The 56152-nt window shown below is 71.0% G+C and carries 51 protein-coding genes, 1 tRNA gene, 1 pseudogene and 1 riboswitch (2 of these 54 running past the window's edge); of the genes and pseudogenes, 16 read left to right on the forward strand and 37 right to left on the reverse strand.

All coding sequences use genetic code 11. The features are described from left to right. The 5 genes from ACGFNV_RS11855 to ACGFNV_RS11875 all read right to left on the reverse strand — a co-directional run. A protein-coding gene (locus tag ACGFNV_RS11855) for a hypothetical protein (RefSeq protein WP_393621579.1) crosses the window boundary here: on the reverse strand, positions 1-1079 show its 5' portion. 100 nt of this gene lie to the left of the window's left edge; the window shows 1079 of its 1179 coding nt (coding positions 1-1079); its start codon is at positions 1077-1079; the stop codon falls past the left edge of the window. Beyond that, positions 1076-1957, reverse strand: coding sequence for a hypothetical protein (locus tag ACGFNV_RS11860; protein ID WP_393621581.1), 882 nt, complete (start codon positions 1955-1957; stop codon positions 1076-1078). Before ACGFNV_RS11860 ends, ACGFNV_RS11855 begins: the two co-directional genes overlap by 4 nt. 67 nt (positions 1958-2024) lie before the next feature. Continuing rightward, complete coding sequence (locus ACGFNV_RS11865) at positions 2025-2732, reverse strand: LPXTG cell wall anchor domain-containing protein (protein ID WP_393621582.1); 708 nt, start codon at positions 2730-2732, stop codon at positions 2025-2027. Between the two features lie 510 nt (positions 2733-3242). Further along, entirely contained in the window at positions 3243-3890 is a 648-nt protein-coding gene (locus ACGFNV_RS11870) for an ATP-binding protein (protein ID WP_393621584.1), read from the reverse strand. A gap of 350 nt (positions 3891-4240) precedes the next feature. After that, complete coding sequence (locus ACGFNV_RS11875) at positions 4241-4618, reverse strand: STAS domain-containing protein (protein ID WP_393621586.1); 378 nt, start codon at positions 4616-4618, stop codon at positions 4241-4243. A 249-nt stretch (positions 4619-4867) separates the two neighbouring features. On the opposite strand from ACGFNV_RS11875, the gene ACGFNV_RS11880 reads away from it, so the two are divergent. Next, complete coding sequence (locus ACGFNV_RS11880) at positions 4868-5785, forward strand: RNA polymerase sigma factor SigF (RefSeq protein WP_393621587.1); 918 nt, start codon at positions 4868-4870, stop codon at positions 5783-5785. Positions 5786-5863: 78 nt separating this feature from the next. Here ACGFNV_RS11880 and hutI read toward each other — a convergent pair whose 3' ends face one another. From hutI to hutU, 4 genes are all read right to left on the reverse strand, one after another. Next, complete coding sequence (gene hutI / locus ACGFNV_RS11885; protein ID WP_393621589.1) at positions 5864-7159, reverse strand: imidazolonepropionase; 1296 nt, start codon at positions 7157-7159, stop codon at positions 5864-5866. Then, positions 7156-8490: a formimidoylglutamate deiminase gene (locus ACGFNV_RS11890; protein ID WP_393621591.1), complete on the reverse strand. Its 1335-nt coding sequence runs from the start codon at positions 8488-8490 to the stop codon at positions 7156-7158. Before ACGFNV_RS11890 ends, hutI begins: the two co-directional genes overlap by 4 nt. Further along, on the reverse strand, positions 8487-9689 hold the full coding sequence (locus tag ACGFNV_RS11895; RefSeq protein ID WP_393621592.1) for an allantoate amidohydrolase: 1203 nt from the start codon (positions 9687-9689) through the stop codon (positions 8487-8489). Before ACGFNV_RS11895 ends, ACGFNV_RS11890 begins: the two co-directional genes overlap by 4 nt. 68 nt (positions 9690-9757) lie before the next feature. Then, complete coding sequence (gene hutU / locus ACGFNV_RS11900; protein WP_393621594.1) at positions 9758-11422, reverse strand: urocanate hydratase; 1665 nt, start codon at positions 11420-11422, stop codon at positions 9758-9760. A gap of 111 nt (positions 11423-11533) precedes the next feature. Between hutU and ACGFNV_RS11905 the strand changes: the two genes are divergently transcribed. From ACGFNV_RS11905 to ACGFNV_RS11925, 5 genes are all read left to right on the forward strand, one after another. Then, a complete protein-coding gene (locus tag ACGFNV_RS11905; protein WP_393621596.1) occupies positions 11534-12937 on the forward strand; it encodes a diaminopimelate decarboxylase in 1404 nt (467 codons plus the stop codon). 180 nt (positions 12938-13117) lie between these two features. Further along, complete coding sequence (locus ACGFNV_RS11910) at positions 13118-13519, forward strand: hypothetical protein (RefSeq protein ID WP_393621598.1); 402 nt, start codon at positions 13118-13120, stop codon at positions 13517-13519. Then, a complete protein-coding gene (locus ACGFNV_RS11915; RefSeq protein WP_393621600.1) occupies positions 13516-14415 on the forward strand; it encodes a transcriptional regulator in 900 nt (299 codons plus the stop codon). The genes ACGFNV_RS11910 and ACGFNV_RS11915 overlap by 4 nt, the downstream gene beginning before the upstream one ends. Before the next feature lie 34 nt (positions 14416-14449). Then, a complete protein-coding gene (locus tag ACGFNV_RS11920; protein WP_393621602.1) occupies positions 14450-14938 on the forward strand; it encodes a roadblock/LC7 domain-containing protein in 489 nt (162 codons plus the stop codon). A gap of 19 nt (positions 14939-14957) precedes the next feature. Further along, on the forward strand, positions 14958-15332 hold the full coding sequence (locus tag ACGFNV_RS11925; protein WP_133928643.1) for a hypothetical protein: 375 nt from the start codon (positions 14958-14960) through the stop codon (positions 15330-15332). Between the two features lie 30 nt (positions 15333-15362). Here ACGFNV_RS11925 and ACGFNV_RS11930 read toward each other — a convergent pair whose 3' ends face one another. The 4 genes from ACGFNV_RS11930 to ACGFNV_RS11945 form a co-directional block, all read right to left on the reverse strand. Further along, the gene (locus ACGFNV_RS11930) at positions 15363-15947 is read right to left on the reverse strand and encodes a hypothetical protein (protein WP_393621604.1); all 585 of its coding nucleotides are present in this window, start codon (positions 15945-15947) and stop codon (positions 15363-15365) included. Between the two features lie 106 nt (positions 15948-16053). Further along, a complete protein-coding gene (locus ACGFNV_RS11935; RefSeq protein WP_393621605.1) occupies positions 16054-16896 on the reverse strand; it encodes a MurR/RpiR family transcriptional regulator in 843 nt (280 codons plus the stop codon). Positions 16897-16991: 95 nt separating this feature from the next. Continuing rightward, positions 16992-19373 carry an FtsX-like permease family protein gene (locus tag ACGFNV_RS11940; RefSeq protein WP_393621606.1) on the reverse strand — a complete coding sequence of 794 codons (2382 nt, stop codon included), beginning with the start codon at positions 19371-19373 and terminating at the stop codon, positions 16992-16994. Next, positions 19373-20140, reverse strand: coding sequence for an ABC transporter ATP-binding protein (locus ACGFNV_RS11945; protein WP_393621608.1), 768 nt, complete (start codon positions 20138-20140; stop codon positions 19373-19375). Before ACGFNV_RS11945 ends, ACGFNV_RS11940 begins: the two co-directional genes overlap by 1 nt. Positions 20141-20251: 111 nt before the next feature. Between ACGFNV_RS11945 and ACGFNV_RS11950 the strand changes: the two genes are divergently transcribed. The 3 genes from ACGFNV_RS11950 (at position 20252) to ACGFNV_RS11960 (ending at position 22611) form a co-directional block, all read left to right on the forward strand. After that, entirely contained in the window at positions 20252-21475 is a 1224-nt protein-coding gene (locus ACGFNV_RS11950) for a sensor histidine kinase (protein ID WP_393621610.1), read from the forward strand. After that, complete coding sequence (locus ACGFNV_RS11955; RefSeq protein WP_393621612.1) at positions 21460-22107, forward strand: response regulator; 648 nt, start codon at positions 21460-21462, stop codon at positions 22105-22107. The genes ACGFNV_RS11950 and ACGFNV_RS11955 overlap by 16 nt, the downstream gene beginning before the upstream one ends. A 75-nt stretch (positions 22108-22182) precedes the next feature. Beyond that, positions 22183-22611 carry a hypothetical protein gene (locus ACGFNV_RS11960; RefSeq protein ID WP_393622485.1) on the forward strand — a complete coding sequence of 143 codons (429 nt, stop codon included), beginning with the start codon at positions 22183-22185 and terminating at the stop codon, positions 22609-22611. A gap of 4 nt (positions 22612-22615) precedes the next feature. Here ACGFNV_RS11960 and ACGFNV_RS11965 read toward each other — a convergent pair whose 3' ends face one another. Continuing rightward, the gene (locus ACGFNV_RS11965; RefSeq protein ID WP_393621614.1) at positions 22616-23377 is read right to left on the reverse strand and encodes an SDR family oxidoreductase; all 762 of its coding nucleotides are present in this window, start codon (positions 23375-23377) and stop codon (positions 22616-22618) included. A gap of 147 nt (positions 23378-23524) precedes the next feature. On the opposite strand from ACGFNV_RS11965, the gene ACGFNV_RS11970 reads away from it, so the two are divergent. Next, positions 23525-24349 carry a helix-turn-helix transcriptional regulator gene (locus ACGFNV_RS11970; protein ID WP_393621616.1) on the forward strand — a complete coding sequence of 275 codons (825 nt, stop codon included), beginning with the start codon at positions 23525-23527 and terminating at the stop codon, positions 24347-24349. A 326-nt stretch (positions 24350-24675) separates the two neighbouring features. Here ACGFNV_RS11970 and ACGFNV_RS11975 read toward each other — a convergent pair whose 3' ends face one another. After that, entirely contained in the window at positions 24676-26064 is a 1389-nt protein-coding gene (locus ACGFNV_RS11975; RefSeq protein WP_393621618.1) for a cystathionine beta-synthase, read from the reverse strand. Between the two features lie 148 nt (positions 26065-26212). On the opposite strand from ACGFNV_RS11975, the gene ACGFNV_RS11980 reads away from it, so the two are divergent. The 3 genes from ACGFNV_RS11980 (at position 26213) to ACGFNV_RS11990 (ending at position 29839) form a co-directional block, all read left to right on the forward strand. Next, entirely contained in the window at positions 26213-27238 is a 1026-nt protein-coding gene (locus ACGFNV_RS11980; protein ID WP_393621620.1) for an SGNH/GDSL hydrolase family protein, read from the forward strand. Between the two features lie 300 nt (positions 27239-27538). After that, positions 27539-28759 (forward strand): acetyl-CoA C-acetyltransferase, encoded by a 1221-nt coding sequence (locus ACGFNV_RS11985; protein ID WP_393621621.1) that lies wholly within the window; start codon positions 27539-27541, stop codon positions 28757-28759. A 297-nt stretch (positions 28760-29056) separates the two neighbouring features. Further along, positions 29057-29839 carry a hypothetical protein gene (locus ACGFNV_RS11990; protein WP_393621623.1) on the forward strand — a complete coding sequence of 261 codons (783 nt, stop codon included), beginning with the start codon at positions 29057-29059 and terminating at the stop codon, positions 29837-29839. 65 nt (positions 29840-29904) lie between these two features. Here the strand turns inward: ACGFNV_RS11990 and ACGFNV_RS11995 are convergent, their stop codons facing one another. Next, entirely contained in the window at positions 29905-30216 is a 312-nt protein-coding gene (locus ACGFNV_RS11995) for a hypothetical protein (RefSeq protein WP_393621624.1), read from the reverse strand. A gap of 100 nt (positions 30217-30316) precedes the next feature. Here ACGFNV_RS11995 and ACGFNV_RS12000 point away from each other — a divergent pair, with 100 nt between their 5' ends. Then, positions 30317-30547, forward strand: a complete 231-nt coding sequence (locus tag ACGFNV_RS12000) for a DUF4287 domain-containing protein (RefSeq protein WP_133928672.1) — start codon at positions 30317-30319, stop codon at positions 30545-30547. 94 nt (positions 30548-30641) lie between these two features. Here the strand turns inward: ACGFNV_RS12000 and ACGFNV_RS12005 are convergent, their stop codons facing one another. The 3 genes from ACGFNV_RS12005 to ACGFNV_RS12015 form a co-directional block, all read right to left on the reverse strand. Beyond that, positions 30642-31532: a Bax inhibitor-1/YccA family protein gene (locus ACGFNV_RS12005; protein WP_393621626.1), complete on the reverse strand. Its 891-nt coding sequence runs from the start codon at positions 31530-31532 to the stop codon at positions 30642-30644. 236 nt (positions 31533-31768) lie between these two features. Further along, the gene (locus ACGFNV_RS12010) at positions 31769-32944 is read right to left on the reverse strand and encodes a 4-hydroxybenzoate 3-monooxygenase (protein ID WP_393621628.1); all 1176 of its coding nucleotides are present in this window, start codon (positions 32942-32944) and stop codon (positions 31769-31771) included. A 279-nt stretch (positions 32945-33223) separates the two neighbouring features. Continuing rightward, positions 33224-33306, reverse strand: a tRNA-Leu gene (locus tag ACGFNV_RS12015). 392 nt (positions 33307-33698) lie between these two features. On the opposite strand from ACGFNV_RS12015, the gene ACGFNV_RS12020 reads away from it, so the two are divergent. After that, a complete protein-coding gene (locus ACGFNV_RS12020; protein WP_393621630.1) occupies positions 33699-34469 on the forward strand; it encodes an ABC transporter ATP-binding protein in 771 nt (256 codons plus the stop codon). A gap of 45 nt (positions 34470-34514) precedes the next feature. Then, on the forward strand, positions 34515-37043 hold the full coding sequence (locus ACGFNV_RS12025; protein WP_393621632.1) for an ABC transporter permease: 2529 nt from the start codon (positions 34515-34517) through the stop codon (positions 37041-37043). Positions 37044-37103: 60 nt separating this feature from the next. On the opposite strand, the gene ACGFNV_RS12030 is transcribed toward ACGFNV_RS12025, so the two are convergent. From ACGFNV_RS12030 to ACGFNV_RS12115, 18 genes and pseudogenes are all read right to left on the reverse strand, one after another. Continuing rightward, positions 37104-38399, reverse strand: a complete 1296-nt coding sequence (locus ACGFNV_RS12030; RefSeq protein WP_393621633.1) for a class I SAM-dependent methyltransferase — start codon at positions 38397-38399, stop codon at positions 37104-37106. A gap of 190 nt (positions 38400-38589) precedes the next feature. Further along, positions 38590-39990: an NAD(P)/FAD-dependent oxidoreductase gene (locus tag ACGFNV_RS12035; protein WP_393621634.1), complete on the reverse strand. Its 1401-nt coding sequence runs from the start codon at positions 39988-39990 to the stop codon at positions 38590-38592. Between the two features lie 420 nt (positions 39991-40410). Next, positions 40411-41091, reverse strand: a complete 681-nt coding sequence (locus ACGFNV_RS12040) for a contact-dependent growth inhibition system immunity protein (RefSeq protein WP_393621636.1) — start codon at positions 41089-41091, stop codon at positions 40411-40413. 13 nt (positions 41092-41104) lie between these two features. Then, complete coding sequence (locus ACGFNV_RS12045; RefSeq protein WP_393621637.1) at positions 41105-41407, reverse strand: RNase A-like domain-containing protein; 303 nt, start codon at positions 41405-41407, stop codon at positions 41105-41107. A gap of 9 nt (positions 41408-41416) precedes the next feature. After that, positions 41417-42076, reverse strand: coding sequence for a hypothetical protein (locus tag ACGFNV_RS12050; RefSeq protein ID WP_393621639.1), 660 nt, complete (start codon positions 42074-42076; stop codon positions 41417-41419). Between the two features lie 44 nt (positions 42077-42120). Continuing rightward, positions 42121-43833: an RNase A-like domain-containing protein gene (locus ACGFNV_RS12055; protein ID WP_393621641.1), complete on the reverse strand. Its 1713-nt coding sequence runs from the start codon at positions 43831-43833 to the stop codon at positions 42121-42123. After that, positions 43833-44144 (reverse strand): WXG100 family type VII secretion target, encoded by a 312-nt coding sequence (locus ACGFNV_RS12060; protein WP_393621642.1) that lies wholly within the window; start codon positions 44142-44144, stop codon positions 43833-43835. The genes ACGFNV_RS12055 and ACGFNV_RS12060 overlap by 1 nt, the downstream gene beginning before the upstream one ends. Before the next feature lie 54 nt (positions 44145-44198). After that, on the reverse strand, positions 44199-44615 hold the full coding sequence (locus tag ACGFNV_RS12065; RefSeq protein WP_393621644.1) for a WXG100 family type VII secretion target: 417 nt from the start codon (positions 44613-44615) through the stop codon (positions 44199-44201). A gap of 159 nt (positions 44616-44774) precedes the next feature. After that, entirely contained in the window at positions 44775-45677 is a 903-nt protein-coding gene (locus ACGFNV_RS12070; RefSeq protein WP_393622486.1) for an exopolyphosphatase, read from the reverse strand. 258 nt (positions 45678-45935) lie between these two features. Beyond that, positions 45936-46337, reverse strand: a pseudogene (locus ACGFNV_RS12075) (DUF501 domain-containing protein); the annotation flags it as partial. Positions 46338-46390: 53 nt separating this feature from the next. Then, positions 46391-46867, reverse strand: coding sequence for a septum formation initiator family protein (locus tag ACGFNV_RS12080; RefSeq protein WP_393621646.1), 477 nt, complete (start codon positions 46865-46867; stop codon positions 46391-46393). Between the two features lie 170 nt (positions 46868-47037). Beyond that, on the reverse strand, positions 47038-48318 hold the full coding sequence (gene eno, locus ACGFNV_RS12085) for a phosphopyruvate hydratase (RefSeq protein WP_393621647.1): 1281 nt from the start codon (positions 48316-48318) through the stop codon (positions 47038-47040). 268 nt (positions 48319-48586) lie between these two features. Next, a complete protein-coding gene (locus tag ACGFNV_RS12090; protein WP_393621649.1) occupies positions 48587-49312 on the reverse strand; it encodes a transglycosylase family protein in 726 nt (241 codons plus the stop codon). A 3-nt stretch (positions 49313-49315) separates the two neighbouring features. Next, positions 49316-49484: riboswitch (cyclic di-AMP (ydaO/yuaA leader) on the reverse strand. Positions 49485-49678: 194 nt separating this feature from the next. Beyond that, positions 49679-50725 (reverse strand): transglycosylase family protein, encoded by a 1047-nt coding sequence (locus tag ACGFNV_RS12095; protein ID WP_393621651.1) that lies wholly within the window; start codon positions 50723-50725, stop codon positions 49679-49681. A gap of 183 nt (positions 50726-50908) precedes the next feature. Further along, the gene (locus ACGFNV_RS12100; protein ID WP_393621652.1) at positions 50909-52180 is read right to left on the reverse strand and encodes a cytochrome P450; all 1272 of its coding nucleotides are present in this window, start codon (positions 52178-52180) and stop codon (positions 50909-50911) included. Continuing rightward, positions 52177-54531 carry a tetratricopeptide repeat protein gene (locus ACGFNV_RS12105; RefSeq protein WP_393621654.1) on the reverse strand — a complete coding sequence of 785 codons (2355 nt, stop codon included), beginning with the start codon at positions 54529-54531 and terminating at the stop codon, positions 52177-52179. Before ACGFNV_RS12105 ends, ACGFNV_RS12100 begins: the two co-directional genes overlap by 4 nt. 27 nt (positions 54532-54558) lie before the next feature. Further along, positions 54559-55527 carry a nucleoside triphosphate pyrophosphohydrolase gene (locus tag ACGFNV_RS12110; RefSeq protein WP_393621656.1) on the reverse strand — a complete coding sequence of 323 codons (969 nt, stop codon included), beginning with the start codon at positions 55525-55527 and terminating at the stop codon, positions 54559-54561. A gap of 86 nt (positions 55528-55613) precedes the next feature. Next, on the reverse strand, positions 55614-56152 hold the 3' portion of the coding sequence (locus ACGFNV_RS12115) for a SurA N-terminal domain-containing protein (RefSeq protein ID WP_393621658.1). It continues 109 nt past the right edge of the window; the window shows 539 of its 648 coding nt (coding positions 110-648); its start codon lies beyond the right edge, outside the window — the gene reads right to left on this strand; its stop codon occupies positions 55614-55616.

Raw genomic sequence — 56152 nt, forward strand, 5'->3', positions numbered from 1 at the left:
ATTTCTTCGTGCGGCTTGTCGATGTGCTGTGCGGGGAGACGGCCGACCGTGCCCGGGTCGGAGTCCGGGGTGAACCACGGCAGGGTCCCGGCCGTCGGGGAGGTGCCGTCGGCGGCCCCGGACCTCGGCAGGCGCAGGGTGCGTTCGGGCAGGCGCGGGGTGCGGGATCGGCGACGGTCGGGGCGCTGCCGACGTCCCCCGGCCGACCCCGGGTGCCGGGGCCGGACCCGGTCCACCACGGCCATCCCGATCCGGAACAACGCCGTCGGCACGACCACGCAGAGCAGGATCCAGAACAGGGTCACGCCCCAGGGGCGGCCGACGCCCCACGGCTGCTCGGCGAGGACCTTTCCGCCGTACTTCAAGGACACCGTGTAGTCGCCGTGCGCACCGGCCGCGAGTTCGACCGGCAGTTTGACGCGCGCCTTCCCGCCGGGCGCGAGGGTGCCGCGCCACTGCTGTTCCTGCCACTGCGGGGCGAACACCCCGTGCGAGGTGCCGATCTGGAAGACGGGGTCCTTCACGGGGCCCGTACCGACGTTTCCGACCGTGAGGACGAGCGTGCGGGACGGAGGTGCCCCGAACCAGGTCAGCAGCCCGCTGGAGCCCTCCAGCCGGGTGTCGGTCAGCACGGAGACGCGTCCGCCGCCGGTCTCCTCCGGCAACGGCTCGACGGGGTGCCCGGCGACCTGGAAGACGGCGTCCGCCTCCGCCTTCGCCCCCGTCACGGTCGCCACGTGCACCACACAGGGACACGGCACGGGTGGTTCGGTCACCGGCAACTGTCTGCTGAAGCGTCCTTCGGCGTCGGTGGTGACGGCCCTGCCGTCCGCGTTCGCACAGGAGTTGGTGCCACCGGGCACGCCCCGCGAGGGTACGGACTGCCCGCAGATCAGGATCATCAGCAGGGCACGCGGACGCCAGCCGGTGCCGGTGACGGTGAGGGAACCTCCGGTGCCGGCCTGCGACGTGGAGAGCTTCACGGTGGGCGTGTCCGCCATGGCCGTCCCGGTGAGCGGCAGCAGGAGCAGCGCGAGGGCCGCCACCAGAGCGGTGGCGAACCGCGCCCTGCCGGTCATGTCGGTGCTCCCGTCAACTCGGGCTTCCAGGTTGGAGATTGGGGGGCTTCGGCGGTATCGACGGTTCCGACGGCCTGGGAGGCTCGCTCGTCGGCCCCACGGCGCCTGCGCCGCCGTACGACCGCGGTGGTGACGACGAGCAGGACGCCGCCGACCCCGGTGCCCGCCACCGTGCCCCACGGCACGAACCGTGCGGAGGCGTGGGCCGTGTCGTGCGCGCCGCCCGCGGCGGTCACCGTCAGCCGGACGTCGACGGCGTCGAGTGCGGGCGGGTCGGGCCATGGCTCGGTGAGCTTCAGGCGACTGCCCGGGGCGAGTTCGACGGGCAGGGTGCGCGGGGCGCGGTCGAGGACCCGGCCGAGGACGCCGTCCGCGCGCACCGCGAGCCTCGGCGCGAGGGGTGTGGTGCCCCGGTTGACCAGCTCGTACGTGATGCGGTCACCGCGTACGGCCACGTGCTCCACGGTCAGCGCGGCGAGCTCGGGCCCACCGGTCCGCAGCAGCAGCCGTACGGTGCCCTGTCGGCCGTCGGCGTCCCGCACGACGATCGCGCCGACCCGGTCCCCGGGCGTACTCCCTGCCGGGACGCGCACGGTGAACGGGACGTCGGCGCGGGTGCGGGCGGGGATCCGCACGGCGGTCTCGGCGAAGGCGACGGCCACGCCGGTGCCGGTCAGCCGTACGGTGACCGGTCGTGTGCCCCGGTTGGTCACGGACACCGTGTCCCGCAGGACCGTCCCGGGCACGCCCTCCACGTAGAACGACGGCCGCCCGGTACCGAAGGGCGCGACCGACCAGCCATCGGCCGCGGCAGCCGTGGAGGTCGTCCCCAGAACGCACAGCGCGGCCAGGAGCAGGACACGGACGACGTGGCACATCGGCGGCTCCAGCGGTGGTGGGGAGGGCGGAGGGTGGCGGCTTCGGCGGGGCCGGGGTCGGCGGAGGTCAGCGGCGGGCGCGTGCCGGCTGGTTCCGGCGGGTCAGCCAGAGGGTGCCCGCGGCGCCCGCGAGGAGGACGGTGCCGCCGAGCGTGCCGAGGGCGATGGCGGAGTCCTCGGGGCCGGTCTGTGGAAGCTCGGCGCCGGGGTTGCCACCGTTCTGGGTGCCGCCGTTCTGGGACGCGCCGCCCGAACCGCCTCCGGACGCCGCCGTCACGTCGAGGGTGAGGGACGGTCCGGGGGTGTTGGTGGGGGTGCAGGTCGTGGTCGTACCGAGGGCCTTGATGGTGAGCGTGCCTGCCGTGAAGGTGACCTTGCCGCTCTTCCTCGGGGTGTACGTGCCCGACAGGTCGCTGATCTTGATCGGGGTGTCGGCCGGGATGGCGGCCTGGTTGGCGGGGCCGTTGACGGCAAGGGTGCCGCTGTCGGCGCCGCCGAGCTTGATGGTGGCGCTCGGGTTCATCGCGCCCTTGCCCAGCTCTACGGGGCTGGACGAGACGCCCTTCTGCCAGGACATGGTGATCTTGTAGCCGGAGCCGCTCTTGACGCCCTTGATGTCGATGGGCGAGACGGCGCTCTTGTCGCCGATGGGCGTCTTGCAGGCGTAGTTGACGTCGACGACGTCGGCCCGGGCCATCGGGGCGGCCCCCCACACCGCCGAGCCGGCCAGGGCCGCGACAGTCGCGAGCGCGGCGGTTCGCTTCTGATACGACACGGTCCCTCATTCCTGACGGCACATCAGATCGGTCCGTCAAGGTACGCCCGGGTACGTGAGGAAGGAAGACACGGGGCGGGCCGGAGTTGTGGGGATCCGGGGCGAGCGCGGGAGGGATCCGGGAGGGCGCGACGCGGGCCCGGGGTCGGGGCGGGAAGGATCAGGGGTCCCCGCGAGCCGGGGTCGGCGCGGAGCCGGGAGTGCAGCGCCACACGGGCCCGAGGTCGGCGGTGACAGAGCCGGCCCCGTACCGCCCTGGCCGAGCGTGCCGGGCGGTGCGGGACGGCTGGAGGCCGGGCAAGCCACTCACATGCGTGCGGACGCCAGGCTCGGCCTGGCGGCGCCGCCTACGCGATGTTGCTCGGCGCGCATGCCCCAGCGCGGCCTACGCGACGCTGCGCGGCGCACATGCCCCGGCGCGGCCGCGCACAACGGGGCCCGGCCCCTGCAAAGCCGTGCGGCCTGCGTGAGGTCGCGTGGCCGCCGAAGCGCCGCAGGCCCGTGTGTCGGTCAGGCCGGGGCGCCCAGTTCTGCCCAGACCTTCTTGCCGGCCAGGCCGGGGGTGCGGACGACGCCCCAGTCGAGGCAGAGGCGCTGGACGATGAACATGCCGTGGCCGCCCGGGCGGCCGGCGCGGTGGGGGGTGCGGGGGGCCGGCTGGCCGGTGCCGCGGTCGGAGACCTCGACACGGATGACCTTGTTGTCGCAGCCGATCTGCAACTCGTCCGGCCCCTCGGCATGCAGGCACGCGTTGGTGACCAGCTCGGACACCACGAGCAGCACATCCTCGGCGGCGGCCCGCTGGTCGGCGGTCGCGGCGGGCAGCCAGCCCCACGCGTACAGCGCCTGGCGGGCGAAGTCGCGGGCGAGCGGCACGACGCCGCTCGCGTCGTCGAAGCTCAGCCGTCGGACCTGCCGGCTCGACGAGGCCGCTCCGGTCGAGCCCGGCGCCGCCGGCCCTCTGGGCGCACCTGACATCTCCACCGCCCCCGGCGCTCCCGTCGAGGCGGGCGGCACGGCCGTGCCGCCCCCGGACGCACCGCCCCCCGGCACGCCCCCCGGGGTCGCCCCGGACCCCGGCGCGCCGCCTCCCTGGAACGCCCCGGAAGCGCCGCTGGGCTCAGGGGAGCCCGGCGAGTAAGGCCGGGTGGTGCTCATCAGCGCTTCACCTCACCGATTCACCAGTTCACGATTCAAAAGTCATTCTGTCCGGTCAGTCAGTACACACGACTCTTGCAGTACACACGGTTCCGGCTCGGTCCACCGCCGATCCTTACGGATTCACGGCCGGTCGTCCTCGATTCTGGCGCCGGAACGCCGGTTCCGCGTCCTCCTGTCACCATTTGCCACCGACATGTTCAGGTGTCTCCTGCCCGACCGAACCGGCAGAACACCCCTCTTTTCGGAGCGGTTGGTGTGACGTCGGGGACGCGCCGTCGCACGAGTGCCAGGGACGCGGTGACGAGCAGGCACGACGGCCAGGCGCCTCACCGGTCCCGTCCGCCGGCTCAGCCGGCGTCGCCGACGAGGGCCGCCTCGACCGTGTCGTGCACGGTGAAGACCGCGTCCGCCCCGGTGATCTCGAAGACCCGGGCCACCACGGGCAGCATCCCCGCGAGATGCACCCCGCCTCCGGCGGCCTCCGCCTTGAGCCGGGCACCGAGCAGTACGTTCAAACCGGTGGAGTCGCAGAACTCCAGCCGTGAACAGTCGACGACCAGTCGACTGAAGCCCTTGTCGAGGCAGTCCTCGAGTGGCTCACGCAACAAATCCGCTGTGTGGTGATCCAACTCACCTGCCGGAGTCACGACGGCACTGGAGCCTTCTTGCCGCACCTCCACCAGAAGCCGGCCCGACTGCGCGCTGCCGACCGTCCCGTGGTCCATGCCGTCTCTCTCCCGAGGTCGTGGCTGTTGACTGACGCCCTCGAACACTACGCCTTCCTCACACAGTCCGACACCCGAACAACCACCCACAAACGGACATTTGCGAACGAAACGCACTTGCGAGGGGCTCGGGAAAGCGGGTAGGGCTAGTAAGGACACGTACCCGACACGGCCGGCTTTGGAGGCGCCGCACACCGCAGTGCACGAACTGGCTCCGGCAGCCATATGCCGAGAACGATGGAGGACATCATGTCACCCCGGCTCGACGCCTCGCATACCCAGACGGCGACGTCGACACCCCCTCCGGAACATCTGGATCCCATCGAACAGGACCACGGCGGAGACGCCGAGCACGACGACTTCCTGTCCGGACTTCCGGAGATACCCCCGTACGACCAGGTGGGTCCCGTCGACGCGCGGGCCCTGTCCAAGACCCTCTTCGAGCGACTGGAGTCCCTCGAGGAAGGCACCCACGAGTACTCGTACGTCCGCAACACCCTGGTCGAACTCAACCTCGCCCTGGTCAAGTTCGCCGCCTCCCGCTTCCGCTCCCGCAGTGAACCGCTCGAGGACATCATCCAGGTCGGCACCATCGGCCTGATCAAGGCGATCGACCGCTTCGAGCTCTCCCGTGGGGTCGAGTTCCCCACGTTCGCGATGCCAACCATCGTCGGCGAGATCAAGCGTTTCTTCCGCGACACCTCGTGGTCCGTACGCGTCCCGCGCCGGCTTCAGGAACTCCGGCTCGACCTGGCCAAGGCCGGTGACGAGCTCGCCCAGCAACTGGACCGAGCCCCCACGGTCCAGGAGCTCGCGGAGCGCCTCGGCCTGTCCAGGGACGAGGTCGTCGAGGGCATGGCGGCGTCGAACGCGTACACCGCCTCCTCCCTGGACGCCCAGCCCGAGGAGGACGACTCGGAGGGCGCGCTCGCGGACCGGATCGGCTACGAGGACCACGGGCTCGAAGGCATCGAGTACGTCGAGTCGTTGAAGCCGCTCATCGCCGAACTCCCGCAGCGGGACAGAAAGATCCTGTCGCTGCGTTTCGTCGCCAACATGACCCAGTCGGAGATCGGCGACGAGCTCGGCATCTCCCAGATGCACGTCTCGCGGCTGCTGTCTCGGACGCTCGTACGCCTGCGGAAGGGACTCACGGTCGAGGAGTAACCCGACACGGAGCAACAAAACCCCACAGCCTTGCCGACCTGCCTCGGCGCTCCCCCGTAGCGCTCGTGGGCAGGCGGATCAGGCGACCCGTACGCCCCTGCGCCACACCTGCGACACGAGCGGAACGCCGGGGCGGTAGGCCAGGTGGACGTGGCTCGGCGCGTCCAGCAGGATCAGGTCGGCGCGGGCGCCGGGGCTGAGGCGGCCGATGTCGTCGCGTCGCAGGGCCGCAGCGCCGCCCGCCGTGGCGGACCAGACGGCCTCGTCGGGGGTCATGCGCATGTCCCGGACGGCGAGCGCGACGCAGAACGGCACGGACGAGGTGAAGGACGAGCCCGGGTTGCAGTCCGTGGAGAGGGCGACCGTGGCCCCCGCGTCGAGGAGACGGCGGGCGTCCGGCCATTCGGCGCGGGTGGAGAACTCGGCGCCGGGCAGGAGCGTGGCGACCGTGCCGCTGTTGGCCAGGGCGTCGACGTCGGCGTCCGTCAGGTGGGTGCAGTGGTCGGCGCTGGCCGCGTCGAGTTCCACGGCGAGCTGGACACCGGGGCCGTAGGAGAGCTGGTTGGCGTGGATGCGCGGGTGCAGGCCCCTCGCCCTGCCCGCGGTGAGGATCGCGCGGGCCTGGTCGCCGTCGAAGGCGCCCTTCTCGCAGAAGACGTCGATCCACCGGGCGTACGGGGCGCAGGCGTCGAGCATCTCTCCGGTGACCAGGGCCACATAGGCGGCCGGGTCGTCGGCGTGGTCCGGGGAGACGATGTGGGCGCCGAGGTAGGTGACCTCGTCGGTGTGGGCGGCGGCGATACGCAGGGCACGGGCCTCGTCCTCGACGGTCAGGCCGTAGCCGGACTTGGTCTCGAAGGTGGTCGTGCCCTGGCGGAGAGCCTCGGCGAGGTGGTGGGTGAGGTTCGCCTCCAGCTCGGCGTCCGTCGCGGCGCGGGTGGCGGCGACGGTCGTACGGATACCGCCCGCGCTGTAGGGCCGGCCGGACATGCGGGCGTTGAACTCCTGCGTGCGGTCACCGGCGAAGACCAGGTGGGAGTGGGAGTCCACGAAGCCCGGGAGGACGGCCCGGCCGCCCGCGTCGACCCGATTGTCAGTGGCGGGTGCTTTGCTTCGATCACCGGTCCACACGATGCGGTCGCCTTCGATGACGACGGCCGCGTCCTGGACCAGTCCAAGGGGGGATCTGTCACCGAGGGAGGGGTCGTTCGTGACCAGGGCGGCGATGTTGGTGATGAGCGTGCTCGCGGTGCTCGCGGAGTGGGCGGGGCTGTCGGTCGTCGCGTTGCTCATGGCGTCCTTGCTGGCCTGGTCGGCGGTGGGGTGGGGTTCGGGGGCGGAGGCGGGCCGCGAGGGTGGGCGGCCCAGGGTCATCCGCGCAGGGCTGCGACGGCGTCCGCGAGGGCTTTCGGCACATCCGGTACGAGGCGGTGGACCCCGTCCCGTACGACGTGCCGGCCCCCCACGACCGTATGCGACACGTCCGCTGCCGACGCGGCGAATACGGCCGTCTCGGCCCCGAGCCGCGGAAGCGGCCCTGCCGTCCTGACCGAGTCGAGCGCGATCGTCGTGAAGTCGGCGCGTGCACCCCGCTCCAGGATGCCCGCGTCGTCCCAGCCGAGGGCCGCGTGGCCGTCGGCCGAGGCGGCCCGCAGCAGGGCCGCGGCCGTCCAGTGGCCCCGGGTGCGGGTGCGCAGTCGCTCGTTCAGCTCCATCGCGCGTGCCTCTTCGAGCAGGTCGATCACGGCGTGGCTGTCGGAGCCGAGGGAGAGCGGGGAGCCGGCCCGCTGAAGGGCGGCGGCCGGGCCGATGCCGTCCGCCAGGTCCCGCTCCGTCGTCGGGCACATGCAGGTGCCGGTCCCGCTGCCACCGATCAGCGCGATGTCGGTGTCCGTGAGGTGCGTGTTGTGGACTCCGGTGGTGCGCGGTCCGAGGACACCGTGATCGGCGAGGAGCTGCGTGGGCGTGCAGCCGTGTGCCTCGTGGCAGGCGTCGTTCTCGGCGGTCTGCTCGGAGAGGTGCACATGGAGCGGGGCCCGCCGCTCCTCTGCCCACTGTGCGACGGTCGCCAGCTGCCGGGCGGGCACGGCCCGTACGGAGTGGATGGCCGCCCCGATCCGTGCGTGATCCCGTTCCTTGAGAACTGAACAGCGTTCGGCCCAGGCCTCCGCGCTGCCGTCGGAGAAGCGGAGCTGGTGGGTGTTGGGGGGCTGTCCGAAGCCGGAGGAGAGGTAGACGGTGTCGAGGAGGGTGATGCGCACACCGGCGTCGGCGGCGGCCGCGATGAGGGCCTCGCCCATGGCGTTGGGGTCGGCGTAGGGGGTGCCGCCGGGGCCGTGGTGCACGTAGTGGAACTCGCCGACGGCCGTGACCCCGGCCAGCGCCATCTCGGCGTACACGGCCCGCGCGAGCGCGTGGTAGTTCTCCGGGGTGAGCCGGTCGGCCGTGGTGTACATGACCTCGCGCCAGGTCCAGAAGGTGCCGGAGCCGACCTGGACGGTGCCGCGCAGGGCGCGGTGGAAGGCGTGGCTGTGTGCGTTGGCGAGGCCGGGGAGGGTGAGTCCGCGCAGGATCTCGGCGCCGGGCGGCGGGGCGTCGGTGCCGGTGCGAACGTCGGTGATGCGGCCGTCGCTGATCTCCAGGGTCACGCCCGGCTCGACGTGGGTGTCGAGCCAGGCGTGCTCCAGCCAGTACGTCTGCGTCACGTGCAGGCCAGTCCTTCCAGTACGTCGGCGAGTGCGAGCACCCCGGCCACGCAGTCGTCCTCGGCCGCGAACTCGGCCGGGGAGTGCGAGACGCCGGTGGGGTTGCGCACGAACAGCATGGCGGTCGGGATGCTCCCGGAGAGGATCCCGGCGTCGTGTCCGGCACCGGTACCCAGGACCGGCACCTTGAGTGCCGTCTCCTTGCCGAGGATGCGGGCGAGTTCGTCACGCAGGGCGTGGTCGAACTCGACGACGGGCGTGAAGGACTCACGGACCACGTCGAGGTCGACGCCCTGGGCCTCGGCGTACTCCCGGGCCGCCTTCTCGACGCCGGCGACCACCCGGTCCAGGCTCTCCTGGTCGGCGGCTCGGGAGTCGAGCCAGCCGCGCACCAGGGAGGGGATCGCGTTGACGCCGTTCGGCTCGACGGCGATCTTCCCGAAGGTGGCGACGGCGCCGGCGAGTCGTGCCTCACGGCGGGCGGCGAGGACCGTCTCGGCGTACGACAGCATCGGGTCGCGCCGGTCGACGAGCCGGGTCGTACCGGCGTGGTTGGCCTCGCCCCGGAAGTCGAACCGCCAGCGTCCGTGCGGCCAGATGGCACTCGCGATGCCCACCCGGTCGCCGGACAGGTCGAGCGCGCGCCCCTGCTCGACGTGCAGCTCGACGAAGGCCCCGATGCGGGCCAGCCGCTCGGGGTCCGACCCGATGCCCTCGGGGTCGTATCCTGCGGCCTCCATGGCCCGGGGCAGCGTGATCCCGTCCCCGTCGGTCAGCCTGTGCGCCTGCTCGACGGTGAGCTGACCCGCGGTGAGCCGGGACCCCACACAGGCCAGCCCGAACCGGGCGCCCTCCTCGTCACCGAAGTTGACGATGGCGAGGGGCTTGCCGAACGTGACGTCCCGCGCGCGCAGTTCATCGAGCGCGGCGAAGGACGACACGACGCCGAGCGGCCCGTCGAAGGCCCCGCCGTCGGGCACCGAGTCGAGATGCGAGCCGGTGACGACGGCGTCCCCGGCGGCCGGATCCCCGAGCCAGGCCCATTGGTTCCCGTTCCGGTCGACCTCGTAGGCCAGCCCGCGAGCCTCGGCCTGCCCCCGGAACCAGGCCCGACAGTCGGCGTCGGCGGGAGTCCAGGCGAAGCGCCGGTAGCCGTGGGAGTCGGGGTGCCGACCGAGGGGGTGCAGCTCGCGCCACATTTCCTGGAAGGAAGCGGGCGGACCTTTCGCGGCTGTGGGCCGTACAGGCTGTGGGCCGCCGACGTCACTCACGTCCCCTCACCCTCACGCATGGGCACCCGCACACCCCGCTCATCGGCGACCGACTCCGCGATGTCGTACCCGGCATCCACGTGCCGGATCACCCCCATCCCGGGATCATTGGTCAGCACCCGTCGGATCTTCTCCCCACCCAGCTTCGTACCGTCGGCGACGGTCACCTGCCCGGCGTGGATGGACCGCCCCATCCCGACGCCGCCCCCGTGGTGGAGGGAGACCCACGACGCTCCCGACGCCACGTTCACCATCGCGTTCAGCAGCGGCCAGTCCGCGATCGCGTCGGAGCCGTCGAGCATGGCCTCCGTCTCACGGTAAGGAGAAGCCACCGACCCGCAGTCCAGGTGGTCGCGCCCGATGGCCAGCGGAGCGGCCAGTTCCCCGCTCGCGACCATGTCGTTGAACCGCTCACCGGCCTTGTCCCGCTCGCCGTAGCCGAGCCAGCAGATGCGCGCGGGCAGGCCCTGGAAGTGGACCCGCTCCCCCGCCAGCTTGATCCAACGCGCGAGGGACTCGTTCTCGGGGAAGAGGTCCAGGATCGCCTTGTCGGTCTTCGCGATGTCGGACGCCTCGCCCGACAGCGCGGCCCAGCGGAACGGGCCCTTGCCCTCGCAGAACAGCGGCCGGATGTAGGCGGGCACGAAGCCGGGGAAGGCGAACGCGCGGTCGTACCCGGCGAGCTGTGCCTCTCCCCGGATGGAGTTGCCGTAGTCGAAGACCTCCGCGCCGGCGTCCAGGAAGCCGACCATCGCCTCGACGTGCCGGGCCATGGACTCGCGGGCGCGGGTGGTGAAGCCGGCCGGGTCCTTCGCGGCGTAGGCGGCCATGTCCTCGAAGGCGACGCCGGTCGGCAGGTAGGCCAGCGGGTCGTGGGCCGAGGTCTGGTCCGTGACGATGTCGACGGGGGCGCCCATGGCAAGGAGCTGTGGGAGGAGGTCGGCGGCGTTGCCGAGGACGCCGATGGAGAGCGGCCTGCGCTGGTCGCGGGCCTCGACGGCCAGCTGGAGCGCGTGGTCGAGGGAATCGGCGCGCACGTCGAGGTAGCGGTGCTCGATGCGCCGCTCGATCGCCCGGGGGTCGCAGTCGACGCAGATCGCGACGCCGTCGTTCATGGTGACGGCGAGCGGCTGGGCGCCGCCCATGCCGCCGAGGCCGGCGGTGAGGGTGATCGTCCCGGCGAGGGTGCCGCCGAACTTCTTGGCGGCGACGGCGGCGAAGGTCTCGTAGGTGCCCTGGAGGATGCCCTGGGTGCCGATGTAGATCCAGGAGCCGGCGGTCATCTGGCCGTACATGGTCAGACCCAGCTGTTCCAGTCGCCTGAACTCCTCCCAGTTGGCCCAGTCGCCGACGAGGTTGGAGTTGGCGATGAGGACGCGCGGGGCCCACTCGTGGGTCTGCATGACGCCGACGGGGCGGCCGGACTGGACGAGCATGGTCTCGTCCTGCTTGAGGGTGCGCAGGGTGCGGACCATGGCGTCGAAGGAGCGCCAGTCGCGGGCCGCCTTGCCGGTGCCGCCGTAGACGACGAGCTTGTCGGGGTGTTCGGCGACCTCGGGGTCGAGGTTGTTCTGCAGCATGCGCAGGGCGGCTTCCTGCTGCCATCCCAGGGCGCTCAGTTCCGTACCGCGCGGCGCTCGGACGGGGCGGGGTCCTGACATGGTCTGCCTCCTGGAGGTTGCACGAGTTATTCACATCCTGACTTCCTGAATAGACCTAGTCAATACATCGGGGTGGCGACGCGCCCGCGTCGTGGGTGTTTGGCTGGATGTGTGAGCACGGGCATCGGACGGACGGGGGACGCGGTGGAAGACGAGAACGGTGCGGGCGAGGCGCGGGCGGCCCGGCGCGACGAGGCGGTGCGGGCGGCCGTCGAACAGGGGCTGCTGGGCCCCGGCACGCCCCTGGTGGGCCTGCTCGACGTCACCGGCATCCGGGAGTCGGCGGCGGCGCTGCGGGCGGCGTTCGACGCGGTCGTGGCGCCCGGGACGCCGGTGCTGCATGCCTTCGCGGTGAAGGCGACCCCGCTGGTGCCGGTGCTGCGGCTGCTGCGCGAGGCGGGGATCGGCGCGGAGGTGGCGAGCCCGGGCGAGCTGGCGCTGGCGCGCGCGGCGGGGCTGCCGCCGGCCCGGACGGTGCTGGACTCCCCCGCCAAGACCCCGGCCGAGCTGCGGGAGGCGCTGGCCCTCGGGATCGCCGTCAACGTGGACAACCCGCAGGAGCTGGACCGCGTGGACGGCCTGATGAGGTCGGCCACCAGCCGCTCCCCCCTCGGCATTCGGGTGAACCCGCAGGTCGGAGCGGGTTCCATCGAGGCGTTGTCGACGGCCACGGCGACCTCGAAGTTCGGGGTGGCGCTGCGCGACGAGGGAGCGCGCGAGTGGGTCGTACGGGCGTTCACGGAGCGGCCCTGGCTGACGCGGCTGCACGCGCACACGGGGTCGCAGGGCGTTCCGCTGTCGCTGATGGCGCAGGGCGTCGGGGAGACGTACGCGCTCGCCGAGGAGATCAACCGGCGGATCGGGCGGCGGCAGATCGACACGATCGACATCGGCGGTGGGCTGCCGGTGAACTTCTCCTCGGACGTGACGACGCCGACGTACGCGCAGTACGCGCGGCTGCTGCGCGAGGCGGTGCCGGGGCTGTTCGACGGGCGGTACGGGCTGGTCACCGAGTTCGGGCGGTCGCTGCTGGCCAAGCACGGCACGGTGGTGGCGCGGGTGGAGTACGCCAAGAGCGCGGGTGGACGGCCGGTCGCGGTCACGCACGCGGGCGTGCAGGTCGCGACGCGGACGGTGTACGTGCCGGCGGCGTGGCCGCTGAGGATGGCGGCGTACGACGCGAAGGGCCGCCCGAAGGAGGGCCCGGCGGTGGTGCAGGACGTGGCGGGTCCCGCCTGCTTCGCGGGCGACCTGCTGGCGCGGGGGTGCGCGCTGCCGCTCCTCGAACAGGGTGACTATGCGGTGGCGCCGGACACGGGCGCGTACTACTTCGCGCACCACTACGCGTACAACTCCCTCGCCCGGCCCGGGATTTACGGCTTCGCCCCGGACGGGTCCGGGGGTGTCGCCTTCGCGACGGTGCGTGAGCCGCAGACGCCGGAGGAGATCGTGGCGGAGTCGGGAGGGGCGCACGCTGCCGCGCTCACCACCCTGCCGACGCCCGGGCGCCGTTGACGTAAGCCCGTGACCTGCGCAATTGATACGTGATCAACTCCGCTGAAAACGACGTCAGTTGACCCATGCTAGCCACTGGGCGCATGTTCCACCGGAAAATGCCAGAACACTCACCCGCCGCACACACGTTGCGTAGTTTCACTGTCACTCAGCCGAACCCCAGGCGGGAGGGGAGCGACGGTGCCCGGAATCGACGAGTGCCTACTGGAGGCCATGCGGCTGCCCGGTGCGTTGGGCGCATCACTGGTCGACTGGACGAGCGGGCTGGCCCTGGGCACGGTCGGGGACGCCCCGGGCGGTGACCACGAGGCGTCGGCGGCCGAGGCCGCGGAACTGGCGCGGCTGGCCGCCGAACAGCGGGCGTTCGCGCCCGGTGACGACGCGGGGGAGGCGGGCCGCCCGGACCCCCCGGTCGAGGACCTGATCATCAGCAACCGGGACAGCTACCACCTGCTGCGGTTCGTGCCGACGTCGTTCGACAGCAGTGTGTTCCTGCACCTGTGGCTGGGCCGCACGGACGGCAATCTGGCGCTGGCCCGCATCAGGCTGGGCGAGATGGCCGGACGGCTGGTGCTGGGATGACCGTGGTCGGAACGACTCCGCCGCCCCGGCTGCCGGTGCGGAACAAGACGGCGCGGACCGAGACCGCGCGGACCGATACGACGCGGAACGAGACGGCGTGGAACGAGACGGCGCGGACCGAGACGGCGTGGACCGACACGACGGCCTGCGAGCACGCGGCGACCGCCCTCTCGCCGATGCTGACCCGGCTCGCGGCCGAGCGGGCCACCGGTGTCCTGGTGCGCGAGTGCGGCACGCTCTACCTCGCCGACGGCCGTGTGGTGCACGCCGAGAGCCCGCTGGCCCCCGGCCTCGACGTCCTCCTCACGGCCCACGGCACGCTCGACGCCGAGAGCTGGCGGCAGGCCACGGACCGGGCCGACGAACGGCACGGTGCCGGCCGTCTCCTGCTCGACGCCCGGCGCGTCACCCGGGGGACGCTGGAGTTGTGCCACCTCGGGGCGCTGTACGACGCCGCGTACTTCGCGCTGGCGCCCAGCAGCACCCCGGGCCGCTTCCGTTACGGCACCGGGCACTGGCTCGGCCCCGTACGGCCGGTCCCGGTCGCGGCCGTGGAGCGCGAGACACTGCGCCGCCGCGAGCTGCTGCACCGCATCTGGCCGGACCCGTGGGCGGACAGCGCGCCGCTGATCCGGACCGCCCCAGGCCCGGCCCCCGCGGTGCCGCCCCGGCAGGTGGCGGTCCTGGCCCTGGTGGACGGCGCCCGCTCGGCGCCGGACATCGCGCGGGAGCTCGGCCGGCCCGCGTTCCACACGCTGGTGGACGTACGGCGCCTGACGGCGGCGGGGCTCGTGACCCCGCACGTCCCGCCGCCCGCCCCCAGCCCGTTGCCCGTCGTCACCGACACCGACATCACCCTGCTGAAAAGGCTCAGGGATGCGCTGGAGGCCCTTTGAACGGCAAAGCCCGCGTGCCGAGAGGAGTAACCCGATGGCGGCCGAGCCCCAGATACTCGACGAACTGCGCCGACTGAGATCCCGCGTGCCACAGGTCAACGGCGCCCTGGCGGCCAGCGTGGACGGGCTCGTCCTCGCCCACGACACACCCGGCGTCGAACCGGAGCACGTGGCCGCGCTGACCGCCGCCGCGCTCGGCGTGGCGGTGCGGATGGCGGACGCCACCGGCCGGGGCGACCTGCGCGAACTGCTCGTGCGCGGCGCGTCCGGCTACGTCGCCACGTACGCGGCGGGCCGCACCGCCGTGCTGACGCTGCTCGCCGAGGACCGCGTCAACGTGGGCCGCCTGCACCTGGAGGGCCGCCGCGCCGGCGCCCGCATCGGGGAGCTGGTGGACGCCGAGATCGCCGCCCGGGCGGCGGCCGCCGAGAGCGTGGCCGTCAAGCCGGCTCCCCCACGGACCAGACCCACCCGCGTGCCGCGCACCACTGCCACCAACGCGCGCACCACAACCGAGAGTTGAGAGGAACGAGGAGACCACCATGGCCAACACCGAGACCGCACTGAAGGAAGCGCTCGCCTCCATCGAGGGCGCCACCGGCGCCGCGCTCGTCGACTACACCAGCGGGATGGCGCTGGGCACGATCGGCGGCGGCAAGAGCTTCGACCTCAATGTCGCCGCCGCCGGGAACACCGACGTCGTACGCGCCAAGATGCGCACGATGGAGCACCTCGGCCTGAAGGCCGAGATCGAGGACATCCTGATCACCCTGTCCGGCCAGTACCACCTGATCCGGCTCCTCAAGGGGCGGGGTGGCAACGGCCTCTTCCTCTATCTGGTGCTGGACGCCACCCGGGCGAACCTGGCGATGGCCCGGCACCAGCTCAAGCGGATCGAGGAGGACCTGGAGGTCTGACCCCGGCTCAGGGGTCCTCGCACGGGCCTCTCAGACCAGCGCGGCGGTGCGGCGCCGGGCCCCTCCCGGGGCCGCGTCGCCCGCCGCGATGCCGGTTCCGCGGTACGCCTTGACGGCCTTGCCGGCCGGGCGGCCGCCGCGCCGGTCCAGCCAGTCGACGCGCACCCACAGCAGCGCGTCACCGGCCCGCTCGCGCCGCCCGAGCCACGCGGCCTTCAGCCGCAGCCCGGCCCCGCACCCGGCCAGCAGCATGCCGCCGGCCGCGGGCACGGCGAACGCGCTGCCGAGCGCGGCCACGAAGGCGAGCAGCAGCCACCAGCGGTGCCCCCGGCGCCAGTTGCGTACGGTCACCGCACGGTCCTGCAGCACGTCGTGCTTGCCCGCGCGGGCCGCCGAGCGGGCGAGGTCGGCGTACCGCCCCCGCCGACGGACGGCCACGAAGGCGAGGGCGAGCAGGAACAGCGCGGCCCCCGCCATGACCCCGATCCGCCGTCCGGTGATGCCGGGCACCAGCACCCCGATGCCCGCCGCGAACACTCCGAGCCACCACAGGGGCGCCGCCCCGGCCCGTACGACGACCGCCACCCGAGCCAGCCCCTGACCTCCGCGTGCCACGTCCCGCCTCCTCGTCGCCTTCGTCCCAGCCGTCGACACGGCCTTCTCGGCCGCGCAGATTAGCGAGCGAAGGTGAGACGAGTCTGAGAGCGACACCGCCCGGCCGTCACTCCACGAACAGCCCCCGCGCCGCCGCCCGTGTGTCGAACTCCTCCAGCCGCGCCTGCGCGTCCGGCAGGTCGTCGCACATCGCCTCCAGGAGCACGCGGCCGAGCAGCATGGGCGCGCAGGCCGTGTCGAAGGCGAGGCCGGTGCCGACGGCGGCGGGCAGCAGCAGGTCGGAGAACTTGGCGACCGGGGCGAAGGCGGAGTCGGCGACGGTGACCACGGTCAGCCCCGCCTCCCGGGCGTAGCCGAGGGTGTCGACGACCTCGCGGGGGTGGCGCGGCAGCGCGAAGCACAGCAGCGCCGAGGCGCCCGCCCGCACGGCCGCGTCGATGCGGTCGTGGATCATCGTGCCGCCCTCGTTGAGCAGCCGTACGTCCGGGTGGACCTTGGCGGCGAAGTACGCGAAGCCGTACGCCTGGGAGGCCGCGGCACGCAGCCCCAGCACGGGCAGCGGGCGGCTGGCGGCGAGGACCTGCCCGGCCCTGTGTACCGGCCCCGGGTCGGCCAGCAGCTCCGCCAGGTGCCGGAGGTTCTCGATCTCGGCCTCGACGGCCTGCTGGTACTCGTTGTACGAGGCCGCCTGCGCCGCCTGTTCCGTGGGCGCGACCTCGCGCAGGTGCCGGCGCAGCGCCGGGTAGCCGTCGAAGCCGAGGGCGACCGCGAACCGGGTCACCGACGGCTGGCTGACCCCGGCCAGCTCGGCCAGTTCCACGCTGGACAGGAACGGCACGTCGGCGGCGCGGCGCACCATGCAGTGGGCGATGCGCCGCTGGGTCGGTGTGAGCCGGCGCCCCTCGAAGAGCGCCTGCAGCCGTCCGGCAGGGCTGTCGGTCACGCCCATCACGTGCTCCCCCTTGACCTATTCAGGCACCATCAACTCTGCATGCCGTTATACAGGCGAACGCGCGTCGGCGCACGACCGAGGGCCGGGCCGTCCTACACCGCTGCATGGCGCATGGTCCGCCAGGTGACGACCGTGCTCGCCGCGACGGCCAGTCCGAGGCAGCCGGCGATCACCGCGGTGACGGTGGGCAGGTCCAGGTGCAGGTCGACGTCCGTGGAGGTCGCCTGGGACAGTCCGGACGCCATGCCGGCCAGCGGGCCCAGGGTCACCAGGAGACCGAGCGCCGCGCCGACGGTGGCGACGAGGGAGGTCTCGGCGACGGAGAACACCAGCAGCTGCCGTACCGTGGCGCCGGCCGACTTCATCACGGCGAAGTCGCGGCGCCGGCTGTGCGCGGCCATGGCCATGCTGTTGGCCACGGCGATACCGCTGTAGCCGACGGCGATGACGATGAGCATGGTGGCGAGGCTGTCGGTCAGCTTGGCGTCGGTGTCGTAGTCGTCGAGCGCGTACCGCATCGCGTCGTGCACGGCCGTGCCGGGGACGGCGGTGGCGGGCTCGGCCGTCGGCGGGACGAAGATGTCGTCCGTGAGCGCGGCCGGGTCGTGCTCACGCACCAGCGCGCGGGCCACCACGAAGTCGCCGCGGGCGGGGTCGTCCGCCAGGACCTGTGCGATGCGCAGCTTCACCGTGGTCCCGTCGGCGAACCGCACGTCGTGCTCGTCCCCGGCCCGCACGCCCAGGAAGTCCGCCGTCCGCTCGCCGAGCACGGCCTGGCCCGGCTTGTCCCAGCGCGGGTCGCGCGAGCCGAGCGCGTCGACGACGGAGAGCTCGCCGCCCTTGTCGCGGACGAAGGCGCGGGTCGGCAGCGCCGCCTTGCCCACGGGGTTGGCCGCGACCACCTCGTCGGTGTTGCCCGGTGTCCCGTCCGGCGTCACGATCAGCTGTCCCTCGACCTTGACGGCGTCGCCCGCCGGGTACGCCACGCGCATGGTCTCCACCATGCCGCTGAGCAGGACGGCGAAACCGACGGCAGCGATCACCGGGGCGGCGAGGGAGGCCGACCGGCGCGCGTCGGCCCGCAGTTCCGCCCGCGCGAGGAGCGGGGCGGCCGAGCCGAACCGCTCGAACGGCCGGGCGAGGGCCCGCCCGACAGGGCCGACGACCACCGGGGCCAGCAGCGCTGCCGCCACGATGAGCACCATCGTCGCGCAGATCGCCATGTTGATGCGGCTGTCGGCGGCGACCGAGGCGGTGGCGACGGCGAACGCCACGCCGAGGCCCAGCACGCTCAGGCCGCCGATCCAGCGGGCCCGGCTCATGGTCCGGTGGTTCGCCCGGCTGTCCAGCAGCGCCTCGATCGGCGCCACCCCGGCGGCCTCCCGACTGGCCGACCAGGCCCCCAGGACGCTGACACCGACACCGGTCGCCGTGGCCGTCAGCAGCGGCCACATCGACACCCGGAGGGTGACTTCCGGGGGCATGACGTCCAGCCCGTCGAGGATGTCACGCAGCAGCGGCGCGGCACCGACGCCGGCCAGGCAGCCGGCCAGCGAGCCGAGCAGGCCGATGACGCCCGCCTCGCCCAGGATCATCCGGCGCACCTGCCGGGGCGTGGCGCCGATCATCCGCAGCAGGCCGATCTCGCGCCGCCGGAGCCCGGTCGCCAGGACGAGCATCGACGCGACGACGAAGACCGTGGTGAACAGGCCCAGGATCGCCATGGCGGAGATGAGCTGCGTGCCGAGGAACCGCTTGTGCTCCACGTACTCCGGCTGGAGCACCGAGCGGCCCTCACCGGTGACGACGGTGCCCTTGTGTCCGACGACCGCGGCCGCCTTGGCCTTGACCGCGCCGACGGAGGCGCCCTTGTCGGTGAGGATCGCGAGAGCGCCGACGCCGGGCTGCTGCCGGGCGGCGAAGTCGTCGGTGAAGTAGTAGCCCGGACCGTCGACGGTGCCGACCACGCGGAACGGGGTGCGGCCGGCGGTGATGTTCACCGTGAGGGTGCTTCCGGCGGCCACGCCGAGCGACCGGTCCACCACGACCTCCCCGTTCGTGGCCGGTGCCCGTCCCGTGACGAGCGCGTACGGTGCGAGCCGCGCGCTGGACCAGCCGTGCCCGGCCTCCAGGGCGCCCTCGTCCGCCACGGGCTCCCCGCCGCGGAACGCCTGGGCGTAGAAGGAGCGGTCCATGACGACGGAGGCGGTGCCGGGCATCTGGCGCAGCCCTGCGACGAGTCGCTCCGCCTCGCCCTTGCTCCACGGCACCCGGTCCTCGGGGCTGCCGCTCTCGTCGACCGCCTGGTCGGGGACGGCGATCAGGGGAGCGCCCGCGAGCCGGGACTGGACCTCGGGGAGGGAGGAGTCGTAGATGATCAGGGTCGTGGCGATGAGAGCGACACCGACCACTACCGCGGCGAAGGCCGCGAGGAAACTGCTCCAGCGCTCACGGACGTTGGCGAAGACCAGCATCACGCCTCCAGTCGGGCCATGTGGGCGGCGATCGAGGAGGCGTTGCGGCTGTCGGAGTCGCGACTGAGGGTGACCCGGTCCGTGACGCGGCCGTCCTTGAGGAACACGACCACGTCGGCGACGGCGGCCGCCATGGGGTCGTGGGTCACCATGAGGGTGGTCTGGCCCTCGTCGTCGACCAGCATGCGCATCATCCGCAGCACCTCGCGCGAGGTGACGGTGTCCAGGGCGCCGGTGGGCTCGTCCGCGAACAGCACGTCGGGCCGGGTCACGAGCGCGCGGGCGAGCGCGACGCGCTGCTGCTGGCCGCCGGACATCTCGCTGGGGCGGTGTCCCGCCCGCTCGGACAGCCCGACCGCGGCGAGCGCGCCGGCGACCTGCCCGGGGTCGACACGGCGCCCGGCGAAACGCGACGGCAGCTCCACGTTCTGCGCCGCCGTCAGTGACTCGACCAGGTTGAAGGCCTGGAACACGAAGCCGATGTGGTCGCGCCGCAAGATGGTGCGCTCCCGCTCGGTCTTCCGGCCGATGTCGACGCCTGCCACCACCACCCGGCCCTCGGTGGGCCGGTCGAGTCCGGCGGCACACTGCAGCAGTGTGGATTTCCCGGAGCCGGACGGCCCCATGATCGCCGTGAAGGTTCCGCGGGGAAAGCCGATGGACACGCCGTCGAGTGCGGTGACCGAGCGGTCGCCGGCTCCGTGGACCTTGCGTACGGCGTGGAGCTGGACGGCGTCGGATGCGGACACCTGGCTGGTAGTGGTCATGGCGTCGATTCCAGCGGACCGGCCCACGGCCCGGCACTGACCTGCGCTCTACTCACCAAGTAGAGCTGGCTCTACCGCAGTTGGCGGCCGCTCTGGGCTACCGTGAGGCTCATGCGTCCCAGAACGGCTTGGCAGGCCATGGCTCAGCGGCCGCTGAGATTCCTGACCTCCGGTTGGCCCTGGCGCTCCCTCGGATACCTGGTCACCGGTGTCGTGGTCGGTGCGGCCGCCACGGCGGTGTTGGTCACCGGGCTGGTGGCCGGTCTGTCCCTCCTGATCGTCCTGGTCGGGGTGGCCCCGCTCGTCGGCGTGGTGCTGGCCTCGATCCCCGTGGCCGCGGTCGAACGGCGGCGGATGCGCCTGGTCGACCTCGACGTGATGCCGAACCCGCACCGGGCACTCGACGGCGTCGGCTTGCGTGCCCGGGTGCGGACCCGCCTGGCCGAACAGGCCACCTGGCGTGAGCTGTCGTTCACACTCATCTCCGCGGCGGCGCTGTGGTGGCTCGACCTGCTGGTGCTCGCCTTCTGCTTCGCCCTGCCCTGTTTCATCTTCGCGGCGCTCGAGGACCCCGCGACCTGGCCGTGGGCGGTCTTCGGCGCGTTCGTACTGCTCGCCTCGCCGTACACCGTGACGTCCTGGGCGGGGGCGCGGGCCGCGCTCACCAGGACCTTCCTCGCCCCGCGCGGCGACGAGCTCGGGGAGTCGCTGCGGGAGGTGCAGGCGTCGCGGGTGCGGCTCATCGACTCCTTCGACGCGGAGCGCGTACGCATCGAGCGCGACCTGCACGACGGGGCGCAGCAGCGGCTGGTGTCGCTCGGCATGACGCTCGGTGTGATGCGGCTGGACATCCCGGAGGGGTCCGCGCTCGCCGCCCAGCTCACGGCGGCCGAGGAGCAGCTCTCCGCCGCCCACCGGGAACTGCGCGATCTCATCCGGGGCCTCAATCCCCCCGTGCTCGCCGACCACGGGCTGGTCGCCGCCGTCCAGGACCACGCGAGCCGTTTCCCCGTCCCGGTCACCGTCGATCTCCAGCTGCCGGGCAGACTTCCCCGGCAGTTGGAGACCAACGTCTACTACCTGATCAACGAGGCCATGACGAACATCGCGCGACACAGCGGCGCCAGGAGTGCCAAGGTCCACGGCCGTTACCACTCGGACCTGCTGGTCCTGGAGATCACGGACGACGGACACGGCGGCGCGGACCCGGACTCCGGCAGCGGACTGACCGGCCTCGCGGACCGGCTCACCGCGCTGGAGGGCCGGATGCGGGTGTCCAGCCCGGCCGGGGGCCCGACCCTGCTCCATGTGGAGATCCCATGCCACTTCGGGTGATCGTCGCGGAGGACGCCGTCCTGCTGCGCGAGGGTCTGGTCAGCCTGTTGCAGCGGTTCGGCCACGAGACGCTCGCCGCCGTCGGCGACGCGGAAGAGCTCGTCGCGGCGGTCCACACCGAGCGGCCCGACCTGCTGATCACGGACGTACGGATGCCGCCCGGGAACGCGGACGACGGGCTGCGGGCCGCCGTCGCCCTGCGCGAGACGTACACCGGACTGCCGGTGGTCGTGCTCAGCCAGTACGTCGAGCGGTCCTACGCCCTGCGGCTGCTCGACTCGTGCGACGGCACGGCGGTGGGCTATCTGCTGAAGGAACGCGTCGGTGCCGTCGCCGACTTCATGGCGACGCTGGACCGCGTGGCCACCGGCGGGACCGTGGTGGACCCGGAGGTGATCCAGCAACTCGTCAGGCTGCGCCCCGATCCGCTGGAGCGCCTCAGCGCCCGCGAGAAGGAAGTTCTCAGCCTGATGGCTGAAGGACGTTCCAACGCGAACCTGGCGGCACGGTTGTTCATCAGCGAGGCCGCGGTGAACAAACACATCGGCAATATCTTCAACAAACTCGATCTGCCGGTGGATACGGACGGACATCGCCGTGTCCTGGCGGTACTGACGTTCCTCGGAGCATGAAGACGGGGGATATCCCCCGTGCGGTCGGCGCCGACGCTCCCTACCGTGAGGTACATGACGGGAATGGAGATCGGTATGGACGCGCGGGACGCCGACCTGAAGAAGGAACTCAACGCCACCCTGCAGGCCCGCAGGGAACTGGGCGAGGAGTACGAGTCCGCGCTGGTCGACTCTTTCCTGGAGAAGGTGGACCAGCGCATCGACGGCGCCGTCGACCGCCGGGTGCGCCGCCAGCTCGCCGAGCAGCAGATGACGTTGGCCCGTGACGCCCGGTCGCCCAGGCCCACGGACTCCTGGGGCGAGCGCTATGGCTTCGGCCTCGTCTCGCTGGTCATGGCGGTCCCGCTGTCCGCGATCGGCGCCGGCACCGCGCATCTGCCCGGCCTGCTGATCTCCTGGCTCGGCATTGTCGGCGTCAACGTGGTGCAGGCCGCCCGCAGCAACCCCGGCCTCTTCGGCACCCGGCGCGGCAGGAGCGACGGGGACGGCGACTGGGAGAAGTAGCTCCTCACGCCTGCCTGGTCGGCAGCACCATGATCTGCCGCAGGTTGACGTGCCGGGGGCGGCTCGCCACGTATGCGACGACGTCCGCGACCTCCTCCGACGCCAGCGTGCCGATCTCCTCGATCATCCCGTCGAGCTGCCCCCGCAGCTCGGCGCTGCCGATGTGCGACGCCAGCTCGGTCTGTGTGAGCCCCGGCTCGATGTTGGTGACCCGCACGTCACGCGGTCCGAACTCGGCGCGCAGGGACGCGGAGAGGTGGGTCAGCGCGGCCTTGGTCGCCCCGTACACCGCGTAGTCGGGGAACGTCATGTGCGCACCGATGGACGAGATGTTCACCAGGTCCGCGGTGCGGCCCCGCCCGGCCGCTTCCACCAGGTCACCGGTGAAGGCGCGGATCATCCGCAGCACACCCGTGACGTTGGTGTCGATCATGCGCTGCCACTCGTCGAGCCGGCCGTCCGTCACGGGGTGGGGCAGCATGACTCCCGCGTTGTTGACGACCAGGTCCACGGCGCCGTAGGCCTCGTGGACCGCGGAGACCGCGGCCTCCACGGACGCGTCGTCGGTCACGTCGGCGACGACGGCGAGGGCCTCGCCCCCGTCGGCCCGGATCTTCCCGGCGACCGTCTCCAGCCGCTCCCCGCGCCGGGCCAGCAGCGCGACCCGCGCCCCCTGCGCGGCCAGCAGCACGGCCACGGCCTCACCGATCCCGCTGGCGGCCCCGGTGACGACGGCGGTACGTCCGGCCAGGTTCTCGTACGACATGAAGTGCTCCCTGGGTGTTCGCGTCGCCGGTCCGTCCGGCGACGACCACCACTCTCGGCCGGTCCGCCCGCGCCACCCAGGGATGCGCTTTTCCTGGGTCTGCCAGTACCAGGTTGAGCAGGTGCCGTGTCCCCTACGATCGAACGCATGGACGGGGAACTTGGAGATTTTCTGCGCTCGCGCCGCGCCCGCATCCAGCCCGAGGAGGTGGGGCTGGCCTCGTACGGGCGGCGCCGCGTCCCGGGCCTGCGCCGCGAGGAGGTGGCGCAGTTGGCGGGGGTGAGCGTCGACTACTACATCCGCTTGGAACAGGGGCGCGGCCCGAGCGTCTCCGACGCGGTGCTGGACTCGGTGGCGCGGGTGCTGCGTCTGGACGAGACGGAGCACGCCTATCTGCGCGCGGTGGCCCGCCCCCGCAAGCAGGCCGAGCAGCCGACGACGCCCCGTGTCCGCCCGGGCGTCCAACTGCTGCTCGACAGCATGGACCGCGTCCCCGCGTTCGTGATCGACCACCGCATGGAGGTCCTCGCGTGGAATGCCCTGGCCGACGCGGTCTTCGGCTACGGCGGCGCGACGCCCGAGGCCCGCACCATCCCCCGGCATGTGTTCCTCGACCCCGTCGCCCACGACTTCTACCCGGACTGGCAGGCCGTGGCCGCCCAGTGCGTCTCGCACCTGCGGGTGTTGGCGGGCCACCACCAGGAGGACCGGAAACTCACCGCGCTGGTCGGCGAACTCTCCCTCAAGAGTGAGGACTTCCGCCGTCTGTGGGCCGACCACCAGGTCAGGGAGTGCGCCTACGGTGTGAAACGCGTCCAGCACCCGGTCGTGGGCCTGCTGACCTTCCCGTACGAAACCCTGACGGTCCCGGGCGAGGGATCGCAGACGCTCCTGGTCTACACGCCGGAGCCGGGTTCGGAGACGGCGGAGAGGGTCGCGCTCCTGGGCAGTTGGGCCGCCACACGCGCGTAGAAGATATATCGCGGGGACCGCCGCACCCCCGTGAACGGGGGGCGGGACGACGGCGGTCCCCGCGAGGGACGTCGACCGGGTCAGGCCGGGTCTCACGTCCGGCGTCCATGGAGGTCCGGGAGCCGCTCCGGAGGTCCTTGGACGTTCGGTGCCGGCCGGGGCGGGGAGCCGCTCCCGCCCTTGCCGACATCCACCAATGTGCCGGACGCGTGTTAAGGGGGTGCTGCGTGGACGTGACACGCTCGTACCGCTTCCGCGAAGTCCACCACTTCGGTGGGTAAACGGAAGTTCCGCGTCAGCACCGCCCGTTCACCGGACGTTCCCCGTTACTTTCCGCCCTTGGCCAGGAAGGCCAGCAGGTCCTGCCGGCTGACCACTCCGGTCGGCTTGCCCTCGACGAGGACGATCGCCGCGTCCGCCGTACCGAGCACGGACATCAGGTCGCCGACCGGCTCGCCGGAGCCGACCTGGGGCAACGGCGCCGACATGTGCTTCTCCAGCGGGTCCTCCAGCGAGGCCCGCTTGGCGAACAGGGCGTCGAGCAGCTCGCGCTCGACCACGGAGCCGACGACCTCGGCGGCCATGACGTCCGGGTGACCCGCGCCCGGCTTGACGATCGGCATCTGCGAGACGCCGTACTCGCGCAGCACCTCGATGGCCTCACCGACCGTCTCGTCCGGGTGCATGTGGACGAGGGACGGGATGGCGCCGTGCTCCTTGTCGCTCAGGACGTCGCCGACGCGGGCGCTGGGGCCCTCGTCCTCCAGGAAGCCGTAGTCGGCCATCCACTCGTCGTTGAAGATCTTGCTGAGGTAGCCGCGTCCGCTGTCCGGCAGCAGGACGACCACGACGTCGTCGGGGCCGAGCCGCTCGGCCACCCGCAGGGCCGCCACGACGGCCATGCCGCAGGAGCCGCCGACGAGCAGGCCCTCCTCCTTGGCGAGCCGCCGGGTCATCTGGAAGGAGTCCTTGTCGGACACGGCGACGATCTCGTCGGCGACGGTCCGGTCGTAGGCGCTCGGCCAGAAGTCCTCACCGACGCCCTCGACGAGGTACGGCCGCCCGGACCCGCCGGAGTACACGGACCCCTCGGGGTCGGCGCCGACCACCTGCACCTTGCCGTCGCTGGCGTCCTTCAGGTACCGCCCCGTGCCGGAGATGGTGCCGCCCGTGCCCACACCGGCCACGAAGTGGGTGATCCGGCCCTCCGTCTGCTCCCACAGCTCGGGGCCGGTGGAGTGATAGTGGGAGAGCGGGTTGTTGGGGTTGGAGTACTGGTCGGGCTTCCAGGCGCCCGGCGTCTCACGCACCAGCCGGTCGGAGACGTTGTAGTACGAGTCCGGGTGCTCCGGGTCCACGGCGGTCGGGCAGACCACGACCTCGGCGCCGTACGCGCGCAGCACGTTGATCTTGTCCGTCGACACCTTGTCGGGGCACACGAAGATGCACTTGTACCCCTTCTGCTGCGCCACGATGGCCAGGCCCACACCGGTGTTTCCGCTGGTGGGCTCGACGATCGTGCCGCCTGGCTTGAGCTCGCCGCTCTGCTCGGCCGCCTCGATCATGCGCAGGGCGATGCGGTCCTTCACGGATCCGCCCGGGTTGAAGTACTCCACCTTGGCCAGGACGGTCGCCTGAATGCCCTTGGTCACGCTGTTGAGCCTCAGCAGCGGGGTGTTGCCGACGAGGCTGATCATCGAGTCGTGGAATTGCACCGTTGTCTCCGGATGCTTGCAAATACGTGGTCGTAGTGGTCCCGCCAGCCTACGGCCCGCCGCAGGCGTTCACTCCCCGTTGAGATTGACCGACGGCCGGTACGGGGCAAGGAGTGGATGTACGGCTACAAGGAGGTGGCGGCGACGTATGAGCAGCATGTCGAGGGCGCGGGTGGCGCGGCGCATCGCGGCCGGCGCGGCGTACGGCGGCGGTGGCATCGGGTTGGCGGGGGCGGCGGCGGTCGGCCTGCTGCTGGCCGAGGTGCAGCTGGCCCGCCGCCAGGTGGGCAACGGCACGCTCCCGCACGTACCGAACGCGCAGGGACTGTACGGCGACGTCTACGCCACTCCGACGGAACCACCCCTGCGCCTGACGATGCTGGGTGACTCCACGGCCGCGGGCCAGGGTGTGCACCGGGCCGGGCAGACGCCGGGCGCACTGGTGGCGTCGGGGCTCGCGGCGGTGGCGGAACGTCCCGTGGAGCTGCGCAATGTCGCCCTGCCCGGGGCCCAGTCCGACGACCTGGAACGCCAGGTGGCCGAGGTGCTGGCGGCTCCGGGCCCGGTGCCCGACATCTGCGTGATCATGATCGGCGCGAACGACGTGACGCACCGGATGCCGCCCACCCGCTCCGTGCGCTGCCTGGCGACGGCGGTACGGAGGCTGCGGACGGCAGGTGCGGAGGTGGTGGTCGGCACCTGTCCCGACCTGGGCACGATCGAGCCGGTCCAGCAGCCCCTGCGCTGGCTGGCCCGCAGAGCCTCCCGCCAGCTGGCGGCCGCCCAGACGATCGGGGTCGTCGAACAAGGCGGCCGCACCGTGTCCCTGGGCGACCTGCTGGGCCCCGAGTTCGCCGCGAACCCGCGCGAGCTGTTCGGGCCGGACCAGTACCACCCCTCGGCGGAGGGGTACGCCACCGCCGCGATGGCGGTCCTGCCGACCGTGTGCGCGGCGCTCGGCCTGTGGCCGGCGGAGGAGGAGCGCCCGGACGTCTTCCGGCGCGAAGGCTTCCTGCCGGTGGCCCGCGCGGCCGCGGAGGCGGCCTCGGAGGCGGGCACGGAGGTGGCGGCGGCGATGCCGACCGGTCCCCGGGGGCCTTGGGCGTTGCTCAAGCGCCGTCGGCGGCGGCGGGTCGCGGAGGTGGAGCCGGCGCCGGCTTCTTCGTCGCCGTGAGCAGACCCAGCCCGTCCGGCGTTTGAGGACGAGGCCGTTCAGGCCGACGGGGGTCTGGGGGCACAGCCCCCAGGGGCGGCCGGCCCACCGGCCCGCACACTGCGGCCCAACCGCCGGAGGGCAAAAAGCAAGCGCTTAGTAAACTGCGGTCTGAGTCACACCGCTCGGCTCGTGACCCCGGCCATACGTACGGGTAACTTGCCAGACAGCCGTGCCCGATACCCCCGTACGCCCACCCGTCGCCCGACCACCACCCCTCAACGAGGCGCCATGCGCCGCCCCTTCTTGTCTGGAGCCGTGATGCCCGAAGCCGTGATCGTCTCGACCGCCCGCTCCCCCATCGGCCGCGCTTTCAAGGGCTCCCTGAAGGACCTGCGCCCGGACGACCTGACCGCCACGATCATCCAGGCGGCCCTCGCCAAGGTTCCCGAGCTGGACCCGAGGGACATCGAGGACCTGATGCTCGGCTGTGGCCTGCCCGGCGGGGAACAGGGCAACAACCTCGGCCGTATCGTCGCCGTACAGATGAGGATGGACCACCTGCCCGGCTGCACGATCACCCGCTACTGCTCCTCCTCGCTGCAGACCAGCCGCATGGCCCTGCACGCCATCAAGGCCGGCGAGGGTGACGTCTTCATCTCGGCCGGTGTCGAGATGGTCTCCCGTTACACCAAGGGCAACTCCGACAGCCTGCCCGACACGCGCAACCCCCTCTTCGCCGAGGCCGAGGCCCGTACCGCCGCCGTCGCGGAGCAGGAGGGCACCACGTGGCACGACCCGCGTGAGGACGGCCTCGTCCCCGACCCGTACATCGCGATGGGCCAGACCGCCGAGAACCTCGCCCGCCTCAAGGGCGTCACCCGGCAGGACATGGACGAGTTCGGCGTCCGCTCGCAGAACCTCGCCGAGGAAGCCATCAAGAACGGCTTCTGGGAGCGGGAGATCACCCCGGTGACGCTCCCCGACGGCACCGTCGTCAGCAAGGACGACGGTCCGCGCGCCGGCGTCACCATGGAGGGCGTGGCGGGCCTCAAGCCGGTCTTCCGCCCCGACGGCCTGGTCACCGCCGGCAACTGCTGCCCGCTGAACGACGGCGCCGCCGCGGTCGTCATCATGAGCGACACGAAGGCCCGCGAGCTCGGCCTCACCCCGCTCGCCCGCATCGTGTCGACCGGCGTCTCCGGCCTCTCCCCCGAGATCATGGGCCTCGGCCCGGTCGAGGCGTCCCAGCAGGCCCTGCGCCGGGCCGGCCTCACCATCGACGACATCGACCTCGTCGAGATCAACGAGGCGTTCGCCGCCCAGGTGATCCCCTCCTACCGGGACCTCGGCATCGACCTCGACAAGCTGAACGTGAACGGTGGCGCCATCGCCGTCGGCCACCCCTTCGGCATGACGGGCGCCCGTATCACCGGCACGCTCATCAACTCCCTCCAGTTCCACGACAAGCAGTTCGGCCTGGAGACGATGTGCGTCGGCGGCGGCCAGGGCATGGCGATGGTCATCGAGCGCCTGAGCTGACCCCCTGGGCAGTCGGCCCGAGCGACCCCCCTGGGTAGCCGTCACGGCACCCGTCGTGATGCCACGGCCCAGAGTCCGGGAAGCGCCCGGACTCTGGGCTGTTTTGTGGTCCAATCTCTCTCAGGATGTGACCTATCTCCCTCACCGAAGGGATTCACGCAGGTCAGCAGTGCTTCGCACGGGACGCAACCCCCAAGACCCTGTCCGTTTCGTGACGTTACGCACTGACAGCTTGATAGTCCACACTTCAAGCTGATGTAGGAAGTCGGGGGTCGACTTTTAACCGGGAGTACGTCAGTGAGCGCCATGCCGATCGCCCTGCTGGTCACCACGGCCGCCACCGGCGCCGTGGGTGTCGCCGTCCTGCGCACCCTCGTGCTGCTGCGCCGACAGGTCGCGGCCCTGCACACGCAGCTCGCCGAGAACCACGCGGCCGTGACCCGCGGACTCGTGCCCGCCGCCCGCAGCAACGGCGACGCCGATGAGATACGCGCCGCCGTCGCCGAGGCACTGGCCGAGGAACGCGAGCGCGAGCTCGCCGAGGCGCGGGCGTTCTGGGCGGCCCAGGAGGCCCGTGACGCCTCCGACGCGCCGTCCCTGCTGGGCCTGCCCGACAGCGAGCTGTTCCTGCCCCGTCAGACCGATTTCGTGGGTCTGGAGCCGGTGGCCGAGCCGACCGCGGACACCGACGACCTCTCCGGGGAGTCCCCGGAACTGGCCGCGGCCCGCCGCCGCCACCCGTCCCACCCGGACTTCGTCCCGGTCCAGTCACCGGTCGTGAACGACCACGAGCGCACCGTCGCCACCCTCGAGGAACTGGCCGCGTCCCGCGTCGAACTCACCGACGTCCGCCCCGGCCCCCTCGGCACCCTCGACGTCTACGTCTTCGCCGACGGCACCACCCTCTGCATGACCCCGGGCCACCGCGAAACCGCCGACCGCCTGGCCGCCGCCCTCACCGCCGGCGAAACTCCGATCCTCCTCGGCGGCTCCGGCATCTCGGGCGCGTACACCCTCACGTTCGCGTGCGGCGAGGAGAACGTCTACATCCTGGCGGACCGGGTCATAGCGTCGCTGTAGCGCGCCCAAGGGGCGCGGGGAAGCGCGCGACAAAGCCCCCACGCACCGGCAGTCGCCGACGCGCCCTACACCCCCGCCCTCCTCTGCGCCTCCTCGACCATCCGCACCGCTTCCGACACCTCGCTCTCCTCGCGCAGCACCACCGCCAGATCATGCCCGGCCACCGTGATCTGATCTGCCGCTGCAAACATCCCCGCGTCCGGCATCTCCCGCGGTTCCGCCTCCGGCGACTCCACCTTCTGGGCCCACCGGGCCAACTCCCTGGCCAATCCCAGCGCCTCGGCGGCAGCCCCTCGCTGCAAGCGACTCTGCGGCGCCGCCCGCAACCGGTCGGCGAAGTGATCCACGGCTCGGCTCAGACGCGTCGTATCCACCACGCGGTGAGCGTACTCGCACCCGGACTGTTGCCAACACGCGAACGCTCAGGCACGGTGACTTGAAGGACCGGCTTACATCCCATTGCGTCCGGAGGCGCCGATGTCCCAAGTCTTCTCCGAGGAGACCCACCGCAACATGCTCGCCCGCATCCCCCACTGCACCGGTCGTGAAGTCGCCGACTGGTTGCGCACCGTCGATGACGGTCCGGCCCTCTTCCGCTTCGAGGAGAAGGTCAGCTGGCTCCGCCACGAACACAACCTCGCGTACGGCCACGCGAAGGCGATCATCCACGAGTACGACCTGAGGAGGGCGGCGCGCAAACTGCTCTAGGCGCGCACTTGGAGAAGAACGGCGAAGGGCCCCGGGAGAGAGGCTCCCGGGGCCCTTCGGTGTTCTACCGGCGGCTCAGTTGCGCCGGCGCGGATCAGTCGCTGTTGAGGATCGAGATGAGCCTCAGGAACTCCATGTAGATCCACACCAGCGTCAGCGTCAGGCCGAAGGCCGCCAGCCACGCCTCCTCGCGGGGGGCACCGTAGGCGATGCCGTCCTCGACCTGCTTGAAGTCGAGGGCGAGGAAGCAGGCGCCGAGCAGGATGCCGACGATGCCGAAGAAGACACCCATCGCGCCGCTGCGGAAGCCGAGGCCGTCACCGCCGCCGAACACGGCGAACAGCAGGTTGACCGCCATCAGCAGGACGAAGCCGAGCGCGGCCGCCATCACGAAGCCGTAGAAGCGGCGGTTGACGCGGATCCAGCCCGCCTTGTACGCCACCAGCACACCGGCGAAGACCGCCATCGTGCCGATCACGGCCTGCATGGCCGCGCCGTCGGCGATACGGCTGTCGACGACGTTGGAGACGACGCCGAGGAAGACACCCTCGAACGCCGCGTACGTCAGGATCAGCGCCGGCGAGGCCTTGCGCTTGAACGACTGCACGAGCGCCAGGACCATGCCGATCAGCGCGGCACCGATACCGATGCCGTACGACCGTCCGATGTTGGCGTCGTCCACCGGCAGCAGCGCCCAGGCGAGCGCGGCGGTGACGATGAGGACACCGAGCGTCGTGCCCGTGCGCAGGACGACGTCGTCGATCGTCATGCGGCCGGTGGTGGCCGGCGCCTGCGGCGGCGCGCCGTACTGCTGGCCCTGCTGGGCGTAGGGGTTCTGCGCGTACGGGTTGCCGGTCGGCTGGGCGTACGGGTTGCCCTGCGTTCCGACAGCGGCGCCCCCGGCCTGCGGCGCGGTGTTGAAGCCCGCGTAGCCGTTGTCGCGGCTGAACCCCCGTCGCGAGAAGACCGGGTTGCTGCTCCTCATTTCACTCCTCCGTGGCCACCCTGCGTAGCCTTGGCCTCAAGAGTAATGGAAGGGCAAAGAAATGACCCTAGTGCTTGAGTAGGATCTTTCCCTGCCACGTGCGCAACACGCTACGCGGAAGCGTGATTCCCGGCACCGGCCGGGCTCATTCATGACCAACCCGCGACACGTCCGGAACCGGCCGGTGATCAGGCCCTTATGCGGAACGAACCCTTCACCCTCACCCTCACCGCACCTCAGTCGAACGGGAACCCCGTGTACCCCTCCGCCAGGTCCGTCTCGGCCGCCCGAGAGGAGGCGATCCGCTCCAGTCGGGCCAGCTGGAGGCGGTCCTCGAAGGGGGTGGCGTCCGGGGCGCGGTGCAGCAGCGTCGTCATGTCGTACGAGAACCGCTCGGCCTGCCAGACGCGGCGCAGGCAGGTCTGCGAGTAGGCGTCGAGGAGGGCGGAGGAGCCCGTCTCCTTCCGGTGCGTCAGCGCCCTGGCGAAGGTGACGACGTCCCCGACGGCGAGGTTCAGACCCTTCGCACCGGTGGGCGGCACGATGTGGGCCGCGTCCCCGGCGAGGAAGAGCCGGCCGTGCCGCATGGGCTCGTGGACGTAGGAGCGCATGGGGGTGACCGACTTCTGGGTGATCGGGCCGCGCTCCAGGCGCCAGTCGTCGGCCGTCTCGAAGCGGCGCTCCAGCTCGTCCCAGATCTCCTCCTCGCCCCACGCCTCGGCGTCGGTGCCCTCGGGGACCTGGAGGTAGAGACGTGAGACCGACGGGGAGCGCATGGACAGCAGGGCGAAGCCGCGGTCGTGGCGGGCATAGACCAGCTCGTCGTGGGAGGGGGCGACGTCGGCGAGGATGCCGAGCCAGCCGAAGGGGTACGTCCGCTCGAAGACCCGGGTCAGCTCGGCCGGGATCGCCTTCCGCGCGACGCCCCAGAAGCCGTCGCAGCCCACGACGTAGTCGCAGTCGAGGACGTCCTCGACCCCTTCGTGCCGGAAGCGGACGCGCGGACTGTCGGTGTCGGCCCCCTCCACGGCCAGCGCCTCGGCCTCGAAGAGCAGCGGGCCGCCCTCCTTGAGCTGGAGGGCGATGAGGTCCTTGCAGACCTCCGTCTGGGCGTAGACCATCACGCACCGGCCACCGGTGAGGGCGGGGAAGTCGACGCGGTGCCGCCGCCTGTCGAACCGCAGTTCGATGCCGTCGTGGCGCAGCCCCTCGCGTTCCATGCGCTCCCCGGCCCCGGCCGCCCGCAGCACGTCCACCGTGCCCTGCTCCAGGATCCCGGCGCGCTGCCGGTGCTCGACGTAGGCGCGGTCGCGGCTCTCCAGGACGACCGAGTCGATGCCGGCGTTGTGCAGCAGCCGGGCGAGGAGGAGGCCGGCCGGGCCGGCGCCGATGATGCCGACGGTGGTACGCATCGGGCGTTCCCTTCGGGACTGTCGCGCGTTCGCGGGGGTGTGTTCGCGTGGTGAAATTAACTTCACTTACGCCCGGGAGTCTGCGCCCACGTCCATGCGGTGTCAATGGGCGACGACGGCAGGTTCGAGATGTCGGGCATTCCGCGGGAAAGATCACTGCAGATCTTGCGGTGGGGTTGTCCGGCCGTAGGCCTGGCGGCCCTTCACTGTGAGTGACGTCACCATGAGCGACTGTGGCAACTGACCGTTCTTGAGGGTCACGCAGCGTGACCGCGGAAGTGCCCGGAACCGGACTTGAACCGGTACGCCCGCGAGGGGCAGCGAGGTTTAAGCTCGCCGTGTCTGCATTCCACCATCCGGGCAGGCCATGGGCTCCGCGTCGAGGTTCCGAGCCTATCGGGATACATCCCCCGAACAGCGGACGGGCGGACCGATGTTGTCTTATTTTATTGACGTCTGAGGGTGCATCAGCCCACGGTAAGGGCCATCCGCACTTGCCAATAGCCTCTCCTGCGGCGGCCGGTCGCGCATACGGAATGACGGAATTTCACCGCCCGAACGAGGGGGCTCCACCTGTTCTTGACTCGCCCGCTCGCAGGGGGCGGCCGTCATCCCCAGGTATGACACGGCGGCCCGCGGTCAGACCCGAGTCTGTCCTCCGAACCAGAACAACGGGTGACTACATGCCGCGTTACGGCCGAGACGATGGTTCACGTCCTCGAACCACCACCGTCGTCCCCAGGAGCGTCCACCCGTGACCACCACTCCCATCGCCGACCGGACCACCGCCGTGGCCGCGCGTGCCACGGATCTGTCGAAGATCTACGGACAGGGCGAGACCCAGGTGGTCGCCCTCGACCGGGTCTCCGTCGACTTCCGCCAGGCCGAGTTCACGGCGATCATGGGCCCCTCCGGCTCCGGCAAGTCCACGCTGATGCACTGCGTGGCCGGGCTCGACACCTTCTCCTCCGGTTCCGTGCGCATCGGCGACACCGAGCTGGGCTCCCTGAAGGACAAGCAGCTCACCAAGTTGCGGCGGGACAAGATCGGCTTCATCTTCCAGGCGTTCAACCTGCTGCCCACGCTGACCGCCCTGGAGAACATCACCCTCCCGATGGACATCGCGGGCCGCAAGCCGGACAAGCAGTGGCTCGACAAGGTCATCCAGATGGTCGGGCTCTCCGGCCGGCTGAGCCACCGGCCCTCCCAGCTCTCCGGCGGCCAGCAGCAGCGCGTCGCCGTCGCCCGCGCCCTGGCCGCCAAGCCGGACATCATCTTCGGCGACGAGCCGACCGGAAACCTCGACTCCCGCTCCGGCGCCGAGGTACTGGGCTTCCTGCGCAACTCCGTGCGCGAGCTGGGGCAGACCGTGGTGATGGTGACCCACGACCCGGTGGCCGCCGCGTACGCGGACCGGGTGGTGTTCCTCGCGGACGGGCGGATCGTCGACGAGGTGTACGGGCCGACGGCCGACTCGGTCCTCGACCGGATGAAGCAGTTCGACGCCAAGGGCCGCACCAGCTGACCTCCGGCTGACACCCGGTCAAGAACCTTCGGAGTAGACACCCTCATGTTCCGTACCGCCTTGCGCAACGTACTCGCGCACAAGGCCCGGCTCCTGATGACCGTGCTCGCCGTGATGCTCGGCGTGGCCTTCGTGTCGGGGACCCTGGTCTTCACCAACACCATCTCCGACGCCTACCAGAACAGCTCGGCCAAGGGCTTCGACCAGGTCGACGTGGCCGTGACGGCCAAGTACCAGGAGGACAAGGGCGACAGGCTCGGCAAGACGCCCGACCTGACGCAGGCACTGCTCGACCAGAGCGCGAAGGTTCCGGGGGCCGCCTCCGCCATCGGCGTCGTCACCGACTTCACCGCCATCGCCGACAAGGACGACAAGCTCATCGGCGGCGGCTTCCAGTCGCAGGGCGGCAACTACTGGGGCGACAAGGACCCCCGGTACCCGCTGAAGTCCGGCTCCGCGCCGCACGGCGAGAACCAGGTCGCGATCGACTCCGAGACCGCGCGGCGCGCCGGGTACAAGGTCGGCGACACCGTCCGCCTGTCGGTCGACGGGCCCGTCCTCTCCCCGAGGATCAGCGGCATCTTCACCACCGACGACGGCAATGTCGCCGCCGGCGGCAGCCTCGCCCTGTTCGACACGGCGACGGCCCAGAAGCTGTTCGGCAAGCCGGGCACGTACGACGAGATCGACGTGAAGGCGAAGGCCGGCACCAGCCAGACGGCGTTGAAGGCCGCACTCGACAAGGCGCTGCCCAAGGACGTCACCGAGAGCACCACCGGCAAGGAACTCGCCGACGACCAGGCGAAGGCGATCTCCGCGTCGATGAGCGGTATGCGGCAGGGCCTGCTGGTCTTCGCGGGCATCGCCCTCTTCGTGGGCACGTTCATCATCGCCAACACCTTCACCATGCTGGTCGCCCAGCGCACCAAGGAACTGGCGCTGCTGCGCGCGGTCGGCGCGTCCCGCCGGCAGGTCACCCGGTCGGTGCTGATCGAGGCGTTCGTGGTGGGCACGGTCGCCGGTGTGACCGGTCTGGTGGCCGGTATCGGCATCGGGGCCGGGCTGCGCTCCCTGATGGGCACGCTCGGCGCGACCGTCCCGGACGGACCGCTGGTCATCACCCCGGGCACCGTCGCCGCCGCCCTCGCGGTGGGCATCGTCATCACCATGCTCGCCGCCTGGCTGCCCGGCCGCCGGGCCGCGAAGATCCCGCCGGTCGCGGCGATGAGCAGCGTGCACGCGCAGGCGACCACCCGGTCGCTGGTGCTGCGCAACACCATCGGGGCCCTGTTCTCGGCGGCCGGCGTCGCGGTCGTCCTGGCCGCCACCACGATGAGCGGCTCGGACGGGCAGGCCCCCATGGGCATGGGCGCGGTACTGCTCATCATCGGCGTGTTCATCCTGACCCCGCTGCTGTCGCGCCCGCTGATCGCGGCGACGGCCCCCGTTCTGCGCGCGTTCGGCGTCTCGGGCAAGCTGGCCCGCCAGAACTCGCTGCGCAACCCGCGCCGTACGGCGGCCACGGCGTCCGCGCTGATGATCGGCCTGACCCTCATCACCGGCATGACGGTGATGGCGGGCAGCCTGCAGAAGTCGATCGACAAGATGGCGTCGTCCGCGATCCGCGCCGACTACGTGGTGTCGATGGCGAACTACAACGGGCTCTCCCTCGATGTCGGCAAGAAGCTGGCGGCCACCGAGGGCGTCACCGCCACCAGTCCGATGCGCAACGCCCCCGGGCGCATCGAAGGGGAGACCGAGCTCCTGACCGGCGTCAACGGCGCCACGATCGGCAAGCTCACCGATGTCACGGTCGACAACGGCGCCTTCAAGGTCGGCCCCACCCAGGCCGTCGTCGACGCCGACACCGCCAAGAAGCACGGCTGGAAGGCCGGTTCCGCCTTCACGGTGGCCTTCGAGGACGGCAAGAAGCAGCGGCTGACGGTCGCCGGGGTCTACGAGGGCAACGACCTGATCCACGGCATCCTGCTCGACCTGTCCGCCCTGGCCCCGCACCAGACGGACGCGTCGGACACCCGGGTCATGGTCAAGACGTCCGACGGCGCGTCCGACGCGACGAAGGACCGGCTGGAGAAGGCCCTCGGCTCCAACCCGGCCATCAAGGTCCAGAGCAAGCAGGACCTCTCCGACGAGATCGCGAAGATGTTCACGCTGATGCTGAACATGCTCTACGGGCTGCTCGCGATGGCCGTGATCGTCGCGGTGCTCGGGGTCGTCAACACCCTGGCGATGTCGGTCTTCGAGCGCTCCCAGGAGATCGGCATGCTCCGTGCGATCGGCCTGGACCGCAAGGGCATCAAGCGGATGGTCCGCCTGGAGTCCCTGGTCATCTCCCTCTTCGGCGGCGTGCTCGGCATCGGCCTCGGGGTGTTCTTCGGCTGGGCCGCCGGTGAGCTCATGGGCACGGCGATGCCGACGTACGAGCTGGTCCTGCCGTGGGCGCGGATGGCCGTGTTCCTCCTTCTCGCGGCGACGGTCGGCATCCTGGCGGCGCTGTGGCCGGCCCGTCGGGCGGCCCGCCTGAACATGCTGACGGCGATCAAGTCCGAGTAGCGGCACGCCCACGGCCGTGAAGGGCCCCGTTCCCGGGACCGGGAGCGGGGCCCTTCACGGTCAGTTCCAGGTACGGGCCCGCAGCGGCATCCCGGAGGCGCCGGAGCCGGGGGTGCGCACCGCGAGGACCTGGTTGACGCCGATGTTGTTGCGTTCGAAGGCCAGCGCGGAGGCGGCCATGTACAGGCGCCAGACTCGGGCCCGGCCGGGGCCTGCCAGCGCCACCGCGCGCGACCAGTCGGTCTCCAGGTTGGCGACCCAGCGGCGCAGGGTCAGCGCGTAGTGCTCCCGGATCGACTCCACGTCCCGTACCTCGAACCCGGCGCGCTCCAGCTGGGTGACGGTGGTGCCGAGCGGGGCGAGTTCGCCGTCGGGGAAGACGTAGGCGTCGATGAACTCGTCCACGTCGTACGACGATTCGTCGCGCTGCGGGCGGCGGGCGATCTGGTGGTTGAGCAGCCGGCCGCCGGGGCGCAGCAGGGCGTACAGGTCCTGGGCGTACGCCAGGTACCGGTCGGCGCCGACGTGTTCGGCCATGCCGACGGAGGAGATCGCGTCGTACGGGCCGTCGGTGACGTCCCGGTAGTCCTGCACCCTGATCTCGACCCGGTCCGTGAGGCCCTCGTCGGCGACGCGCTTACGGGCGTGCGCGGCCTGTTCCTGCGAGAGCGTGACGCCGACGACGCTCACGCCGTGTTCGCGGGCGGCGTGCACGGCCAGGGAGCCCCAGCCGCAGCCGACGTCGAGCAGGCGCCGGCCCGGTCTCAGATCGAGCTTGCGGCAGATGAGTTCGAGCTTGTCGCGCTGGGCGTCCTCGAGGGTGGCGTCGGGTTCGGGGGCCCGCCAGTAGGCGCACGAGTAGACCATCGACGGGCCGAGGACGATCTCGTAGAAGTCGTTGCCGACGTCGTAGTGGTGGCTGATGGCGCGTCTGTCGGTGCGCCGGGTGTGGAGGTGGCGGCGGCGCCGGACCTCCTCGCGGGGCGGGGCCGGCGGCAGGGGGAGGCCGGCGAGTCGCACGAGGCCGCGGGCGGCGGCCCACACCTCGGGGTCGCGCAGCGCCTGGGTGAGGGTTCTGGCGTCCTCGCCGCGTTCCCAGACGGTCCCCGCGAGCAGGTCGAGGGTCTGGTAGAGGTCGCCCTCGATGTCCAGGTCCCCGGCGACCCAGGCGCGGGCGAGGCCCAGCTCGCCGGGTTTCCAGAGCAGTCGGCGCAGGGCGCGGCGGTTGCGGACGACCAGTGCCGGCGCGTTCGGCGGTCCGGACTGCGAACCGTCCCAGGCGCGGATGCGGATCGGGAGCGGGGCTCCCAGTACCTGTTCGAGCAGGGTCTTGAGCCGCGGCGCGGCATCGGCCATGGTGCACACCTCCGTGACAATCGATCCCGGAATGTCCAGCACCACGTAAACACCTGCGGGGCCCGGCCACAGTCCCCCACGCGCGTCACGGCTGAGGAAAAACTGTCGTGCGAACCCCGACGGACGCAGAAGGACCTCCCGCACCACGGATGGCGGGAGGTCCTTCGGGTGGATCGTATGACCGGGAGGGTCAGGAGGCCTTGGCCTTCTCCTCGGACTTCTCGGTCTTCTCGGCCTTGCTCGCGGCGGCGACCGGCGCCGGCTTGGCGGCCTCGTAGAACTCCTCGCGGGGAGTCTCCAGGGCGCCGAGGGCGACGACCTCGCGCTTGAGGAACATGCCGAGGGTCCAGTCGGCGAAGACGCGGATCTTGCGGTTCCAGGTCGGCATGGCCAGACCGTGGTAGCCACGGTGCATGTACCAGGCGAGACGGCCCTTGAGCTTGATCTTCATCTTGCCCATGACGATCATCGCGACGCCCTTGTGGAGGCCGAGACCGGCCACCGCGCCCTTGTTGGCGTGGCTGTACTCCTTCTGCGGGAAGCCCCGCATGCCGGAGACCACGTTGTCGCCGAGGACCTTCGCCTGACGCAGCGCGTGCTGGGCGTTCGGCGGGCACCAGGCGTTCTCGACGCCGGCCTTGCGGGCGGCGACGTCCGGGACCTGGGCGTTGTCGCCGGCGGCCCAGATGTAGTCGGTGCCCTGGACCTGGAGCGTCGGCGCGCAGTCGATGTGACCGCGGGGGCCGAGCGGCAGGCCGTAGCGGGACAGGGCCGGGTTCGGCTTGACGCCGGCGGTCCACACGATCGTGTTGGAGTCGACCTCGAGGCCGTTCTTCAGCACGACGTGGCCGTCGACGCAGGAGTCCATGGAGGTGGAGAGGTAGACCTCGACCCCGCGGGCCTCCAGGTGCTCCTTGCCGTACTGGCCGAGCTTGGGGCCGACCTCCGGGAGGATCTTGTCGGCTGCGTCGACGAGGATGAAGCGCATGTCCTCACGGGACACGTTCTTGTAGTACTTGGCCGCGTCGCGGGCCATGTCCTCGACCTCACCGATGGTCTCGGCGCCGGCGAAACCGCCGCCGATGAAGACGAAGGTGAGCGCCTTGCGGCGGATCTCCTCGTCGGTGGTGGAGTCGGCCTTGTCGAGCTGCTCGAGGACGTGGTTGCGCAGGCCGATGGCCTCCTCGATGCCCTTCATGCCGATGCCCTGCTCGGCGAGGCCGGGGATCGGGAAGGTGCGGGAGACCGCGCCGAGCGCGACGACCAGGTAGTCGAAGGGCAGCTCGTACGCCTCGCCGACCAGCGGGGCGATCGTGGCGACCTTGCGGTCCTGATCGATGGTGGTGACCCGGCCGGTGAGTACCTCCGCCTTGGGAAGCACGCGTCGCAGCGGGACGACGACGTGACGCGGGGAGATGCTGCCGGCGGCGGTTTCGGGAAGGAAGGGCTGGTAGGTCATGTACGACCGGGGGTCGACGACCGTGACGGTCGCCTCGCCGTAGCGCATCTTCTTCTGGATGCGCCGAGCTGCGTACAGGCCTACGTACCCACCGCCTACTACGAGGATCCTGGGACGCTCCGTGGTGCTCATGCCATCGAGTATCCACCCGCCCCTAGGGGGTCGCTCGTGCGCCCCTTCACAAGCTCCGACGGGGTGTGTGTTATCCTCCGCGACTCGCGTGATCCACATCATGATGACAACCGGGATCCATTGTGCACCGCGCGTCGTTGTCAATGCCGCGTGAGCTGCCTCTCTGGGTCGCGAGGCGCCCCGTGAGCCCCCTCTCGACCCGCCCTCCAGAGGCCTTCCGGTCCACCCCCATAGCATGCTTCTGAACACGTTCAAAGACCCATTGAGCCCCCAGAAGGGTCAACCCGACCCATCTCTTCGCTCTGGAGTGCCGAATTCCTTGTGAAGAACTTCACGAACTTTTCCGGCGGGGGGTCGAGGAAGGGAGACGCCCGGCCCTCTCCGGCGCACTCATACGTTGTTCGACCTGCTCAATCGAGGCTACTTGCCAGTAAGAAAAGCCTCCAGCCGCACGGCCACCGAGGCCAGCCACCCGCTCGGCGCGTACGGCGCCGGCCAGTCGACCTCCATACCGAGTTCGGCCACGGCCAGGGCGTAGTCCGACTCGTCGAGCTCCAGCGTGAGCAGTTCCCGCAGCTCGCCCACGAGACGGGCGACGATCTGCGGATCCGTGGTGGCGGCGTAGTCGGCGAGGGCTGCCTCATGAGAGTCGTCCCGCGCCCCGAACTCGTCGGGCATGTCCTGCGAGAACCACCCGCCCAGCAACTGCCCCAGCTCCGGGAAGCGGGCGTGCCACTCCCAGTGGGTGACCGGCGCCGACCGGGCCGGCACCCGGCCCTCCTCCACGCTGCGCCTGATGTGGTCGGCGAGGAGCAACAGCCAGTCCTGGACGCCGGCTTCGGGCAGGCCGACATCGGGCACCGCGTAGAACTCGCCGAGCCGCCGCCGCAGCGTCCCCGGGGGATTGCGGGCGTACTCACGCAGTTGCGCCTCGGCCATGCCGAGGGCCCAGGGCCGGGTGTGCCAGGTGTGCCGCAGGTAGGCGGTCAGGGCGGTGCTCGGCCGGTCCTCCGTGTCGTCGGGAGCAAGCCCGGCGTACGCGCGCATCACCTGGTCCAGCTCGCCGTAGCGGCGGTCGTGCTCGAGGGGGCTCATGGGCATGGGGCGACGGCCTCTACAGGTGGATCGGGAAGGTGGCGTGCACGACGAATCCGTGCGGGGAGGCGTTGTCCCGCCTGAGGATCACCCGGGCCGCCCGTACGTCGACCGGGCCGCGGCCCGCCAGCATCATCGCCTGCAGCAGGACTCTGCCCACCGGCTCGGGACGGGACGGCCAGGCCGCCTCGATGGTCAGGCGCGGGCGGGTCGACTGGGCGAGCCAGCGGTGGATGAGCTGTTCGTTGGCGGTGACGGTCTGCTGGGTGGCCCATTGTGCGGTTTCCCGGTCGGGATACGTGGCGGAACGGTTCGGTTGCACGGGAAGGCCTCAGTGCGCTTCGAGGAGATGGGCGGAGGCGGCTCGTAGAACGTCCCGCAGGACGGGCGGCGTGGCCCACGGGACCACCGACCGGAGGGAGGCCACGGACCGCGGGTCCCCGTCGAGAAGCAGCGCCGCGTGGAGTTCCGCGACCAAGGGCGGCAGCACCTGCGCGCAGCCGTCCGGGTGTTCGCTGGTCACGCCCGCGAGCACCCCGTCCTCGAAGGTGTCGTACTCGTCCGACTCGACCCACCAGGAGAAGTCCCGCAGGCGGGTGAACCTCAGTTCCGCCTCCCAGGCCGACATCGGGACGTCCTCGAACCGGGCGATCCCCTCGCGTTGTGACGTCCTCAGTGCCGAGGCCGTGTCCGTGAGGAAGGCCGTCCTGCCCTGATCCCCGGCCAGCGCGTCGAGCCGCTGCGGGAAACCGGGGGGCAGGTCCCTGTCGGGGGACCTCCGCAGCTCCTCCGCGACGAGGTCGAGCAGAGCGGCCAGCGTGGCGCTCGGCATGGCCCACCTGGTGGTGGCGCAGCTGTCCAGGGTCCGGTTGACGCGCGCGATCTCTTCGGTGAACGGCGCCGTCCCGCCCGTTTCGCGTGCCGTGGCGAGGACGTCGAAGAGCCTCGCCACCACCCCGTTGTTGAAGACGGCACCGGTGTACGTAGTCACGGCCGGCCGCTGCTCCTTTCCGCTTCCAGCTCGGTCGCCGACCGTCATGCGGTCGGCATGGACGTGAGGACGACGAAGGGTGGGTCTATGCCTCTCTTGTACCGCAGCACGACATTGACACCGTGCGCGTCGGTCCCCCGCGCCTTGAGTCCGTCCGCGTCGTAGGCGGTACGGGACACGGTGCGCCCCGTCACGTCGGTGAAGGACTTGTCCAGGGTCAGGGTCGATCTCTCGTTGGCGACCGGCTGCTGTTCGAGCCGGTCCAGCCAGCGCTCGATCTTCTCGGCGTTGCCGATGTCGTCCAGGGTCGTCTGGGTGAGCCGCTGCGCGGACGCCAGGTCCGTGAACGACGACGCCGCCAGCGGCCGTACCGAGCCGTCGGGGCGGACGACCTGCTGGTCCCTGAGCCGCTGCGCCAACTGCTCGTCCGTCTTGCCCACGTGCTTGTCCACGCTGTGTCCGCCGTACAGACCTTCCGCGTTGGCCAGGTCGATCGCATAGAAGTGGTTCTTCTCGTCGGCGTCGGTGGTGTATTTGTGCTCCTGCTTGAAGTCGTTCAACGCCCGCGCCCCGAAGGCCTCGGCGCGCGCTTCCTCCGCGGCGTAGGTCGGGGCGCTGCGCCGCGCCTCCTCCAGGGGACCCATGAGCGCGTCGAACTGGGGCGTGAGCGCGTTGACGCGGCGGTTGTACGCCTCGACGACGGCGTTCAGAGCTGCTGTGTCGATGTTGAGCGTGATCTCCGCGCCGAGTTCCGCAGCGCCCGTCGCGAGCCCCTTCAGGAAGCGGCCGACTCCCTTCGCGCCCTCCTTGACGTCGTTGAGGTCCACGCCGTCACTGAGGTCGATGTTGCCGACGGCCTGCTTGACCGCCTCCATGTAGATGTCCCACACCTTGCCGTTCAGGTCGACGGCGGCCTCGGCGAACTCGCGCAGGAGGTCGCTGATCTTCTTCGCCGAGTCGAACAGGACCGTCATGACCGGGTGGGTGGCGGTCGGGGAGGCGGAACTGTCGTGCTTCCACTCGTAGCCCGCCCTGCTCTGCCCCCAGTCCGCGGTCCCCCAAAGCGAGCTGCAGAACTTGCGCATCGCGTCGTACCACTCGCTGTTGCTCTGCTGGGTGATGCCGCTGACGAGTCCGGTCAGACCGCTCTCCGTCATGGACAGCGACATGGTCGTGTTCGACCAGGCCTGGGACAGCGAGTTGAGGTAGTGCTGCTGCGGGAACGGATAGACCTCGGCGACCTTGCCCCAGCGGAAGGCGTGCTCCAGAAGGGGCCGGATGATGTGCCACACCAGGTCCGGGATCCACTCCAGGATGGAGCGGATGAAGTCGTCACCGCCGTCGTCGTCGCCCCATTTCAGATCCGGCACCGAGCCGTAGTCGGGCACCGTGTCGATGACGACCGGCGGCGGTTGGGTCCGGGCGACGGTCTGGCCCGAGGCGTCGTTGGCCGCCTCCGCCTTGGCGTAGTTGTTGGCCGTCGTCGCGAAACCGACCGCCGCTCCTCCGACGCTGACCACGGACTTGGCCCACACGTCGAGGAATTCGTTGCCGACCTTGACGTACGCGGTCGCGAAGGCCTGTGCCGCGGTCCCGTAGCCGCCCGCGTCGGGGTACTCCTCGAGGGCGGTGAGCAGGTCCTTGGCGGCCTTGTCGAAGGGGGTCTGCTGGGCCGCGAAACCGCCCGCGACCTGGTGCAGCTGGGACGGCTTGACGTCGATGGTTCCGCCGCCCGGCGGCGCCGCGGGGGCCGCCATCAGGCCGCTCCCCAGCCGCGCAGGACGGCCAGGTGGGCGGCCGTGTAGTTGGTCCGGCCGGTGGTCACGACCTCGTGCAGCCATTTCTGGGCCGCTTTCAGGTCCTGCGCCGAGCGGTCCCATTCGTCGAGCTTGTCGACGAAGGCCTCGCGGGCTTCACCGTTCCAGGACAGTACGACCGGTTCCACCCGGTCGTAGAGGTCGTCGATCTTGCCGTTGAGCTGCTTGAGGATGTCCTCCAACTCGCCTGCGAGGTGGTGCAGCGTGGCGAGCTTGACGGTTATGTGGTCGTCTCCGGCGCTGGGCGGCATGCGTTCCCCGTCCCTCGAGCCGGCAGTCCGCGACGCGGCTGCCGGACGGCGGTGTCAGAAGTCGTCGAGGCTGCTGTTCGGCCGCGTCGGCGGTCCGGCGGTGGGCAGGTAGGGCGTGGACAGCCGGTCCACCTCACTGGCGACGTCCACCTGGATCTGGCGCAGGCTGTCCAGAACGGCCAGTTCTCGCTCCGTGAAGCCGTCCCGGCTCATCCGCACGGCCGACTCCAGCAGTTTCATGACTTCGCGGACGCGTACGGCGTCCTCGGCGGCGGCCCGGTGGAACTTCCGGTATGCCGTACCGGCCGGGCCCTGCCAGCCCGCCTCGATGCTGTCGACGATGCCGTCCATGCGCCGTACCTGGCGGGTCAGGTAGTCCTGCATGTCGTTCAGATCGTCGGCGAGCCTGGTCAGATCCTCGTGCTTCGCCCGAAGATCCGCGGTGCCCTTCGTGCCCTGCGGTTCTGCCATGACGCATCCCCCGTCACATCAGTGTCCGTGATCCCACGATTCGCACATGTGAGCCTAGCTCAAGGGATTTTGACGGTCAGGAACCTGAGTCGAGACTCACAGGCCCCGGGCATCCGCGTGGATGCCCGGGGCCGGAAAGCGATGGCGCGGCGCGCCGGTTCAGGTGAGGGACCAGGCGATGCCGTCGAGGATGTCGTGTTCGCTCACCACGACCTCCTCGGCGCCGATGCGTTCCATGATCGACAGGAGGACGAGGGCGCCCGCTGCGATCACGTCGACGCGGCCGGGGTGCATGGAGGGGACGGCGGCGCGTTCGGCGTGGGTGGAGGTCAGCAGCCAGTCGGTGATCTCGCGGACCTTGTCGCGGGAGACGCGGGAGTGGTGGATGGCCACCGAGTCGTACTCGGGCAGTTCCTGGGCGATCGCCGACACGGTCGTCACGGAGCCGGCCAGGCCCACCAGCGTGCGTGCCTCGCGCAGCGGCACCGTCTCCTCGGCGAGGTCGAGGGCCGTCTCGATGTCGGCGCGCATCGCGGTGATCTGCTCCGCGGTGGGCGGGTCGGACACGATCCCGTCCCGGACCAGGTGCCGTTCGGTCATACGGACGCAGCCGACGTCGACGGAGCGCGCCGCGCGGACGTGGTCGTCGCCGACGACGAACTCGGTCGAGCCGCCGCCGATGTCCACGACCAGGTACGGCGTGGGCAGGTCGGCCCGGCCGGTCAGTTCCTTGGTCGCCCCGGTGAAGGAGAACTCGGCCTCCTGGTCGCCGGAGATGACCTCGGGCTCGACGCCGAGGATGTCCACCACACCGCGCACGAAGTCGTCGCGGTTCGAGGCGTCCCGGGAGGCCGACGTGGCCACGAACCGCACCGTGCCCGCGCCCAGTCCACGGATCACGTCCGCGTACTCGCGGCACGCGGCGAACGTGCGCTCCAGGGCCTCGGGGGCGAGCCGGCCGGTGCGGTCCACGCCCTGGCCGAGCCGCACGATCGTCATGCGCCGGTCGAGTTCCAGGAGCTCACCCGTGGCCCGGTTGACGTCAGCGACCAGGAGCCGGATGGAGTTCGTGCCGCAGTCGACGGCGGCGACCCGGCTGAAACCGGCGGGGACCGCGGGAGCCTCGGCGAAGGAGACGCTACGGGCCTCGGCGGGGTCGGAGACCGTGCCCTCCTCGCCGGGGAGTTCGTCCGCCGGGTCGGGTGCCGCGAGCGGCTGCACGCACGGCCCCTTGAGCCACCACTCCGGCAGCATCGCGATCGCCTCGTCGCCCAGCGGGTTCACCCCCGGGCCCGCGGCCAGCGAGTGGCCCACCAGCACGTGCAGGCACTTCACCCGGTCCGGCATGCCGCCCGCGCTCGGGAAGCCCTTGAGAACCTCGATGGCGTCACGGCGCGCGATGTAGTCCTCGTGCGCGGCACGGTACGCGGCGGCGAGTTCCGGGTCGGTCTGCAGCCGCTCCGTCATCTCCTTCATGACGCCGTTCGCCTCCAACGTGCCGATGGCCGAGGCGGCGCGCGGGCACGTCAGGTAGTACAGCGTCGGGAAGGGCGTGCCGTCGGGCAGGCGGGGGGCCGTCTCGACGACGTCCGGCTGGCCGCACGGGCACCGGTGCGCGATGGCGCGCAGCCCGCGCGGCGGGCGCCCGAGCTGCTGCTTGAAGGCCTCGACGTCCGCGTCGGTGGGCTCGGTGCGCGGAGTGGTCGGCGGGGGCGTTTCCATGCCTGTCTTTCTATCGGTCCATCTGTCGGTCTGTCGGTCCCGCTGGTCGGGTCTCACCGGTCGGAGGCGTCGGACGTGTCGATCCCGTCCCAGACGTTCGCGTACCAGGGGCGGTCGGCCGCCACCAGGTCGGCGCGTGCCTGCTTGGCCGCGGCCGGGTCGATCACGATGTAGCCGGTCTCGCCGGGCATCACGTAGTGCAGGCGCTGCCGGATCTGCTGCTCCGCGTACGCGTCGTCCTGCCAGCGCGCCTTGAGGTCGCGCAGCTGTTCGACCCGCTGCCTGGCCTGTGCCTTCTCCCGCTCCAGATCGGCGATCTCGGCGCGCTGGGAGACGTACGCCCTTATCGGGTAGGCGAGGGCCACGATCAGCGAGCACATCACGAGGGCGAGCAGGGCCGCCCGGCTGGTCAGGCGGGAGCGGCGGGCCTGCCGCTTGGTCTGGGAGCGGTAGACACGGGCCGCCGTCTGCTCGCCGAGCAACCGGATCCTGGTCGCGGTGGAGAAACGGTCCCGGTCCTTCACGGCCATGTCCCCGCGCCTCCCGTTCCACACGTGCGTACGTCCCCGCACACGGTACGGGACCGAGTACGGGGACGTACGTACGACTGGCTCAGGCTTGACCCTGGTTGGGTCAGCCCTTGCTGTGCCCGTGGTCCGCCGAGCGGACGTGGGTCCGCCGAGCGGACGTGGGCGAACGCTCAGCCCTTGAAGCGCGGGAACGCGCTGCGGCCCGCGTACACCGCCGCGTCGTCGAGGATCTCCTCGATGCGCAGCAGCTGGTTGTACTTGGCGACGCGCTCGGAGCGGGCCGGGGCGCCGGTCTTGATCTGGCCGCAGTTGGTGGCGACGGCCAGGTCGGCGATGGTGACGTCCTCGGTCTCGCCGGAGCGGTGGGACATCATGCACTTGAAGCCGTTGCGCTGGGCCAGCTCGACGGCGTCCAGGGTCTCGGTCAGCGAACCGATCTGGTTGACCTTGACCAGCAGGGCGTTGGCGGCGCCCTCCTCGATGCCGCGGGCGAGGCGCTCGGGGTTGGTGACGAACAGGTCGTCGCCGACGAGCTGGACCTTGTCGCCGAGCTTCTCGGTGATGGTCTTCCAGCCGGCCCAGTCGTCCTCGAACAGCGGGTCCTCGATGGAGACGAGCGGGTACGCCGCGACGAGCTCGGCGTAGTACTCGGTCATCTCGGCGGCGGAGCGCTCCTTGCCCTCGAAGACGTAGGAGCCGTCCTTGTAGAACTCGGACGCGGCGACGTCGAGCGCCAGGGCGATCTGCTCGCCGGGGGTGTAGCCGGCCTCCTTGATCGCCTCGAGGATGAGGTCGAGGGCCTCACGGTTGGAGCCGAGGTTCGGGGCGAAGCCGCCCTCGTCGCCGAGGCCGGTGGCCAGGCCCTTGCTCTTCAGGACCTTCTTGAGGGTGTGGTAGACCTCGGTGCCCCAGCGCAGCGCCTCGGAGAAGGACTCCGCGCCGATCGGGGCGATCATGAACTCCTGGATGTCCACGTTGGAGTCGGCGTGCGAGCCGCCGTTCAGGATGTTCATCATCGGCACCGGCAGCAGGTGCGCGTTCGGGCCGCCCAGGTAGCGGAAGAGGGGGAGGTCGCTGGCCTCGGAGGCGGCGTGGGCGACGGCGAGCGAGACGCCGAGGATGGCGTTGGCGCCGAGGGAGCCCTTGTTGTCGGTGGCGTCCAGGTCGAACATCGCCTGGTCGATCAGGCGCTGCTCGGTGGCGTCGTAGCCGACCAGCTCGGGGCCGATCTGCTCGATGACGGCGAGGACGGCCTTCTCGACACCCTTGCCGTGGTAGCGGCCCGGGTCACCGTCGCGGAGCTCGATGGCCTCGAAGGCGCCCGTGGAGGCGCCGGACGGAACGGCGGCACGACCCGTGCTGCCGTCGTCGAGGCCGACCTCGACCTCGACCGTGGGGTTGCCTCGGGAGTCCAGGATTTCCCGGGCTACGACGACGTCGATGGACGGCACGAGCATCTCCTTCTTGGGATGTGACGCTGGAAGTGCGGGGCCCGTGGGCCTTGCGACTAGAGCCTAACCGCCCCCGTGGCATCGGCATCCGACCGACCGCCCCGTGGACAGGCTGACGGTACACATTGTTCCTGGACGGAACAAAGAGCGGGCGGGGATTGCGGGCGAAGGGCGGGCAAAAAAAAACCCCGCTCCGGTGCGTACGGGGGAAGACGCACCGGAGCGGGGAGCCCGCGTCCCGCTCCGGCGGGAAGGCGGTGGGCCCGGCTTACTTCAGGTGAAGCTGCTGGCCCGGGTAGATGAGGTTGGCGTCCTCGACGATGTCCTTGTTCAGCTCGAACAGCTTCTCCCAGCCGCCCGCGACCTTCTGCTTCGCGGCGATCTTGCTGAGGGTGTCACCCGCGACGACCTTGTACTCGCCGTCGCCCTTCTTGACCTTCTTGCCGGTCGGCGTGGTGACGGTCTTCTTGGCGGCGGGACGCTCGGAGGAGCGGGAGGCCTGCTGCTCGGTCGAGCGAGTGCTGGTGCCGCTGTCGTTCGAGGAGCTGCTGTTGTTCGAGGAGCTGCTGGAACCGCTGGAGGAGGAGCCGCTGCCGGAGGAGGTGTCGGTGCTGCTGGAGGAGGCACCCGACAGGCCCTTGCCGCAGACCGGCCAGGCACCCTTGCCCTGGGAGGCGAGGACCTTCTCGGCGACGGCGATCTGCTGAGCCTTGCTGGCCTGGTTGGCCTGGGAGGCGTACTGCGTGCCGCCGTACGCGGCCCACGTGGAGGCGGAGAACTGCAGGCCACCGTAGTAGCCGTTGCCGGTGTTGATGGACCAGTTGCCGCCCGACTCGCACTGGGCGACCGCGTCCCACTCGGAGGTGGTGGCGGCGGAGGCGTTGCCGGCCGCCATCAGCGGGGCGGCGACGGCGGCGCCGGTCACACCGGCGATGGCGATGGCCCGGGTGGCCTTGGACGGACGACGGTGCTTGCCCTTGCCGGAAAACAGCATGGTTGATCCCCTCACCGACGCCTGCGAGGTGAGCTGTCGGGTTCGGGCCGGTTGAGTTGCCCGGCCGCACCTCTCACGAGGCGCGGCTTCACCCCAAGCCGGATCCGGTCTCAACGTCCGGGCCCGGCACTTACCTTGGGTCCCCCGCTCCTGCCTACGGCGCTTGACGCGACGACTGTTCCCGTACGGCCGCTGGCAGGATTCGGCGTTGCGGCAGCCGGGGCTCGTGTTGGCGAGCGGTCACGACCGTAGACACGCCATCCGAGGAATTTCAAAGACGATCAGGGCTTCTGAGACTCATCCCACACTTTCGCCAAATTGGACATTCAGCGCGAAGTGGGGCGTGAACTCCCGCCGCTTTTCGCCCTATTCAGCCCCGACTCGAAGGGTCTGACCGGCGGAGATGTTGTTCGGGTCGGCACCGATCGCCTGCTTGTTCTCGGCATAGAGCGCGGACCATCCACCGTCGAGGCCAAGGGAGTCGGCGATGGACGCCAGGGTGTCACCGGGACGGACGGTGTAGGCGTGACGGCCAGTGGAGGCCACCTTCGCACCGGCGTCCGCGCCCTTGTCGACACTCTCGTCGGCGCTGCCGCCGCGGTGCCGACCCGTGCCGCCACCGATGGAGCCGGTGTCGACGAGACTCCAGGAACCGGCGCTTTGCTGCACCTTGTCCGATTCATCCGACTTGCCGGTTGCCCGGCCCTCCGTCGGCGAGCTCTCGGGACTTTGCGAGACCTTCGCGCCGGAGTCGGTGGAGGAATCGGACTTTGCGGAACTGTCCGACTCGGCGGAAGAAGAGGACGAAGAAGAGGAAGGGGACGGTTTCCCGGAGGAACCCGCAGTGGAGTCGTCGGGGGTGCCGGCGGTGTCCGAGGGCCCGTCGGACGTCCCGGAGGAACCGGAGGAGGACTCAGCGGAATCCGACGAGTCGGACGACCCGGATGATCCTGACGATCCGGTCGAGCCGGATGAATTGTCCAGGCCCCGGGAGGGAACCTCGTCGGCCGTGCCCGTGTCGACGTCCGACGAACCCGAGTCCTTCCCGAGCCCGGTGAGCAGTCCACAGGTGGGCCAGGCGCCGGGGCCGATGTCGGCGAGGATCTTCTCGGCGACGGCTATCTGCTGGGAACGGCTGGCCTTGTCGGCGCTGGTGGCGAAGTCGAGGCCGCCGTACTTCTCCCAGCGCTCCTGGGTCAGATGCAGGCCGCCGTAGAATCCGTTGCCTGTGTCGGCGCTCCACGCTCCGCCGGTCTCGCAGTCGGCCACCTTGTCCCACGTGGTGCCGTCGGCCGCGCTCGCGCCGGTGGCGCCCAGGAGCGGGATGGCGATGGCGGAGCCCGTCACCCCGGCGGCGACGAGAAGAGCCGGAGCCTGACGAGGGCGACGGTGGCGACCGTTCCCGGAGAGCATGCGGTGACCTTTCGCGAGACAGCACTTACCCACGCGGCGGGTGAAGCCGAGGTGCCGCGTTGACGAGTGAACGTATCGACAGCCGATCACTTGTCACAAGTTAATGCCGCGTAGATCACGTGAAGATCACAGAGCTGAATGCATGTCACCTTGGCGAATCGGGTACACAGCGCACTCGCTTGATCACCGTGTGGGCGTGAACTCCACGGGCAGGGTGCGCAGTCCCCGCATGATGAGTCCGCCACGCCACCTCAAATCGGCCGGATCCTCCCCGAGTCGCAGGTCGGGAAGCCGGGTGAACAGCGTCGCGAGCGCGCTCTGCCCCTCCAGACGGGCCAGCGGCGCACCGAGGCAGTAGTGGATGCCGTGCCCGTACCCGAGGTGCTGGTTGTCCCGCCGGCCGAGGTCGAGGACGTCCGGTTCCGCGAACCGCTCCGGATCCCGGTCCGCGGCGGCGAGGACGACGAGGACGGGGTCCCCGGCCGCGATGTCCTGCCCACCGATGCTGAGCGGCTCGGTGGCGAAGCGCCAGGTGGCGAGCTCGACGGGGCCGTCGTAGCGCAGGAGTTCCTCGACACCGGTCTCGAGGAGGTCGGTGTGCCCGGCGGTGAGGGAGTCCTGGAGGCGGGCTCGTTGCTCGGGATGGGTGAGGAGGGCGAACGTGCCGTTGCCGATGAGGTTGACCGTCGTCTCGAACCCGGCGAACAGCAGGATGAACGCCATCGCCGCCGCCTCGTTCTCGGTGAGGTGCTCGCCGTGGTCGGAGGCGCGGATCAGGCCGGAGATGAGGTCCTCGCCGGGCGCGGCCGTGTCCGGGAGGGCCTCGCGCTTGCGGTGGATGAGGTCGGCGAGATAGCCGCGCATCTTCTTCACCGACCGCGCGACCCCGCCCCGTGGGCCTCCCCCGTGCCGGATCATCATGCCCGCCCAGTCCCGGAAGTCGTCCTGGTCCTCGCGCGGTACGCCGAGCAGGTCGCAGATCGCGTAGATGGGGAGGGGGAACGCGAACTCATGGATGAGGTCGGCTGAGCCCCGCTCGGCGAACTGGTCGATGAGGTGGTCGGTGAGCTCCTGCACCCTCGGCGCGAACTCGGCGACCCGGCGGGGCGTGAAGGCCTTGCTGACGAGCCGTCGGAGCCTGGTGTGGTCCGGCGGGTCGATGTTGAGCAGATGCGTCATCAACTCGGCCTTGCGCTCACCGGGGATACCGGTCTTGCCCTTGGCGTGCGCGGGTTCGTCGTGATGCGCGGGGTTCTTGCTGAGCCGCTGGTCGGCGAGCGCCTGCTTCGCGTCGCCGTACCGGGTGACCAGCCACGCCTCGACGCCGCTGGGCAGCTTCGTACGGTGCACGGGGGCGTGCTCGCGCAGCCAGGCGTAGGCGGGGTAGGGGTCGGTGGCGAACTCCCAGGTGAAGAGGTCGGGGGCGGGGGTGGGGGGCTGGGGGTGGTGGGTCACTCCTTGACGGTAGCTGGCTTTTCGGCCATCTCCGCCAGGGCTTTCTTGGCGGCGGGGTGGCCCATGTCCGCGGCTTTGCGGTACCAGAGGGTGGCTTCTTCGGGGTTGCCCTGTTGCTGGAGGAGCGCGGCCAGGCGGTAGGCGCCGTAGGCGTCGCCGAGGTCGTAGCCCTTCTCGTACTGCTGGCGGGCTTCAGCCAGGAGCCCCTTCTTCTCCAGTACGGCGCCGTGGTGGGTGGCGTCCAAGGGGTAGGTGCCGGCGTCCAGGAAGTGTTCCTCGGCCTCTGCCAGTGTCTCCGGCGCTTCGCGAGCGCTATCCAACAGCGTGACCGCTCGCTCGTCACCCGCCCCCACCGCGCGTTCCAGGTAGACCTGGGCCACCTCGGCCTGGTGTTTCAACAAGGCGAACATTCCGACGCTCCTGGCCACAGGGGCGTAAGCGTCCATCTCGGCGTCGAGGTAGTGATCTATCGCGCCATCGATGTCTCCGCCCCCGAGGAGCAGATCGCCGAGTCGGTGTGCCGCCTCCGCGTCGCCCGCCTCTGCAGCTTGCCGCAACCAGTGCTCGGCCAGCATCAGATGGGCCTGTCCGAGGAGCCGCCCCTCAGCCCCCTGGGGGTTCCGTTCCGCCGCCGTCCGCAGATACGGCAGCGCGTCCTCCGCCTCCCCCCTCGCCAGCAGCAGCTCGCCCACACGCCCCGCCAGCTCCGACTTTCCCGCGTCCACCGCCTTGCGGAACCACTCCAGCGCTGTGGCCTCGTCGTCCGCCGTAATGCCCAGCATGTGCATGGCCTCTGGGTCACCCTCCTCGGCTCTGAGGGCGAAGTGGGCATCGGCGGTCCGAAGGACGGTGCGGTACAGGTCTGCGTCGTCACGCGTCCCGTCCAGCGCGCAGCGCCACACCGCGAGCGGCACCGGCTCCGTCGTGGGGTCACGCAGCACGTCCGCGACCAGCGAGCCGTACGGTCGCCACGTCCCGTCGCTCTCGCCCCGCACCAGCAACCCGGTCACTCCGTGCCGCTGCTCGGCCGCCCAGGCCAGCGCCTCCTCCAGTGACTCGATCTCCGGCCGCCCCGATACGTGGCCCGTCCCGTAGCAACCACTTGCCGTTTCCAGCAGCTCCCCCGGTATGTCACCGGTGACCCCGCACCGCACGAGGTCGATCGCGGCCTTCACGACCAGGTGTCCGAGCGGATGCCTGCTGTTGGAGAAGGCGGCGTGGTGCCACAGCTCCCAGAGCTCGGGGCCCACGGCCAGGTACTGGGTGACGCCGCTGTCGCCTCGCCACTGGACGGCGTCGACGAGGCGGGCGTCGTCGGTCACCTCGGCGAGCCGCTCCAGCTCCGCCTCGCTCCAGCGCGAGCTCAGCCGCACCGGCCTGGTCCGGCTCAGGAGACGGGACGCCGGTCCGTCACCGAACCGGTGCTTCTCGTACTCCTCGTCGCTCATCGTGGCCACCACCGGTACGCCGAGCCTGTTCAACTCGTCCAGCAGTCCCAGGTCCAACCCCTGGTCGCCGAGGTGGCGTTCCAGTTCGTCGAGCCAGAGGACGTACGTCCCCGGTCGGGCGCGGAGCAGACCGGGGAGACTGCGGAGGTCCGTGCCGGGCGGGGGTGCGTAGACGCGGGTGTGGAGCTCGAGGTGGTTGAACATGGCGGTCCACGCCGTCCTCGACTTGCCCGTGAGGGGAACGCCGGTGATCACGAGCAGACCGTCCCGCTGGCGCCACCCCCGCAGGGCCTCGTCCACGTCCCGCGTGACGTAGCACGCGAGCCCGGACTCCTCCCCCAGGCGTCGCGTCTGTCGCACCCCGAGTGTCACCGGGTTGACGTCTTCGAGTGTCGGCCAGCTGTCGGGGTCGGGCAGCCCGACGCCGGGCTGCGGCCCGTAGTTGTACTGCTTCCCGATGACTTGCCCGGGGAATGTGCCGCCCCGGAAATCGATGTGATCGCCGGTCACGGGTGACTCGTTGACGGTGGTGGAAGAAGCGGTGTTGGAGACGCGAGGGGAGGACCTTGACCGACCGACTTGGCCGAACTCGACCACCAGGCGCTTCAGTTGGTCCGCCGCCTGCGCGTCGCTCCTGGACTTGAGGACCGTACGCAGGCGTCTGGTCCACTCCGCCCTGAACCCATCGGGGTCGGTGTCAGGTCGGTGCCTCTCGAAATCGAGGAGGGCGAGGGAGTGCTGGTAACTCCCCTGCTCCTCCAGCCAGACAGCGAAGGCGACCTGAACCCGCTCCGCATCCTCCGACCACACCCCGGCCGTGAGCACTCTCGCACCCCAGGCCGCCAGCTCCTCCAACTCCCGCTCCACCCAGGCCCCCTGACCACTCGCACGTCCCTGAGTCAACGGTACTCATCCGAGCGGCCGGACGCCTCAGCGCTCCGCCGCCCGTATCGCGTCCCGGTACGCCCGTGCCGCCGCCCGCAGCGCCGCCTCGGGGTCCGCTCCCTCCGTCTCCGCGCGGACGGCCATGGCCAGCAGGTCGTAGCCGACGCCCTCGCCCTGGGGAAGCGGGACGTCGAGGCCTGCCGTCCGCACGCGGGACGCCAGCTTCGCCGCGAGGGCCAGGCCGGGCTGACCCAGGGGGATGCCTTCGGTCACCGAAGTGCGCTGCTTTTCGACGGCCTTCGTGCGCAGCCAGTGTTCCTTGACCTCCTCGGGGGTGGTCGCGGTCTCGTCGCCGAAGACGTGGGGGTGGCGGTGGATGAGCTTGGCGACGATCGTGCCCGCCACGTCGTCGATGGAGAAGGGCGTGTCGGGGTCCTCCTCGGCTATCCGGGCGTGGAAGACGACCTGGAGCAACACGTCCCCCAGCTCCTCGCGGAGTTCGTCGCGGTCGCCGTCCTCGATCGCCTCGACCAGTTCGTACGCCTCCTCGATGCCGTACTTCGCCAGGCCCTTGTGGGTCTGCTGGGAGGACCAGGGGCATTCGGCGCGGATGCGGTCCATGACCTGGACGAGGTCGAGGAGGCGGGCGCCGGGCAGGTCGTAGGAGGCGGGGAGCAGCTCCAGCTCCGGCATGTGGACGCGTCCGGAGCCGGCGAGGCGGGCGAGGCCGTCCGTCAGGGCCGGTTCGCCCTCGCCGGTCGCCACGACCACCACGGTGCGGCCGCCGGAGCAGGCGTCGACCAGGTCCTCGGCGGTCGGAGAGGCCTCGTCGACCGCTATGCCGGCCTCGCGCAGATAGGGCAGCTGCGGGTGCGCGCCGTCCGCGCACAGCACCTGGTCGGCCGCGTGCAGCGCCTGCCAGGCGGGCCAGGACAGCAGGCCGGGGGCGACGCGGTGCGAGGTGGTGAGCAGGACGATGCGGCCGGGGGCGGCCTCGGGGCTGGATGTGTTCACGCTTCGAACGTAACGCACCCGGCGGACAGGCCCCGGCGGTTGTCCACAGGCCGGGTGACGTGGCGTGATCGTAAGATCATCACCTCTCACGCCGACTGCTGCGACCCCGCCGCCGAAACCTCACGTACCCACGGCGTCTTCCCGTCGACCCTGCTCACCTTCTGGACGTCCCAGCTGCCGTAGCGCGGGTTGAGGTCGACGTGGAGTTCCTCGGAGGCCTTGGACAGGGCCTTCCAGAAGGCCGGCTGGCTGGTGTCGGTGCCGAGCTGGGTGGCGAGCTTCTGTGCCTCCAGCTGGAGGCGGAGGTTGTCGTCGAGGCGCTGCGGCGGGATCCCGTACTGCTGGAGCCAGGCCGTCTCCAGGCCCGTGGAGCCGCCGGCCTGCTGCTCCAGACCGGCCCGCATCCGCTGAACCTCGTTGCGGTTGACGGTGATGCCCGCGTCCCGCGCGGCGCGCTGGAGGACCCGGTCGAGAACCATGCCGTGCAGGGTGTCCCGGGTGAGGGTGCCGGTCTGGGCGACGGTCTGGGCGTACTGCGCGTCGCCACGCACCGCGGCGCGCTGGGCGGAGCGCACCTCGTTCACCCGGCTCTCCAGCTGCGACACGGTGATCCGCTGGCCGCCCA

The organism is Streptomyces sp. NPDC048751 (assembly GCF_043198595.1).
Classification (GTDB): Bacteria; Actinomycetota; Actinomycetes; order Streptomycetales; family Streptomycetaceae; genus Streptomyces.

What these genes read in the sequence shown, in the direction of transcription:
- ACGFNV_RS11935 (WP_393621605.1), bottom strand. Translation starts at nt 16,896, where the DNA reads ATGGGCGTGACCGACAGCCCTGCCGGACGGCTGCAGGCGCTCTTCGAG.
- ACGFNV_RS12090 (WP_393621649.1), bottom strand. Translation starts at nt 49,312, where the DNA reads ATGCTGTTTTCCGGCAAGGGCAAGCACCGTCGTCCGTCCAAGGCCACC.
- ACGFNV_RS11920 (WP_393621602.1), top strand. Translation starts at nt 14,450, where the DNA reads ATGGCGGCCGAGCCCCAGATACTCGACGAACTGCGCCGACTGAGATCC.
- ACGFNV_RS12055 (WP_393621641.1), bottom strand. Translation starts at nt 43,833, where the DNA reads ATGGCGGCCCCCGCGGCGCCGCCGGGCGGCGGAACCATCGACGTCAAG.
- ACGFNV_RS11950 (WP_393621610.1), top strand. Translation starts at nt 20,252, where the DNA reads ATGCGTCCCAGAACGGCTTGGCAGGCCATGGCTCAGCGGCCGCTGAGA.
- ACGFNV_RS11915 (WP_393621600.1), top strand. Translation starts at nt 13,516, where the DNA reads ATGACCGTGGTCGGAACGACTCCGCCGCCCCGGCTGCCGGTGCGGAAC.
- ACGFNV_RS11860 (WP_393621581.1), bottom strand. Translation starts at nt 1,957, where the DNA reads ATGTGCCACGTCGTCCGTGTCCTGCTCCTGGCCGCGCTGTGCGTTCTG.
- ACGFNV_RS11875 (WP_393621586.1), bottom strand. Translation starts at nt 4,618, where the DNA reads ATGGACCACGGGACGGTCGGCAGCGCGCAGTCGGGCCGGCTTCTGGTG.
- hutU (WP_393621594.1), bottom strand. Translation starts at nt 11,422, where the DNA reads ATGTCAGGACCCCGCCCCGTCCGAGCGCCGCGCGGTACGGAACTGAGC.
- ACGFNV_RS11965 (WP_393621614.1), bottom strand. Translation starts at nt 23,377, where the DNA reads ATGTCGTACGAGAACCTGGCCGGACGTACCGCCGTCGTCACCGGGGCC.
- ACGFNV_RS11945 (WP_393621608.1), bottom strand. Translation starts at nt 20,140, where the DNA reads ATGACCACTACCAGCCAGGTGTCCGCATCCGACGCCGTCCAGCTCCAC.
- ACGFNV_RS11985 (WP_393621621.1), top strand. Translation starts at nt 27,539, where the DNA reads ATGCCCGAAGCCGTGATCGTCTCGACCGCCCGCTCCCCCATCGGCCGC.
- ACGFNV_RS11895 (WP_393621592.1), bottom strand. Translation starts at nt 9,689, where the DNA reads ATGTGGCGCGAGCTGCACCCCCTCGGTCGGCACCCCGACTCCCACGGC.
- ACGFNV_RS11880 (WP_393621587.1), top strand. Translation starts at nt 4,868, where the DNA reads ATGTCACCCCGGCTCGACGCCTCGCATACCCAGACGGCGACGTCGACA.
- ACGFNV_RS12000 (WP_133928672.1), top strand. Translation starts at nt 30,317, where the DNA reads ATGTCCCAAGTCTTCTCCGAGGAGACCCACCGCAACATGCTCGCCCGC.
- ACGFNV_RS11960 (WP_393622485.1), top strand. Translation starts at nt 22,183, where the DNA reads ATGGACGCGCGGGACGCCGACCTGAAGAAGGAACTCAACGCCACCCTG.
- ACGFNV_RS11970 (WP_393621616.1), top strand. Translation starts at nt 23,525, where the DNA reads ATGGACGGGGAACTTGGAGATTTTCTGCGCTCGCGCCGCGCCCGCATC.
- ACGFNV_RS12065 (WP_393621644.1), bottom strand. Translation starts at nt 44,615, where the DNA reads ATGGCAGAACCGCAGGGCACGAAGGGCACCGCGGATCTTCGGGCGAAG.
- ACGFNV_RS11980 (WP_393621620.1), top strand. Translation starts at nt 26,213, where the DNA reads ATGAGCAGCATGTCGAGGGCGCGGGTGGCGCGGCGCATCGCGGCCGGC.
- ACGFNV_RS12025 (WP_393621632.1), top strand. Translation starts at nt 34,515, where the DNA reads ATGTTCCGTACCGCCTTGCGCAACGTACTCGCGCACAAGGCCCGGCTC.
- ACGFNV_RS12080 (WP_393621646.1), bottom strand. Translation starts at nt 46,867, where the DNA reads ATGGCCGTGAAGGACCGGGACCGTTTCTCCACCGCGACCAGGATCCGG.
- ACGFNV_RS12010 (WP_393621628.1), bottom strand. Translation starts at nt 32,944, where the DNA reads ATGCGTACCACCGTCGGCATCATCGGCGCCGGCCCGGCCGGCCTCCTC.
- ACGFNV_RS11940 (WP_393621606.1), bottom strand. Translation starts at nt 19,373, where the DNA reads ATGCTGGTCTTCGCCAACGTCCGTGAGCGCTGGAGCAGTTTCCTCGCG.
- ACGFNV_RS12095 (WP_393621651.1), bottom strand. Translation starts at nt 50,725, where the DNA reads ATGCTCTCCGGGAACGGTCGCCACCGTCGCCCTCGTCAGGCTCCGGCT.
- ACGFNV_RS12005 (WP_393621626.1), bottom strand. Translation starts at nt 31,532, where the DNA reads ATGAGGAGCAGCAACCCGGTCTTCTCGCGACGGGGGTTCAGCCGCGAC.
- ACGFNV_RS11925 (WP_133928643.1), top strand. Translation starts at nt 14,958, where the DNA reads ATGGCCAACACCGAGACCGCACTGAAGGAAGCGCTCGCCTCCATCGAG.
- ACGFNV_RS12060 (WP_393621642.1), bottom strand. Translation starts at nt 44,144, where the DNA reads ATGCCGCCCAGCGCCGGAGACGACCACATAACCGTCAAGCTCGCCACG.
- ACGFNV_RS12040 (WP_393621636.1), bottom strand. Translation starts at nt 41,091, where the DNA reads ATGCCCATGAGCCCCCTCGAGCACGACCGCCGCTACGGCGAGCTGGAC.
- hutI (WP_393621589.1), bottom strand. Translation starts at nt 7,159, where the DNA reads ATGACCCTGGGCCGCCCACCCTCGCGGCCCGCCTCCGCCCCCGAACCC.
- ACGFNV_RS12035 (WP_393621634.1), bottom strand. Translation starts at nt 39,990, where the DNA reads ATGAGCACCACGGAGCGTCCCAGGATCCTCGTAGTAGGCGGTGGGTAC.
- ACGFNV_RS11870 (WP_393621584.1), bottom strand. Translation starts at nt 3,890, where the DNA reads ATGAGCACCACCCGGCCTTACTCGCCGGGCTCCCCTGAGCCCAGCGGC.
- ACGFNV_RS11955 (WP_393621612.1), top strand. Translation starts at nt 21,460, where the DNA reads ATGCCACTTCGGGTGATCGTCGCGGAGGACGCCGTCCTGCTGCGCGAG.
- ACGFNV_RS12030 (WP_393621633.1), bottom strand. Translation starts at nt 38,399, where the DNA reads ATGGCCGATGCCGCGCCGCGGCTCAAGACCCTGCTCGAACAGGTACTG.